This is a genomic window from Pseudomonas sp. LBUM1653, assembly GCF_059716115.1.
Genome location: NZ_CP166803.1, coordinates 5,565,502 through 5,622,377 on the forward strand (window position 1 = coordinate 5,565,502; position 56,876 = coordinate 5,622,377).

Consider the following 56,876-nt stretch of genomic DNA (forward strand, 5'->3'; position numbering starts at 1 on the left):
AGCCTGGGCTTCGCGGTGACGCCGGGCTTTGGCAATTTGCTGCTGTTTTTTGGGCTGCTGCTGGGTTTGGGCTGGGGCGTGTTCTACACCCTCGGGCCGATCATCGTTGCGAGTTTGGTAACGCCCACGCAGCGCGCCAAATACTTTGCATTGCTGTCTGGCAGCATGATGACCGGGATTGGCAGTGGACCGTTGCTAGGGCGCGCCGCAAGCGCCCTGGGCTATCCGGTGACGGCGGCTTTCTACCTCGCTGCGCTGGCTAGCCTGATCGGTGTGTTGCTGTTCTGGAGACTGGATCGAAACCTGAAAAAAGCCTCCGTGCAATCGACTGCCGTTTCGCGAATTTCCTTGCATGCGGCAGCGCAGGTGCTGACGTCCAGAGCGCTGTTCCCGATCATCATGGTCGGCCTCGGCGGTTGCGTTTTCGGTGGTCTGTCGAGTTTTCAGACCAGCTACGCCGCAGCTCGTTCTCTTGACTATTCATTGTTCTTCCTCGGTTTCATGAGTGCCGCCATCAGCAGCCGCATGCTGATCGCCGGCATCGTGGTCAAACGCGACCCGTTGCGTGCATCGTGCCTGCTGTCGGGGTTGATGACGTGCTCGATTCTGATGTTCAGCTTCGTAGTCAACGACGGCTTCAGCTACGTGCTTGCAGCAGTGATGCTCGGGGTCGGTTATGGGCTGACTTATTCGGTGATCAACGGCCTGGCCGCCAACGAAGCTCCGGGGGGCACCACTGCGCAATCCTTGCTTCTGTTCAGTTTGTCGTACTTCATCGGCGTGTTTGGCTTTCCACTGCTTGCCGGAAAAATCATCGTCGAGCACGGGATGGCGACGTTGTTGCTCACTGTGTTGGCGGTCGCTTCGCTCAACTGGCTGATTACCGTGGGACGCCTGATCTGGCGCCGGGTCGCCACGACAAAGGCATTGCAACGGGCCTGAACCGTTCGTCGTTCATCTGGCACCAATTCAAAACGGGGGCGGACCAACATCAGGTAAGGACACTAAATCAATGGAGACACCACCATGATCTCGTCCAGGTTAACCGCCCTAGCCCTCGCTGTTTTTCTGTCCCCGCTCGCCATCGCTGCAACCACCGCCTCCGGCACCGGCCCGACCAACCCGGTCGAAAGCCCCAAAGCTCCCGCCATCCAGAGTGCCCCCGGCATGAACAGCAATGGCACGGGCGTCGACAGCAGCTTGCCGCCGTCAACCGGCACCGATCCGCGGATCCAGGGCAACGATACGGGCCGCCAGGGCGGGTTGAACCTGCCCGATACCAAGACACCCGATAACGCCGGCCCCGGCATCGGCTCGACCACCACCGATGGCTCGGGCTCCTTAGGTGGCGGGAGCCAGTAATTAGCCGCTCTACCTACCCATCGCAATGCATCCATTCGCAACGAAGAGGTAACCATGAACGTCGATAAAAACCTGGAAAAAGAAGTCCTGACCCGCCTGCTGCACGCCCACCCAAGTGGCCTGGGCAAGGAGGTGCTGGACAATTACCGGGGGGAGAAAGTCGTGGCCAATACCCTCGCCACACTGCAGGAACGCGGACTGATTCAACATGGTCATGTGGTATGCAACGAAGCGGGCGAGCACTCGTTGAACCTGCCGATCAAACTCAGCGCTGCAGGGGTTGAGGCCGCGCGCAAGCTGGATGTTTGAACCCACCCAGAAGCCAGGGGAAATCCCATGCCTCGTGGAAGCAAAGACAAATACACCGCCGAGCAGAAACGCAAGGCCGAACACATTGAAGACAGTTACGAGCGCAAAGGCGTATCCACGGACGAAGCCGAAGCGCGTGCCTGGGCGACTGTGAACAAACAGTCCGGTGGTGGCGAGCGTGCCGGTGGTTCAGGGCGCAAGAAGCCGGCCCGCGCCAAGGCGGAAGATCGCAAGGAATCGTCGCGACGTGCGGTGTCCAGCCGCGAAGGTCAGTCGCGTAACAGCAAGGCTTCGCGCGACGTGCAGACGGTCGACAGTTTGATGAAAGAGGCCCGGGCGAAGAACATTCCAGGCCGGTCCAGCATGCGTAAGCAGGAGTTGATCGAGGCGTTGCGCAAGGCTGGCTGATCTGTGTTGAGTTTTAGGGCCTCTTCGCGAGCAGGCTCGCTCCCACATTCGACCCTTTTCTTCTTGAAGAAATGCGATCAAATGTGGGAGCGAGCCTGCTCGCGAAAGCGGCGGATCAGGCGCCGAAAGTCTTAAGGATAAACTCATCCACCTCAGCAGCCCCAGGCGATGTCGCCGGCCCCCACCGAGTCACCGCCAAAGCCGCCGCCGCATTGGCTCTTTGCGCTGCATCAAACGCCGACAACCCCTGCGCCAGCCCTGCCACAAACACCCCGGCATGGGCATCGCCAGCGCCATTGCTGTCCACCGCCTGCACCTTGAAACCCGGTACATGTCGACGTTCGCCCTGCTGATGAATCCAGCATCCTTGGGGCCCGTCGCGAACGACCATGAGCACATCGCGCGGCAAATGCTCAACCAGACGGTCCAGCGCCTGGGCGATGTCCGTCGCACCGGTAAACTTCAGCGCCTCGACACTGTTGCTGGTCCACAGATCAATCCGCGCCAGCAACGCCTGCATCAGCGGCGCGTCCGGCGGGTCCACCAACGGCCCAGGATCGAACACCACGTTTATCCCGCTCGGCAATTCCAGCACCCAATCCACCAGCGCCTGTGCCTTCCCCGCCTGCAGCAGGCTGTAGCCGCTGACGTAGACATAATCGCCCGCCTCGGCCGACACACTGGCCAGGTCTTGCGCAGTCAACCCGCCTTCGGCACCGATGTACGAAACGAAACTGCGTTCGGCCGAAGCGTCGGTGATGGCGACGCACAGCCCGGTATCGCGCTCGGCACGATCAGCGATGCCGAGCTGGATGCCTTCTGCATTCATGGCTTCACGCGCCAGGTCACCGAAACGCCCGGTGCCGTGGCGGCCAAGGTAGACCACCGACAAACCATTACGCTGTGCGGCCGCCATCACATTGAAACCGCCACCGGCTTCGAAACTGGCGGACTGCGCCAACACGTCGCCCCCCGCTTGCGGCAATTTATCCACGGCCATGACCAGGTCGATGATGACCTGGCCGGTGTGCAGCATCTTAGGCATGAGCATTCTCGATCAACGCGGCACGACGATCCTTCGCCCCGCCGAGTACAAGGTAAATGCCACCGGCGACCACAAAGGTCACGATCCAGCCGAGACCGTTATGCCCCAGCCACGAGTCGGACAGGAAACCTTTGAACCAGACGTTTTCTGCCGTGGTGCCAATGGTGGTGAAGCTGAAACCGAGCACGATCGCCACCGCCCAGGCACCGAACGCGCGCCACTCGACGCCGCCGCGGTACCAGTAGGCGCTGCTTGGGCTCACGTCCAGCAGATCCTTGGGGCTGTAGTAGTGACGATGAATCAGATCGACCACGAAGATCCCGACCCACGCCGTGATCGGCACCGCCAGCAGGGAAATGAAGGTGATGAACGGGCCGTAGAAACTGTCGGCGATCAGCATGAAATAAATCGAACCGGCGAAGATCGCCACGATGTCCACCACCACGGCGTAGACGCGCTTGACCTTCAGGCCGAGGGTCAGCGTGGTCAGGCCGGCGGAGTACACCGACAGATTGTTCGACAGCAGCAGGCCACCGAAGGCGGTGATCAGGTACGGCACGGCCATCCAGGTCGGCAGCATGTCGCGGATGGCGATGATCGGATCGGTGGCCTGGGCCAGGTCGTTGTTGCCCACCGACAGCAGGCCGCCGAGGGTGATCAACAGCACCAGTGGAATGCCCGCGCCGAACGCCGCCGACGCCACCAGGCGTATGGCCTTGACGCTGCGGTGCTGATAGCGCGACATATCCGCGCCGGCGTTGGCCCAACCGATCCCGGTGCCGGCCGCCATGGTGCCGATGCCGATGATCATCGCGCTCATTGGCGCCGGCGTGGCGTTGAACACCGCACTCCAGTCGATGGTGGCGCAAAGGAAGCCGCCGACCAGGATATTCAGTGCGCCGAATACGTAGGTCGCCCACTTCTGGATCACCAGCAACGTGGCGTGACCGAGGCCGGAAACCGACAAGGTCAGCAAGACGAAAATCGCGATGAACACCAGGGTCAGCAACGGCGCGCTTTTGGCCTCCACCGGCGAACCAAAGAGGATTGAGCACAGCGACAGCAACACGAACGCGGCGGTGGTGGTGTTGACGGTTTCCCAGCCCAGGCGCGACATCAGCGAAACCAGGGTCGGGCCGATATTGCCGCGCACGCCGAAGATGGCGCGTGACAGGGTCAGGCTCGGCGCGCGGCCACGACGACCGGCGATGGAAATGATCCCGACCACCGCGAAGGAACCGGCGGCACCGAGGATCGCGACGATGACCGCCTGCCAGATCGCCAACCCGCGAAAAGCCACGAGGGTCGCACCCAGCGGCAGGCCGAGGATGGAAATGTTAGCAGCGAACCAGACCCAGAACAGTTGCAGCGGATGGCCATTGCACTCGGCCTCCGGCACCGGCTCGATGCCGCGGGTTTCCAGTTGCCCGGCGTTCTGCCCGGCGTTCGATGAACTCATGAAAAATGCTCCTGTTGCCATTTTTGTGGTTGTGGGCAATGAGGGAAGTCGACACAACATCCCGGCCGTCCTGGCCGTGTTGGTGCGTTCCGTTGCGGGTTATCAAATTGAATCGGCGGAGCACCCTTCGCGAGCAGGCTCGCTCCCACAGGGGTATACACCGCACTTGTGGGAGCGAGCCTGCTCGCGAAGGCGTCAGTTCTGTCAGCGCAAAGCCAACAGTCCTTCCACCAAAGGCTCCAGCTCAAGATCATTGACGGCCTTGACCTTCTCGATCATCAAAACCGGCCAACTCTCCAGACCCAGGCAGGCCCCGAGCATCGCACCCAGAATCGCCGCGATGGTGTCGGTGTCGCCACCCAGGCCGGCGGCCATGCACAGTGCGTCGAAGGCACACATTTCGCCGATGGCCACTTGCTGGGCCAGGGCAAACGACACCACCACCGACTCCTGCGAAGCCACCGAGGTGCCGATCACGTCGTACAGCACATCGGCGAGCAACGCCTTGTCACTGTCGACGCTGATGCTGCGTGCCCAACTGATGCGCGAAGCGATTCGTCCGCCGGCCACCCAGTGGCCATGGCCTTCGGCTTGCTGGGCGATTTGCTGGCCGAGGTTCAGCGCCTCGCCCAGGTCCATGCCGTTGATCCCGGCGGAAACGACCGCCGCCACCGCCGCCGCGCTGGAAATGCCCAGCGTGGTGTTGTGGGTGACCTGGCATGCCTGCACCACGGCATCGATGAAACGCTCGGGATTGGCCACATCCGCGGCAATCCCGACCGGCGTGATCCGCATCGCCGCGCCATTGGTGGTGCCGTAGCGTCCGGCTTCTTCGGGTGAATGGCCGGCGAGGATCATCTCGATCGCGCGTTTGGTCGAAGGGCCGAGCAAGTCCTGCGAGCCCTTGGCCTGCATTGCTGCTTCCCATTCGATCAAGCGTTGTGCGAGTACCGATGGTTCGATTTTGCCTTGACCCTCGACCAACAATTGACCGACCAGAATGGCCTGCTCGGTGTCGTCGGTGATCGAGCCCTTGGGCATATTGGCAGCGATCGGCTGATCGGGGCCGGCGTCTTCAAGGTCGGTGATTTCGCCGAAGCGCGCCCGGATCTGGGCGCGGCTCAGGGATTGGGTCGGCATGCCCAGTGCATCGCCCAGGGCCAGGCCGTAGAACGCGCCAAGTGCTCGATTGAGCGCGGTCATTTCGAAGGTCCAAATTGCAGGTGCAGGCGAAAATGCACCGGGTCGAGCAGGCTTTCCACCTGTTCCATTAAGCGGTTTTGCCGGTCATAGGTGGTGCGCAAGGCCTTGAGGAATACCGTGCCGACCGGACGACCCAGCAGTTCGGCATCTTCGGCATTCAACGGCTCTGCGCCGATCCATTGATCGCCGCGCTCGCCAATGTAGCCATAAGCGGCCAACGTAATGGTCAGCGAGTTATCGATCAAGCCAACCCGCGGCAGGCTTTCCAGGCCTCCGGTAGCGGGCATCAATGAGCGTTCGAGGGAGACCAGCGTGCCGTCATTGGAGCGGCGGCGACGGTCGAGGGTGATGAATTGGTCGATGCCGAAACGCGGCAGCAGGTCAGGACGGGTCACCGCCTCCAGCCGCAGCACTTCGGTATTGACCAGCGCGCCGCTGTCGGCCAGGGCCTGGGCCCAGCCGCTGCGCTGATCCAGTGCCACACCGTCGAAGGTGACGATGGAACCGACCCCGCTTTGCGTCGCAATGTAGTTGCGCCGTTTCAACTCGGCCAGCGCTTCACGCAAGGTTCCTCGGCTGACTTTGAATTCTTGAGCCAACTGATGCTCGCCCGGCAGATGAAAACCGTCCTCCATGAGACCGCTTTCGATGCGACGAATGAGTTCGTCGACCACCCGTTGTTTCTTGTCGAATCGTACCTGTCTAATCATGTACAAATTGAACATGAAACACCTTGAAACGAGCAAGGGATATTTAGGGGAAGTGACGGAAGGAATGGTGATTTGGGAATGACCACTGCGTGGTCAATCGCGAGCAGGCTCGCTCCCACAAGAGTTTGCGACGTACACAAAATTTGTACACGACACAATCCACTGTGGGAGCGAGCCTGCTCGCGAAGACGTCGGCACATCCAACATCAAAGTGTCAGGCCCGACGCTTTCGCGAGCAGGCTCGCTCCCACAGGTTCTGGTGGTGTCAGCGCTGTTTCAAGCGGTCTATCACGACGGCCAGCAACAAAATCGAACCCCGAATCACATACTGGTAGAACGTATCGATGTTCTTCAGGTTCATCGCGTTCTCGATGATCGCCAGGATCAACACCCCGGCAATCACATGCCGGATCATGCCGATCCCGCCACTGAGCGACACGCCGCCGAGCACGCAGGCCGAGATCACCGTCAGCTCGAAGCCCTGCCCGATCATCGGTTGGCCCGAGGTCATGCGCGATGCCAGGATCACCCCGGCCAGCGCACCGATCAGGCCGTGCACGGCGAAGATGATGATCTTGGTCCGGTCAACGTTGACCCCCGCCAGCAGCGCCGCTTCCTGGTTCCCGCCGATGGCCATGGTGTTGCGCCCGTAGGTGGTGTAGTTGAGCAACCAGCCGAAGAACAGGAAGCAGACGATGGTGATCAGGATCGGTACCGGCACGCCGAACAACTGACCGTTGCCGAACACGAAGAACGACTCCTGGGACACACCCACCGCTTTGCCGTTGGCGAAGATGTAAGCCAGACCGCGCACGATCTGCATGGTCGCCAGCGTGGTGATCAGCGCGTTGACCCGCAGCTTGGCAATCACGATACCGTTGATCAGCCCGACGATCAGCCCCATCGCCAGCGCCGCACTGACACCGAGAAACACGCTGTCGGTGTCACGCATCACCACGGCGGCAACCACCCCGGCGCATGCGATCACCGACCCCACCGACAAGTCGAAATGCCCGGACGCCAGGCAGTACAACATGGTGCACGCCGCGATCCCGGTCGTGGAAATCGCCAGGCCCAGGCCGCGCATGTTCAATGGCGAGAGGAAGTTGTCGATCAACAAGGTGCACAGCACGAAGATACCGACGGCCGCCAGCAGCATCACCCAGTCGTCGAGAAAGCGCCGCAGGTCCAGCGGCTTGCGCGGGGTTGGCAGTGCGTTGTTTTGGCTTGTCATCATAGTCACCTCTCAGTTCGCCACGCCGTCAGCGCGTTGGCGCGGCAAAGCCAGTTGCAGCAGGTTGGATTCATTGGCCTGTTCGCGGCTCAGTTCGCCGCGCAGCGCGCCTTCGCACAACACCAGGATGCGGTCGGAAATGCCCATCACTTCCATCAGGTCGCTGGACACCACGATCACCGCAATGCCACTGGCGGCCAGGTTATGGATGATCTGGTAGATTTCGGCTTTGGCGCCGATGTCGATGCCGCGGGTGGGCTCGTCGAGCAGCAGGACTTTCATCGGCATCGACAGCCAGCGCCCGAGAATGGCCTTCTGCTGGTTGCCGCCGGACAGAAACTTGATCTGTTGCCCGGCGTGCGGTGTTTTTACCTTGAGCGCCTTGATCTGCTTGTCGGCGTTGCCCTTCTCCCACAGCCCACGCAACAGGCAACCGAAGGTCGAATGCGCACCACGAGCGCTGATATTGATGTTCTCGGCGACGCTCGCCAGCGGCAGGATGCCTTCCTTCTTGCGGTCTTCGGGACAGAGCAGGATCCCGGCCGCAATCGCATCCCGGGGCGAGCGCAATTTCAGTTCATGGCCGCGCAGTTCAAGGCGTCCGGCGCTGTTGCGTTCCAGGCCGCTGAGCAGGCGAAACAATTCCGTGCGCCCCGCGCCGACCAGGCCGAACAAGCCGAGAATCTCGCCTTTGTGCGCGTCGAAACTCACCGGTTCGCGCAGGCCAGGCCCGAGCAGGCTGTCGACCTTCAACGCCACCGCGCCGCGCTGGCGAGGGCGGTAATCGTAGATGTCCTGAATGTCGCGACCGACCATGCAGGTGACCAATTGGTCATGGGTCAGCTCGCTCATGTCTTCGAAGGTGCGCACGTAACGGCCGTCCTTGAACACCGTCACCGCGTTGCAGATGCGGAACACTTCCTCCATGCGATGGGAGACGTAGAGCACCACTTTGCCCTCGTCGCGCAGGCGAGCGATGATCGCCATCAAGCGATCGATCTCCCGTGCCGAAAGGCTACTGGTGGGCTCGTCGAAGGCGATGACATGCGCGCCACGGGACAAGGCCTTGGCGATCTCGACCAACTGCCGCTGACCGAGGGACAGGCGCCCGACTTTCTCCTGCGGGTCGATTTCATCGGCCAGGCCCCTGAGACAGGCCAGGGCTTGCTGGCGCAAAGTGCCGCGATTGATCAGGCCAAAACTGGCCGGCAGGTGACCGAGAAAAAGATTCTCCGCGACCGTCATTTCCGGCACCAGGTGCAGCTCTTGATGGATAACTGCAACGCCGCTGCCAATGCTGTCGGCGGTGGACTTGAAGGCCATCGTCTGGCCGCCGATCTGCAGGTCGCCGCTGCTCGGGGTGTAGGCGCCGCCGAGGATCTTCAGCAAGGTCGACTTGCCGGCGCCGTTCTCGCCCATCAAGGCATGAACCTGCCCCGGATGGGCGACGAAGTTGATGTTGTCCAGCGCCTTCACGCCGGGAAAGGTCTTGCCGATCCCGTTGAAGCGCAAGCTGCCGCCGGCGTTGTGTTGCTGTATTTGTGTTAGCGCGTGCATAACCACCTCATCACACAGATCAGGCAACCCCGTTGCCGGGGCCACCAATGAAATCAATCAGCCCTCAGTTCCACAGGCCGATCTTTTCCAGTTCCTGCTTGAAGTTGTCGCGCGTGATCAGTGTCACGTCGTCCATGGCGGTGTACTTCGCCGGTTCTTTGCCGCTGGTAACCCACTCGTACATCATGCTGGCGGTGTTGTAGCCCTCGATGTGCGGGCTTGGCAGCATCGACCCGTAGAAGCCGCTGTCGGGTTTCTTCAGCTCGCCAATGGCGTCGGTGCCGTTGATGCCGATGCCGATTACATTCGCCGCGGCAAAACCGGCGGCTTCAGTGGCACGCACGCCGCCGAGCACGGTGTTGTCGTTCATGCCGCCGATGATCAGGTTCTTCGCCGCGCTCGGCAGCTTCACCAGCGCCGAGTTGGTGGCATCCATGCTGCCCGGCACGTCGAGGGTTTTCAGGGCCGAGAACAGGATGTGGTCCTTGGGCATGCCGGCATCTTCCAAGGCCTTGACCGAGCCGTCGGTGCGTTTCTTGCCAGTGTCGAGTTCGTTGAAGGTGTTGATCACTGCATAGGTGTCTTTCCATTCCCAGCCGCGTTTTTTCGCTTCGGTGGCCATGGCGCTGCCTTGTTTCTGCCCGACTTCGAACGCGGCCATGCCCAGGTAAGGCACGTCTTCCATGAACTTGCCGCTGGCATCGACGAAGCGGTCATCCACGGCGATCACTTTCAAACCGTTGAGCTTGGCCTTGGCCATGATCGCAGGGCCCAGGGACACGTCCGGCGGGCAGATCACGAAGCCCTTGGCGCCGTTGGCCGCCAGGCTGTCGATGGCCGACAGGGTTTTCTCACCGTCAGGTACGGCGATCTTGATCAGGGTAAAACCCTTCTCCTTGCCGGCCTTTTCAGCGAAGGCCCACTCGGTCTGGAACCAGGGCTCTTCCGCTTGCTTGACCAGGAAACCGATTTTCACTTCTTCAGCCGCCAGCAGCGTGCTGCTCAGGCTGACTGCGCTGACTGCCAGGGCGGCGCAGCACAGGGAACGGATGGCATGACGACGATTCATAAGCTGACTCCTTGTTGTTTTTGTTGAGCGTACTGCCAATAGTCATATCGTATGATGATTGGATTTCAGGCGTAGTTCAGCCCTGAAACCTTGGGCTACCTAGTCGTGGTACATCACTGAGCGCCCGCCATCGATGGTGATGCACGAAGCATTGATGAACGGCGCTTCGTCACTGGCCAGGAACACCGCGGTCATGGCCACCTCAATCGGCTGGCCGATGCGGCGCGGCGGGTGCAGGTCGAAGGCGCGCTGACGTTCGGCATGCGGGTCGGCAAAACCGTTCCAGTAGTCGACGTTCAATTGGGTTTCGATATAACCCGGCGCGATGGCGTTGACGCGAATGCCCTTGGGTGCGTATTCGATACCCAGGGCGCGGGTCAGGCCGAGCAGACCGTGCTTGGCCACCGGATACGGGAAGCAGCCTGGAATGATGTGGGTGGAATGGGTCGAAGCAATGTTGATGATGCTGCCGATGCCCTGCTCGATCATCTGCGGCAATACAGCCTTGCAGCCGTACCAGGCGCCATCGAGGTCGATGGCGAAGCAGCGACGCCAGTCTTCCTCGGTCATTTCCAGCGGATCACGGAACACGTTGACCCCGGCGCAGTTGACCAGCACGTCGATCCGCCCGTGACGCTCGACCGCCAGTTTGGCCATGGCGTGCAGATCCTGCTGCTGCGACACGTCGGCCTTGATCGCCACCACGTCAGCCCCTTTTCCTCGCCACTGCGCCGCGACATTCTCGACTTTTTCGGCCTGGATATCGCTGATGATCAGCTTGGCTTGCTGGGACGCGAAGGTCGCCACAATCGCCTCGCCGATGCCTTGGGCGGCGCCGGTCAACAGCACGACTTTGTTTTTCAGGCGCTCGCCCTTGGGTGGTTCGGGCACCGGTGGTAGCGAAAGAGGTTCAGCCATGGATCAGGACTCCTGTTCGAAAGCACGACGAAAACCGGGCATCTGTGGATGTCCGGTCAAAAGGCGTTTTGGAAGAAACAGGCAGACGCAAAAACGTTTCAGCATCGGGGTGATCTGAAACGCGGACTCCACATGGGAGTGCGGGGAAATATCGCTGCATCACTTCACCTGTTTTGTTTTTTTAAGTGTGAGTGCGTGTATCTGATGGAGCCGACTATAAACCCGAGCGGGGAATAATCTCAATATATAATTTAACATCCCATATTTTGGGATTTATCCGGAAAATCGGCTACAGACCTTTCCGGGCACTTCGACGCGAATCGACAACACAGCCCCGTCCAGCGGATGCCCAAGCGGACTCGCGGCGCTGGTGATGTACAGGGTTTTGAGGTCGGCATCGCCAAATACGCAACTGGTCGGACGGCTGACGGGCAGTTCGATCACTCGATCGACTTTGCCTTCCGGGCTCAGCCTGAGCAGGCAACTGCCATCCCAACGGGCATTCCAGATAAAACCCTCGGCGTCCATTGCCGAGCCGTCCGGGCCGCCGAGTGGGTGGGGGCCGAACCAGGCCTGTGCCGGTTCGAGAAGGCCGTCGGTACGAATGAAGTGCCTGTACAACGTGCCGTCGAGGCTGTCGCCAAAATAAACAGTGGTGCCGTCATCGCTCCACAACAACGTATTGGGAATGCCCAGGCCACGCAGCAGCGGTGTCACCCGCGCATCGCGATCGATGCGGAACAGAGCACCGGTACGCCGCTCGATGGGCAGGTCTTCGCCCTGTTCGCCGATGTTATTTTGCATGGTGCCGAGCCACAGCCTGCCTTGAGCATCGCAGCGGGCTTCGTTGGCGCGGTTGCCGGGTTGTGGATCGGCGACGCAGAACAAGGTCAGTCGCGGGTCCAATCCTGGTGAGTCAAGATCAAGCCGATACACGCCGCTGCTCAAGGTCACCAGCGCATCGCCGCTCGCACAGGGGATGAACGCCGACACGTGCTCCGGCATCTGCCAGATCTGCACGTTGGCGCCGATCAACCGCATGGCCTGTTTGCCGGCGATGTCCACCCAGTACAGCGCCTGGGTCGGCGCATCCCAGAACGGGCCTTCCCCGAGTAGCGCCCGGTGCTCGGTAACCGCAGTCAACGTCATGAAACCTCCTGCGTTATTCTTGTTGTTATTGTCAGGAGCGTGTCAGCTACATGGACGTCGCCTGACACTCCATCGCGAGCATGCTCGCTCCTACCTTGTCGGCCATGACTTGCGGGTAGTAGCGCTTGATCGCCAGATCGGCGTTATCGATCAGGGTCATGCAGGCCCAGACACCTCGCGCGGTATCCCGGGCGGCGATGGCGTCGGCCATGTCTTTATGAATGGGCAAGGTGCGGCGCAGTTCGTCGGGGTCGGCAGCGGATACTTCAAAACACACGGCCAACAGCGCTCCAAGAGCCGGGACCATTTGCTCGATGAATTGATTGTGGCTGGCAGCGAGAATGCTCTCGTGGAAAAGCTGGTCGGCGCGGTTGTAATCGACGCCGCTGTCCACCGCCCGCTTTAACGCGTTGTAGGCCAGTAATATTGCATCGAGCTGTTCGGCGGTTGCCCGTTCGCAGGCCCAGCGCACCGCCATTGGTTCAATGGTTCGGCGCAGGTCGAGCAAGTCATCGACGAAATTTTCCGGCAAGCCACTGCGTGACAGCCACCCTACGACCTGTGGATCGAATAGATTCCAGCGCCGCACCGGCAACACCCGCGTACCGACTTTCGGCCCGACTTCGAGCATGCCCTTGGCGACCAGGGTCTTGATGGCTTCGCGAATAACGGTGCGGCTGACACCCAGCTGTTCGCCGAGGTCGGCTTCGACCTTCAGCGCCTCGCCTGGCTTGACTTGCCCGGCAGCAATCCAGCAGCCCAGCCAATCGACCGTCGACGCGTGAAAACTGCTGGACATGAACACCTCAAAGCCGTTCGCGATGGATGTCTACGCTAATCATCATATGATTGGGTGTCAAACAGATTTTATGAGGAACTGTAGGAATTCATTGTGGGAGCGAGCCTGCTCGCGAAGGCGACTGCATATCCGACATCTATGTGTCAGATCCACCGCTTTCGCGAGCAGGCTCGCTCCCACAGTGTCTTATGTCAGGGTTCCAGACCGATTCGGAAGAACTCGCCTGCGCTCCAAACACCGAGCCAACGCTGCCCATCGATCTCGCGGGTAACGGCCAGCTCTACCAATTGATAGAACACGTTGCGATGGATAAGCGCTTCGAGGTTGGTGCGCACATGCACATAGGGCGCCGGTTCTTGTGTGTCGGGATCGATGACCACGCGAATCGGATGCTCGGTGCCGGCTTCAGCAGTCTCATCGACGTTGGTGGTAAAGCGCAGAACCTGCGCCTCGCCCTCGCCTTCCACGTCCACCGCAATCGCCACAAAGGGCGCGTCATCGACCTTGATGCCGACCTTCTCCACCGGAGTGATCAGGAAGTAATCATCACCGTCGCGGCGAATGATGGTGGAGAACAGTTTGACCATCGGCTTGCGTCCGATCGGCGTGCCCAGGTAGTACCAGGTACCGTCGCGGGCGATGCGCATGTCGATGTCGCCGCAGAAATCGGGGTTCCACAAGTGGACCGGTGGCAAGCCTTGGGTCTTGGGGATTTGCCCCAGCAGGTCGTTGGCTTTTTGCGGGCCACTCATGGCGTTCTCCTTGAAATTACTGGTCGCTGAGCCCCAACAGGCTACGCGCGTACTGCTGCAGCGGCGGGCCCATCAGGTCTTCGGGTTTTTCGTCGTGGAATGTCAGCAGACCACCGCGACTCTTGATACGTGCAGTATCAATCAAATATTGGGTGCTGGTCTCGATCAACATGATCTGAATTACGCCGGTGTCGATGCCGAGGCGATCCACGGCTTCCTGATCCAGCCATTCATCCGAGTTGCCGATGCGGTCATCGGACTTGGCGAAACGGGTATAGAGCAGGTAATGGGCGCCGACGGCACGGGCTTCGCCCATGGCCTGGTCAAGGCCTTGCGGTGTGCGGGCGCGGCGGACCATCGGGAAATATTCGACGAAACCATCGAAGGCGACTTCGGCGATCACATTGGGGCGCGGGTATACGGCACTGCCCGGCGGCACAAAGGCGCCCTGGGCAATGTAGACGAAGGAGTCCGGCTGAATGCGCAGGTTATTCACCCGGCGGCTGTCGCTGTGGTCCAGCAGGCCGGCGTCGCTCATGTGGTAGCGAGTCCCTTCGGCCATGTCGCTGACATTCATGCAGCCACCGAGCGCCAAAATGGCCAGCAGCAAAACCAGGCTACGCATCCTATCCTCCAGAGGCCGGTGACGGAAAACCGGCGAATGGCCGTGGGATGCAGCTTTTGCGCCAGTCTTTTGTGGCGAGGGGATTTATCCCCGTTCGGCTGCGCAGCAGTCGTCAAACCATTGCATGCAATTATTTATTTCGAAATGCTGGGGCCGCTTCGCAGCCCAACGGGGATAAATCCCCTCGCCACAAAAGCCCCTCGCCACAGGCGGTTCAGCCACCGATAATCTTCATGATGGTCGCACCGCCGGAAAACGCCACTTCCTGCTTGTCACCCAAGGCTTTCACCAGAAGTCGCTGCAAGGCCGGCAACGCTTGATGACGCGGCTTGTCCAGCAGATCGCCGACATAGTGGCGATTACTCGACGACAGGCAGCCATGCAGCCAGCCAGTGGACGACAGGCGCAACCGCGAGCAGGTGCGGCAGAACGGAACACTTTCGTTGGCGATCACGCCAAAATAACCCTGCCCCGGAATTTCATAACGGACAGCGGTCGCATCGACAGGCGCATCGGCCTGGAGATACTCATAGCGTTCGCCGATCAGGCTCAGCAGCTGTTGCAGGCTGACAAACTGCTGCAGGAATGCATTGGAGTCGCTGGCCAGGTGGCCCATGCGCATCAACTCGATGAAGCGCAGCTCAAAGCCGCGCTCCAGGCAGTAATCGAGCAGTGGCATCACCTGATCGAGGTTCTGGCCGCGCAGCGGCACCATGTTGACCTTGACCTTCATGCCCGCCGCACGCGCCTGGTCCATGCCGCCAAGCACTGTCGCCAGATCGCCACCACGGGCAATGCTGCGAAACGCAGAGGCGTCCAGGGTATCTAGGGAAACGTTGATGCGCCGAATGCCGGCATCCACCAGGATCGGCAGCTTTTTCGCCAACAGCTGGCCATTGGTGGTCAGGCTGATGTCCTGCAGCCCCATCTGGCCGACGGCGGCCATGAAGGCTTCGAGTTTCGGGCTGACCAGCGGTTCGCCACCGGTGATGCGCAAGCGCTCGATACCCGCCGCTTCGATCAGGTAGGCGACTCCACGCGCCATGGCTTCTGCCGACAATTCATCCTGCGCAGCCACCAGCCGCTTGCCGTTGGGCACGCAGTAGGTACAAGCGTAATTGCAGGCTGAGGTCAGGCTGACTCGCAAATTGCGAAAACGCCTGCCTTGTCGGTCAACGATCATGATCACTCCGGCGCAAGAATATTCGGGCCGGTAAAACTTGACTCACAAATCAAGTTTTAGCAAGCCCTCTGCCTGAGTATATTCCTGCGGTACTGCGCCATGTAGCGAAATCACGGGCAATAAGGCGGCTGAATGGCTCAGCTGCTCGGGGTGTCGTTGTCGCGCTTGCGCTTGTTACCCATGCGCACGCCGATGTCCATCAGGAACTGGAAGAAGCCTTCCTGGTCTTCCAGCACATTGCTCCAGAACGGCGAGTGATACAGTGCCACGGCACCGTGCACCAGCGCCCAGGACGCGCAGTAATGGAAGTAAGGTGGCACGTCTTCGAGCTTGCCTTCGCTGATCCGGCCCTTGATGAGCAAGGTCAGGCGTTCGAAGTTCGAGGCACGTATCTTGTGCAGCTCCTCGACCATCTCCGGCACCTGGTTGCCCTTGACGACCTTTTCTTCCAGGCGGTCAAACAACCGGTAACGCTGTGGGTCGCGCATGCGGAATTCGAAATAGGCGCGGGACAGGGCTTCCTTGTCCTTGTCGACATCGGCCGAATGCAACAGCTCGTTCAAATCGCGCTCATAGTCGAGCATCAGGCGCAGATAGATCTCGGCCTTGGATTTGAAATGCTTGTAGATCGTGCCTTTGCCGATACCGACAGCATCAGCAATCATCTCGACGGTGACACTATCTTCACCCTGGTCGAGGAACAGCTTGAGCGCGGTATCGAGAATTTCTTGCTCGCGGCGACGAAACTCACGGACCTTACGAGGTTCTTTATGCATAAGAAAAGGTCTGTAGGGGTCAAAATTCGAAGCCGCGTATTATGCCTAAATTGCGCCAAAATGCACGGATCATCCGACCATATCTGTGTTTCTTGATGATTTCTCGCAACATCGTCCGTTGATGAGAACTCTTCTGAAGCGCCCGTATTCCAAATTTGTTTAAAAACCGCGGCCTACAAACTGGACGGTGCGAAATACTGATCAATACTTGAACTGTCGGCGGGGCATCTCCCCCAAGTGTCACGCCGATATTGGTACCAACGGACCGCGTGCCATTGTTTTACTCCTAATGGTCTTAACCCGGATTCACCCCCCAGAACCCGGGTTTTTTTTGCCTGCGATTTAACCTTGTGGGAGCGAGCCTGCTCGCGAAAGCGTCTTCGAACCCTAAACAGATTTCAAATGCGCCAGCGGGAACAACCGCTTGAAGTTCTCAGTGGTCTGCTCGGCAAATCGCTCGTAAGGCTCACCCCGCAACATTGCCAGAAATTCCGCAACTTCGCGTACGTACTGCGGCAGGTTCGGCTTGCCGCGATACGGGATCGGCGCCAGGTACGGTGAGTCGGTTTCTACCAGCAAACGGTCGGCCGGCACCTTGCTCGCCACGTCGCGCAACGCGTCGGCATTGCGGAATGTGACAATCCCGGACAGGGAAATGTAGTAACCCATGTCCAGCGCGGCTTTCGCCATGTCCCAGTCCTCGGTGAAGCAGTGCAGCACGCCCGCCTGGGGCAGCGCCGCCTCACGCAACAGGTTCAAGGTATCGGCGCGCGCGCCTCGGGTGTGGATGATCACCGGCTTGCCGGTCTGTTGGGCCGCTTGCAGGTGCAATCGGAAAGATTGCTGCTGCAACTCTGCCGCTTCCGGTTCGTAGTGATAATCCAGACCGGTTTCACCGATCGCCACCACGCGCGGATGATTGAGTTCGTGCAACAGCCAGTCCAGCGCAGGCGCCGCACCCGGCTGCACATCCAGCGGATGCACGCCGACCGAACAATCGACATCGTCGTAGCGCTCGGCCAGGGCTTTGACATCGGCGGCGTTGTCAGCGCTTACACCGATACACAAAAAATGCCCTACTCCACGCTGGCGGGCCGCATCCAGGGCGTTATCCAACGAGCCGTTGTGGGCGGCGAGGTCGAGGCGATCAAGGTGACAATGGGAATCTACGAGCATAAAAGGGCTGCAACTTACATCGTATGGATGGGAGGTCGGATTGTCTGATACATGAAGTCTAGGCGCAGACGGTCACCTCTGGGTAGGCAACGTCGCCCATTGCACCAGCAGCGCCTCCAGCAACAACACCCGGTTGAGGTTGGCTTTGCTCAACACTTTCTGGCGTTGGGCGAGAATCCAGTCCTGGATATTCAGGACTTTGTCCTGCGCGGTTTTTTGCGCCAGGTACTGAATCACCTTGCGCATGTCCATCAGCCCCAGCCCTTGTTCATCCTGGGTTAGTTGGTAGCGCAGGATCAGGCTCGACCAATCACAGAACCAGTCGAACAGCAGCAACAACGGAATCGCATTCCAGCCCTCGGCCAGTTGTGTCGGCGATTGTTGCTGCTTGAGCAACTTCTTCACCCCATCGACCACTTGCGCGCGCTGCTCGCGCACGCCCTGGGCGTTCAGGTTGACGGCGGCCAACGGCGAACCGGCTGCCAGGGTCAGCAACTCGATGCGTTCTTCCGGCGAACAATCCGGCAAGGCCTTGGCCAGCCAGTCCAGGCTCATGGCCTCGCCCGGCAGCGGACAGGCTTGCTGCACACAGCGGCTCTTGATGGTCGGCAACAGCCGGCTGGGCTGGTGGCTGACCAATAGCAACACGGTGTCGCCGGACGGCTCTTCAAGGCTTTTGAGCAAGGCGTTGGCGGCGTTGATGTTCATCGACTCCACCGGCTCGATCAGCACCACTTTGCGTCCACCCAGTTGCGCGGTCTGCACCACGAAACTGACCAGGTCGCGCACCTGGTCGACCTTGATCGCCTTGTCGGCTTCTTCCGGCTCCAGGATGTAGTTATCGGGATGACTGCCGGCCTTGAGCAACAGGCACGACTTGCATTCGCCACAAGCGCCCTGCACGGTCGGACGCTGGCACAGCAGGCTGGCCATCAAGCGCTCGGCCAGGGCCCGCTTGCCGATTCCGGCCGGGCCATGCAGCAAATAGGCATGGGCGTGTTGCGCACGACCGGCCAGATGCTGCCAGAGACTGTCCTGCCACGGATAGGCATCAGCCACGGCACAACTCCAACAGGCGTGGCAGCAAGGCATCCAGGGATTGCTGAACCTGCGCCAACGGCTGCGCGGCGTCGATCAGCACGTAACGCGCAGGCTGCGCTGCCGCGCGCTTGAGGAAAGCGCCGCGCACGGCATCGAAAAAGGTTCGGCCTTCCAGTTCAAAGCGATCCAGGCGTCCGCGGGCACTGGCGCGCGCCAGACCGACTTCCACCGGCAGGTCGAAAATCAGCGTCAGGTCGGGACGCAGATCGCCCTGGACAAAGGTTTCCAGCGTTGCAATACGCTCCAGTGACAAGCCGCGGCCACCGCCCTGGTAGGCGTAGGTCGAATCAGTGAAGCGATCACACAACACCACGGCGCCACGGGCCAGCGCCGGGCGAATGACTTCGGCCAGGTGCTGGGCTCGCGCCGCGAATACCAGCAACAACTCGGTGTCTGGGTTCATGACTTCATCGACCGGCGCCAGGAGCACTTCGCGGATGCGTTCAGCCAGCGGGGTGCCACCCGGTTCGCGGGTCAGCACCACCTCGATACCGGCAGCGCTCAGGCGCTCGGCCAGGTATTCGCGATTGGTGCTCTTGCCGGCGCCTTCCGGGCCTTCCAGCGTAATAAACAAGCCAGTCACAGGCAGTCCTTAGTCAGATTCATTGCGGGCTTTGCGGTGTTGTTGCATTCGGTTCCGTTTGCGGCTCCGGTTCCGTTTGTGGCACTGGCTCCGGTGGCGGTGCGGCTGCAGGTTCAGGCGCGGGTTCTTGCGTTGGCTCTGGAGGTGCAGCCTCGGGCGCGGTGTCGGGCGAGGCCGCCGGGACGGAGGGCTGGGCCTCGGGAGCCTCGGGTTGCGACGCCTCTGGTTCCACCGTCTCGGTTTGCGGCGCCTGGGCATCCGGCGTCTCGGGCGTGGTCACCGGCGCCGGACTCGAACGGTAATCGGCACGACGTTTGAGCTGGAACTCTCGCACGGCGTTGTTGTGCGCGTCCAGGTCATCGGAAAACACATGGCTGCCATCGCCGCGAGCCACGAAGTAAAGGCTGGTACCCTCCACCGGATTCAGCGCCGCGTGGATGGCTTCGCGGCCGACCATGGCAATCGGGGTCGGCGGCAGACCGGAAATCATATAGGTGTTGTAAGGGGTCGCTTCCTTGAGATGGGCGCGGGTCAGCCTGCCGTTGTACCGGTCACCCAGGCCATAGATCACCGTCGGGTCTGTTTGCAACAGCATGCCGATCGCCATGCGACGCACGAATACGCCGGCAATCTGCCCGCGCTCCTGTGGCACGCCGGTTTCCTTCTCCACCAGCGAGGCCATGATCAGCGCTTGATAGGGTCCGGAGTAAGGCAGGTCGGCCGCACGCTGATTCCACTCCTTGGCCAGCACTTCGTCGAGACGCTCGTAAGCTGTTTTCAGCACTTCGGTGTCGGTCATGCCACGCACGAAGCGGTAAGTGTCGGGGAAGAATCGCCCTTCCGGAAAAATCCCGCTATGGCCGAGCTTGTCCATGACCTGGCTGTCGCTCAAGCCGTTCAGGGTTTGCTCAAGCTTTTCTTCCTTGGCCAGGGCCGCACGGACCTGGTGGAAATTCCAGCCTTCGACCAGGGTCAGGCTGTATTGCACCATTTCCCCGCGCTTCCACAAATCGATCAGACCTTCGACGGTCATGCCAGGCGTCATGCGGTACTCACCGCTATGCAAGGGCTGTTTAGGCAAGTTGAAGCGCCAGTAGACGCGCAGCCAGAACGCGTCCTTGATGACGCCATCGGCTTCCATCCGCAGGAAGGTGCGGTTCGGAGTGGTGCCCTTGGGCACCTCCAGCAGTTCTTCCTGTTTGATATTCAGCGGTTGCACCAGTGCCGAATGAATTTTCCAGGCAGAAGCACCTATCATTAGCCCCGCCAGAACCAGTCCGGTTTCCAGCAGCAGCAAGAATTTACGTCTCACGTATCAAGCATCCAGTAGTGCGCGGGCAATGGTTTGGAGTTTACGGGTGAGCGGCCCAACCGGCCAGCTCAGTGCGGCATAGGCGCGCACCGGCCAAACGCCATACACGCTGTTGCAGACAAAGACTTCGTCAGCGCCTTGCAGCTGCTCAAGCGTGATATCGGTGATTTGTATGGGGATGCCCAAAGATTCGGCCTGAGACAACAACTCGGCACGCATCACACCTTCTACGCCGCAGCAGCTCAAATCCGCTGTGATCAACACGCCGTCACGCACCAGGAACAGGTTGCTGAAAACGCCCTCGATCACGCGACCGGCCTGATCGAGCATCAAGCCTTCGGCATGTTCGGTGTCCTGCCATTCGGCGCGCGCCATCACCTGCTCAAGTCGGTTCAAGTGCTTGAGCCCTGCGAGAAGGGGTTGAAAGGAAAGTCGTGTGGTGCACGGGAACAGGCGAATGCCCTGCTCTGCATGGGCGTCCGGGTAAACCGCAGGAGGATTACCCGACAGGATACGACGGGCCTGGGCCGAAGGATCGAAAGCGTAACCGCGCAGGCTGTCGCCGCGTGTAACGATCAGCTTGAGCACACCTTCGTTCAGTTGCTCGGCATAGGTCAACAATTCCGCGACCACAGCACCCTGATCCAGATTGATTGCCAACCGCCGGCAGCCCCTGGCCAGCCGCACCATATGACGATCCAGCAAGACCGGAAAGCCATCATGCACGGCGATGGTCTCGAACAGACCGTCGCCGTAGGCCAGGCCGCGATCCTTCAGCGACAATGCGTCAGCCGGCTGACCGTCGACCCAGCTGTCCATCAGCCTGCAAACCGGCGAAACACCAGCGAGCCGTTGGTGCCGCCAAAACCGAAGGAGTTGGACAAGACCACATCGATATCCATGTTGCGCGCGGTGTGCGGCACGAAGTCGAGGTCGCAGCCATCGTCCGGCTCATCGAGGTTGATGGTCGGTGGCGCCACCTGGCTGTTGATCGCCAGCACGCTGAAGATGGCTTCGACCGCGCCCGCCGCGCCCAGCAAGTGGCCGGTCATCGACTTGGTCGAGCTGACGGCCAACTTGTAGGCGTGCTCGCCAAATACCGACTTGATTGCATTGACTTCAGCGAGGTCGCCAGCCGGCGTCGAGGTACCGTGGGCGTTGATGTACTGCACTTGATCGCCATTGATTTTGGCGTCTCGCAGTGCATTGGTGATGCAACGTGCAGCCCCCGCGCCATCGGCTGGCGGCGAAGTCATGTGGTAGGCGTCGCCACTGGTACCGAAACCGATCAGTTCGGCATAGATGGTCGCGCCACGGGCCCTGGCGTGTTCCAGCTCTTCCAGAACCAGCGCACCGGCGCCATTGGACAATACGAAGCCATCACGGCCCTTGTCCCATGGACGGCTGGCGCGGGTCGGCTCGTCGTTGCGGGTCGACAGTGCGCGGGAGGCGCCGAAACCGCCCATGCCCAGGCCGCAGGCTGCCATTTCGGCGCCGCCGGCGATCATCACGTCGGCTTCGTCGTACATGATGTTGCGAGCAGCCATGCCGATGCAGTGCGTACCGGTGGTACACGCCGTGGCGATGGCATAGTTAGGTCCCTGTGCCCCCAGGTGGATGGACAGGAAACCGGAAATCATGTTGATGATCGAGCCAGGCACGAAGAACGGAGAAATCCGTCGCGGACCGGTCTCATGCAAGGTGCGACTGGTTTCTTCGATGTTGGTCAGTCCACCGATACCCGAACCCATGGCCACGCCGATGCGCTCACGGTTGGCATCGGTCACTTCCAGACCGGCATTGCGCACTGCCTGAAAACCTGCGGCCAGACCGTACTGAATGAACAGGTCGAGCTTGCGAGCTTCCTTGACCGACAGGTATTCCTCGACATTGAAGCCCTTTACCGAGCCGCCAAAACGGGTGGAATAGGCAGAAAGGTCGGTGTGTTCGATCAGACCAATGCCACTGCGGCCAGCCAGAATGCCCTGCCAGCTGCTTGGCACATCAGTGCCCAGTGGCGACAACATACCCATACCGGTGACTACGACGCGTCTACGCGACACAGCACTCTCCTTTTTTTCAAATGACGACTTTGCATCAGGCCTAAAGAAAAAACCGCACGCCATGATGGCAGTGCGGTTTTTCCATGACAGCGAGCAACGATTACAAACTATTACGCCTGGTGGGCAGTAACGTAGTCGATTGCAGCTTGTACAGTAGTGATCTTCTCAGCTTCTTCGTCAGGGATTTCGGTCTCGAATTCCTCTTCCAGAGCCATCACCAGCTCAACGGTGTCAAGGGAGTCAGCACCCAGGTCTTCAACGAAGGAAGCAGTGTTGACCACTTCTTCTTCTTTAACGCCCAGTTGCTCGGCAACGATTTTCTTGACGCGCTCTTCGATGGTGCTCATACCTTGTTTTCACTCCTAATGGACAAATTCAGGCAGCTGGCCAGTGGGTAAGTGTATAGAAAGACTTTTCAGCTTTTCAACTGAAAGCTTCACTCCTCAAACCCGGTGACCCGCTGCCTATAAATAGATTGCAGCTTTATAACGGATTTTAGACAGCTCGTATGACATTTTTTTGAAACGATCCGTCACATTTAACTCATGTACATCCCGCCGTTCACCGGGATTGTAGCCCCAGTAACGTAAGCCGCACCGTCAGACGCAAGAAAAGCGACCACAGACGCGATCTCTTGAGCTTGCCCCAGACGACCCAGCGGAATCTGCGTCTGCAAGGCTTCACGCTGTGCCTCGGGTAGTTCGCGAGTCATATCGGTATCGATGAACCCTGGGGTCACCGAGTTTACCGTAATCGAACGCGAACCGACTTCACGCGCCAGTGAGCGGCTGAAACCTTCCAGGCCGGCCTTGGCGGCAGCGTAGTTTACTTGGCCTGCGTTGCCCATGGCACCCACAACCGAGCCAATACTGATAATTCGTCCCCAACGGGCCTTGGTCATACCGCGCAAAACGCCCTTGGACAGGCGAAACAGACTGTTCAGGTTGGTATCGACCACGTCATGCCACTCGTCGTCTTTCATGCGCAGCATCAGGTTATCGCGGGTGATGCCGGCATTATTGACCAGGATCGCCGGCGCACCGAACTGCGCCTGAATGCTCGCCAGGACAGCCGCCACGGACTCGTCGCTGGTGACATTGAGCTCAAGGCCAGTGCCCTGAATGCCGTTTTCCTTCAGGGTGGCGGCAATGCGCTCGGCACCCGAAGCGGAGGTCGCGGTGCCCACAACGATGGCGCCCTGACGACCCAGTTCCAGGGCGATGGCCTGGCCGATACCGCGGCTCGCGCCGGTGACCAGTGCAACTTTACCTTGCAGACTCATGCAAGCTTCTCCTGATTCAGGCCAGCGCTGCACGGGCGGCAGCGAAAGCGTCTGGGGTGTTGAGATTGGAAGTCGATACGCCTTCGGCGCAGCGCTTGTTCAGACCGGCCAGTACTTTGCCCGGACCGCATTCGACCAGATTGGTCGCGCCTTTGGCGGCCAGGGTCTGCACGGATTCTACCCAGCGTACTGGCTTGTACAGTTGCTCGAGCAGATCACGCTTGAGGGTTTCCAGATCCGCCGGCACCTGGGCGCTGACGTTCTGTACGACCGGGATCTGCGGGGCCTGCCAATCGATCGCCGCGATCGATTCGGCGAAACGCTCGGCCGCCGGACGCATCAGTTCGCAGTGCGACGGCACGCTGACCGGCAACGGCATGGCGCGCTTGGCGCCACGTGCCTTGCAGCCTTCAATGGCACGCTCGACCGCCGCCTTCGCGCCGGCAACGACCACTTGCCCCGGGGAGTTGAAGTTGACCGCGCTGACCACTTCGCCTTGTGCCGCTTCGGCACAGGCAGCCAGTACGTCGGCGTCTTCCAGACCGAGGATGGCAGCCATGCCGCCCTGCCCCGCCGGAACGGCTTCCTGCATCAGTTGGCCACGGCGCTCGACGAGCTTCACCGCGTCAGCCAGGCTCAAGCTGCCTGCAGCTACCAGAGCGCTGTATTCGCCCAGGCTGTGACCGGCCACATAAGCCGGGCGCGCACCGCCTTCAGCCAGCCACAGACGCCACAGGGCGATCGAAGCGGTCAGAATCGCCGGTTGGGTTTTATCGGTCTGGTTGAGTTGTTCTTCCGGCCCTTGCTGGGTCAGTGCCCACAGGTCGTAACCCAGAGCATCGGAAGCTTCTTTGAACGTGTCGAGGACGACCGGGTATTGCGCGCCCAACTCGGCCAGCATGCCGAGGGACTGCGAACCCTGTCCCGGAAAGACGAATGCGAGGGAAGCAGACATGTAACAAGCCCCTAATGATCTTGTCGTCGAGAATTGGCGTCCCGCTCTGGGGACGCAAGAAACTGACAGTTGGATGGCCAATTGAACCAAGCGGTCACATTTAAGCACTGTCCGACGAAAACGCCTAAAGCAACAAATCCTCCAGACGACCGTGGATGCGTTCCGGCAGGTTTTCCTGGATCTCGATCAGAGCACGGGAAATGGCACTTTGAAAGCCCTGCACCCCTGCAGAACCGTGACTCTTTACGACAATCCCCTGCAAACCGAGGAAGCTCGCGCCGTTATGTCGCGCAGGTGCCAGGTCGGCTTGCAGGCGCTTCATCAGTGGCAAGGCCAAGGCTCCGACCATGCGTGACGGCAGGCTTTTCTTGAACAACGCCTCGATGCGCCCGGCAATCATGGTGGCCAGCCCCTCGCTGGACTTGAGCAGGATGTTGCCGACAAAACCGTCACACACCACCACATCCGCTTCGCCACGGTACAACCCGTCACCTTCGACAAATCCGATGTAGTTGATACCACGGGCACTTTGCAACAAGGTTGCAGCCAGCTTGACCTGCTGATTGCCCTTGATGTCCTCGGTGCCGATGTTCAGCAATGCCACGCGCGGACGCACAATGCCCAAGGTTTCGGCAGCAACCGAGCCCATCACCGCGAACTGCAACAGATGCTCGGCGCTGCAATCGACATTGGCGCCCAGGTCGAGCAACTGGCAATAACCTTTCTGCGTCGGGATCGCCGCCACCATGGCCGGCCGATCGATGCCCGGCAAGGTCTTGAGCACAAATCGCGACAACGCCATCAGCGCCCCGGTATTACCGGCGCTGACACAGGCCTGGACCTTGCCATCACGCAGCAACTCAAGCGCCACGCGCATCGACGAGTCGGGCTTGCCGCGCAGGGCCTGGGCAGGTTTTTCGTCCATGGCGATGACTTCGGATGCCGGAGTAATCGACAGGCGCGCGCGATCCACAGCCGATTGGCCAGCGATCAATTCTTCAAGGAGGGAGGGTTGACCGACGAGGGTCAGGTGCAGCGAGGGTGTGGCAGACAGGCAAGCAAGGCTGGCCTGGACAATGCTGCGGGGACCGAAGTCCCCGCCCATTGCGTCAATCGCGATGACTTGAGCGGACAAGTGATTACTCGTCAGCGCCCTTGTCGATCACTTTACGGCCACGGTATACGCCTTCTGGCGATACGTGGTGACGCAGGTGAACTTCACCGGTGGTTTTTTCTACAGACAGGGTGCTAGCCTCGAGAGCGTCGTGCGAACGGCGCATGTCACGGGCAGAGCGGGATTTTTTGTTCTGCTGAACAGCCATAATTGATTAACTCCTAAACGTTTGGGTCACGCTTTAACTGCGCCAATACACTGAACGGGTTGGACCGCGTTACCTCGTCCTCGCTCGGTTCGGGCTCATCTGCTCCCGCCGGCTGCTGGCATTCTTCCGGATGATGAGCAGGCACAATGGGCAAGGCGAGCAGAAGCTCCTCCTCGATCAGTGACTGCAGATCCAAAGGATCTTCGCCCAGTTCCAGCACGTCATAACCTTTCGGCAACGACTGGGTATTCGCACCCTCCTTCACCACAGCGTAACTGCATTCGCTATGGATCGGCAGGGTGACCAGCTCAAGACAACGCTGGCAAACCATTTTGACTTCAGTGTCGATAAAGCTGTGGATGACCACAGATTTACGTTCATCTCGTTCAAAAACGAATTTAGCCTGCACCGTACCGACATTGTCGGAAAGCGGGTCGCAGAGTCTCTTCAAATCGGCCAGCAGCATTTCACCTTGGAGGGTGGTGCCACGATCAGCCAATTTGCGCGGGTCAACGTGAGGTGGAATCGGGTCATTCAACATAGGCGCAGCATTATAGGGATGCACCCGCCCATGTCAAAGGAAATTCAACCCTGTCCGTCACTTGGAAGCCCCGCTAGAATTCGCGCCTGTCATTTGGAGTTGCGCATGCTGCCTTTATTACTCGCTTCAAGCTCCGTCTATCGCCGGGATTTGCTGGCCCGCCTGCAGCTGCCATTCAGCTGCAGATCGCCGGACATCGACGAAAGCCATCGCCCTGGTGAATCCGCCATCGAGCTGGTCAAACGCCTCGCCGAAGAGAAAGCGCGCGCACTGGCCGCCAGCCATACCGCTCATCTGATTATCGGTTCCGACCAGGTCGCGGTGCTTGGCGAGCGGATCATCGGCAAGCCCCACACCTTCGAAAAGGCCCGTGAGCAACTGCTGGCCTCCAGCGGCGCCAGCGTGACGTTCCTGACCGGATTGGCCTTGCTGAACAGCCAGACCGGTCACTGCCAGGTCGACTGCGTACCTTTCACGGTGCACATGCGCACACTCGACAGCGAACGCGTCGAACGCTATCTGCGCGCCGAACAACCCTACGACTGCGCTGGCAGCTTCAAGGCCGAAGGGTTGGGGGTGAGTCTGTTTCAGAGCACCGAGGGCCCTGATGCCACCAGCCTTGTCGGCCTGCCGCTGATTCGCCTGGTGGATATGTTGCTGGCGGAAGGCGTGCAAATCCCCTGACCCCACCCTTCCTTTTAGGAGCCGGCTTGCTGGCGATGGGATGGCGCGGTGTACCAGGAACGCCGCCATCGCCAGCAAGCCGGCTCCTACAGGTCGCGCACGAGCTCAAAAAAAAAAACCGGCTACCAGGGGCCGGTTATTTATACAGAAACAGCACTTATCGCAACGACGGCCCTTGAAACCCCATCCACATCGCCAAATGCTCAGCCACGCTGGCCCCGAGCTTCTTCGAGAAGCGATCGAACGGCGATTCCTGAACGGTAAAATCCACCAGCTCTTTCTCACCGATCACATCGCGGGCCACCGAACTGGCATTACCCAGGCCATCGATCAAGCCCAGCGGCAGCGCCTGCTCACCCGACCAGACCAGCCCGGAATACAGCTCCGGATGCTCCTTGTCTTTCAGGCGATCGCCACGGCCCTGCTTGACGCTATTGATGAACTGCTTGTGAGTGGTATCCAGCACGCCCTGCCAGAACGCCGTTTCTTCAGGCTTCTGCGGCTGGAACGGATCGAGGAAGGATTTGTGCTCGCCCGAGGTGTAGGTGCGACGCTCCACACCCAACTTCTCCATGGTGCCGACAAATCCGTACCCGGCCGCCGTTACCCCGATGGAGCCCACCAGGCTCGCCTTGTCGGCATAGATCTGGTCCGCCGCACTGGCGATGTAATACGCACCGGAAGCGCCCAGATCGGAAATCACCGCGTAAAGCTTGGTATCCGGATGCAGGCCACGCAGACGGCGGATCTCGTCATAGACGTAACCTGACTGCACCGGACTGCCACCCGGGCTGTTAATACGCAGAATGACGCCCTTGACCTTTTCGTCTTCGAAGGCGGCCCGCAGGCTACCCACGACATTGTCGGCACTGGCCGGCTCCTTGTCAGCGATCATTCCGTTGATGTCGATCAACGCGGTGTAGTTGCCACTGCGGGTAGCGGCCTTCTCCATGTCCATCAGTGGCGTAAACAGCGCCAACGCGACAAACAGGTACACGAAGGTCAGCAACTTGAAGAAAATCCCCCAGCGCCGGGAGCGACGCTGCTCCTGCACACCGGCCAACAGGGTCTTTTCCAGCAGCTTCCAGCTTTTTTCGTCATCGCTCTCTGCGCTCGCCTTGGCGGGCGCTTTCCATTCGTCGGCCATGCCATCTACCCCAGCAATAACGTATTAAGCCCGCTGACCCAGCCAGGCGTGCAATTGTGAAAACCGATCGATGCTCAGTCGCGGCTCGAACAGCTTCAGCGCTTCGATCGATTGCGCGCCATAGCTGACCGCCACCGAATCCATGCCGGCATTACGCGCCATCTGCAAGTCGAAGGATGAATCGCCAACCATCAGCGCCTGATCCGCACGCACCTCACAATGGGCAAGTATCTGCTCAAGCATCAACGGATGGGGCTTGCTGGCCGTCTCGTCGGCGGCACGGGTGATATCGAAGTAATCCTCCCAACCGTGAGACTTCAACACCCGATCCAGCCCGCGACGGGCCTTGCCCGTGGCCACGGCCAAATGATAGCCCTCGGCTCGAAACGCCTCGAGCGACTCGACCACGCCCTCGAACAAGGGCGAAGGCACCGCCTCCGAGGCGATGTAGTGATCGGCGTAGTGCTGACGAAAGGCAATCAGCTCGGCATCGCCGATATCGGGATACAGGGTACGAATCGCCTCCGGCAGTCCCAGGCCGATGATGCCCTTGACGGCAAAGTCATCGCACTGCTCAAACCCGGACCGCTGCGATGCCACGTGCATCGCCTCGACAATCCGACCAATGGAATCGGCCAGCGTGCCGTCCCAATCGAAGATCAGCAGCTTGTAATCAGAAGGGCGCACTCAATCGCTCCACAGTCTTGGCCCACATCTCGTCGACCGGGGCCTGCAACTTCAGCTCTCCGCCATCAGGCAACGGCACAGTCAGCATGTAGGCATGCAGGAACAGGCGCTTGCCGCCCAGATCGCGGATTTCCTTGCTGAAACCTTCTTCGCCATACTTGGTGTCGCCAGCGATGCAATGCCCGGCGTGCAAGGTATGGACACGGATCTGGTGAGTCCGGCCGGTAATTGGCTTGGCTTCGATCAGGGTGGCGAAGTCACCGAAGCGGCGCAGGACCTTGAACACGGTCACGGACTCCTTGCCCTCCTCCTCGTCGACCTCGACCATGCGCTCGCCGGAGCGCAGATTGCTCTTGCCCAGCGACGCACGGACTTGCTTGATCGAGCTCGCCCAGTTACCGCGGACCAACGCCATGTAGCGCTTGTCGACGCCATCACCGCGCAACGCGGTGTGCAAGTGGCGCAACATGCTGCGCTTCTTGGCGATCATCAACAGGCCGGACGTATCACGGTCGAGACGGTGAACCAGTTCGAGTTCTTTGCAATCGGGGCGCAACTGACGAAAGGCTTCGATCACCCCGAAAGTCAGGCCGCTACCGCCGTGAACCGCAATGCCGGCGGGCTTGTTGATCACGATCAGAGCCTTGTCTTCGAAGACAATCGAGGCTTCCAGGCGCTGCAACAGCCCCTGGGCCAGCGGCACCGGCTCGTCGCGCTCAGGCACGCGAACCGGCGGCACGCGCACGATATCGCCCGCCTGCAGCTTGTATTCGGGCTTGATCCGGCCCTTGTTCACTCGCACTTCGCCTTTGCGCAAAATGCGATAAATCAAGGTCTTGGGCACGCCTTTGAGCCGAGCGAGAAGGAAGTTATCAATACGTTGGCCGGCATATTCCGGCGAGACCTCAAGCAGTTGTACGCTTGGAGTCGGGGGGGTAGTCGTCGTCATGGCGGGAATGATAACAATTTTTTATGGAATTGAAGCACTTAATCATTACTGCTATAGTCGCGAACGCCGCCAAAAGCGGCTTGGACAGCGGACCAACGGTCAAAAACCGGCCCTGACCAACGCAATTCACCAGGACGCGAGGCCGTCCTACGGGGCTTTCGCTACTTAACGGTGGAGTTTGCAGCTGTAACGAGCGCAGGTGACATGAGGCCTGAATCAAACCGCAAGGCAGAGTTTTCACTCGCTTTTCGAGCCAATATTCACGGCCAGTTCACAAAGTGCAGTCAGTTGCGAATGACCCCGAGCGAAACGCTTCGGAAACAACGCCTAAATTAGCCATGATGCGTGACCTCCCCTTTCGGAGCTCACGGTAAATGCCAACCCGCTGCGGATTCTGCGCGCGGCAGCACCCGAATTATCAGGGATACGTGTAGGGTGGAGATGCACAACCGCTGGCCTGTGTAGCAATAGGCTTTATCAAGACGCTTCATCTCGTCCACAGCCGCCGGTTGATTCCTCCTCCTGACTGAGTGCTTAAGTAGCCACAGCAAGCAGGACGCGTACGTCGCGACGAAGGCCCACATTGGCCGGACATCGCTGGACACGGGAATGGCCAACCACTCCCGACGCACCTGACACCGACCATGAGAAGTCGTGTGTGCCGAACGCCGTTTCCGGCAGCCCGGAAACCGACGGTACTACATGAAAAGAATGCTGATTAACGCAACTCAACCCGAAGAGTTGCGTGTTGCACTGGTAGATGGCCAGCGCCTCTACGACCTGGACATCGAATCCGGTGCACGCGAGCAGAAGAAGGCCAACATCTATAAAGGCCGGATTACTCGCATCGAACCAAGCCTTGAGGCTGCCTTTGTCGATTTCGGCTCTGAGCGCCACGGCTTCCTGCCCCTCAAAGAAATCTCCCGCGAATACTTCAAGAAAGCCCCAGAAGGCCGCGTCAACATCAAGGACGTCCTGAGCGAAGGCCAGGAAGTCATCGTTCAGGTCGAAAAAGAAGAACGTGGCAACAAGGGCGCCGCCCTGACCACCTTCATCAGCCTGGCCGGTCGTTACCTGGTACTCATGCCGAACAACCCGCGTGCCGGCGGTATCTCCCGTCGCATCGAAGGTGAAGAGCGCAATGAACTGCGTGAAGCCCTGAACGGCCTGGTTGCACCGGCCGACATGGGCCTGATCGTGCGCACTGCCGGCCTGGGCCGCAGCAGCGAAGAAATGCAGTGGGACCTCGACTACCTGCTGCAATTGTGGACCGCTATCAAAGAAGCCTCGCTGGATCGTTCCGCGCCTTTCCTGATCTACCAGGAAAGCAACGTGATCATCCGCGCGATCCGCGATTACCTGCGCCAGGACATCGGCGAAGTGCTGATCGACAGCGTTGAAGCCCAGGACGAAGCCCTGACCTTCATCCGCCAGGTGATGCCGCAGTACGCCAGCAAGATCAAGCTGTACGAAGACAGCGTTCCGCTGTTCAACCGCTTCCAGATCGAAAGCCAGATCGAGACCGCTTTCCAGCGCGTCGTCGAACTGCCTTCCGGTGGCTCCATCGTTATCGACCCGACCGAAGCCCTGGTGTCCATCGACATCAACTCGGCACGCGCCACCAAAGGCAGCGATATCGAAGAAACCGCCCTGCAGACCAACCTTGAAGCCGCCGAAGAAATCGCCCGTCAGTTGCGCCTGCGCGACATCGGCGGCCTGATCGTCATCGACTTCATCGACATGACCCCTGCCAAGAACCAGCGCGCCGTGGAAGAAAAAGTCCGCGAATGCCTGGAAGCCGACCGCGCTCGCGTGCAAGTCGGTCGCATCTCGCGCTTCGGCCTGCTGGAAATGTCCCGTCAGCGCCTGCGTCCTTCCCTGGGTGAAAGCAGCGGCATCGTCTGCCCACGCTGCAACGGCACCGGCATCATTCGTGACGTTGAATCGCTGTCCCTGGCGATCCTGCGCCTGATCGAAGAAGAAGCCCTGAAAGACCGTACCGCCGAAGTTCGTGCACAAGTGCCGATCCCGGTGGCCGCGTTCCTGCTCAACGAAAAACGCAACTCGATCACCAAGATCGAACTGCGCACCCGTGCCCGCATCGTCATCCTGCCGAACGATCACCTCGAAACGCCGCACTTCGAAGTGCAGCGCCTGCGTGATGACAGCCCGGAAGCTGCAATCAACCAGTCCAGCTACGAAATCGCTGCTGCCGCTGCCGAAGTGGAAGAAGTGCAGCCAGCTGCCGCGACCCGCACCCTGGTTCGCCAGGAAGCCGCGGTCAAGACGGCTCCAGCCCGCGCCAACGCTCCGGTTCCGACCGAAGTCGTCGCCGCTCCGGTTGTCGCACCTGTCGCCGTACCAGAGCCAAGCCTGTTCAAAGGCTTGGTGAAGTCGCTGGTCAGCCTGTTCGCCACCAAGGAAGAGCCTGTCGCTCCAGCCGTGGTTGAGAAACCGGCTGCCACCGAGCGTCCAGCCCGTAGCAACGAAGAACGTCGCAACGGCCGCCAGCAGAGCCGCACCCGTAACGGTCGCCGCGATGAAGAGCGCAAGCCTCGTGAAGAGCGCGCCCCCCGTGAGGAACGCGCCCCACGCGAACCGCGCGAAGAGCGCCAGCCACGCGAAGTACGCGAGCCCCGCGAAGTACGTGAAGAAACGCCAGCCGTAGCCCGCGAAGAACGCGCCCAACGAGAAGAACGCGCTCCGCGCGCCCCACGTGAAGAACGCGCTCCGCGCGCCCCGCGCGAAGATCGCAAGCCACGTGGCGAGCGTGAAGAGCGTGTGCGTGAACTGCGCGAGCCTCTGGATGCTGCCGCTCCTGCCGCTGCTGCTGTCGCCGATATTGCTGCCGCTACCACTGAAGAACGCCCGGCCCGCCCGCCACGCGAAGAACGCGCTCCACGCCCACCGCGTGAAGAACGTCAACCACGTGCCGAACAAGCGGCTGCTGTCGCCGAAGAAGAGTTGACCGGCAACGAAGAGCAACTGCAGGAAGAGGGTCAGGAAGGCGCCGAAGGCGATCGCCCACGCCGCCGCTCCCGTGGCCAGCGTCGTCGCAGCAACCGTCGCGAGCGTCAGCGTGATGCCAACGGCAACGTGATCGAGGGTTCGGATGAGTCCGAAGCCGGCGAAAGCAATGAAGCGCCAAGCACTGCCGACCTAGCCGCGGGCCTGGCTGTTACCGCAGCCGTCGCCAGCAGCGTGATCAGCGCTCCGGCCGAAGCACAGGCCAACGAGCAAGCCGAACGCGCCACTGCCGCTACCCTGGAAACAGCTCCGGTCGAAGCGCCAATCGTGGAAGCGACGACTCCGGTCGAAGCGACCGCATCGCCGGAAATCGAAGTGGCACCAGCGCCAGAAGCACAGCCTGTGGTTGAAGCTGCCGCTGAACCAGCCGTGGTTGCAGAACCGGTTAGCGAAACAGTGACTGAAACCGTCACTGAAGCCGTTCGTGAAGTACGCGAAGAGCAAACCGCGTTCAACTGGGTTGCCGAGCCGGCTGTGGCCGAAACGCCTGCTCCAGCACCCGTTGCTGAAGCCGAAGTGGCGCAAGCGTTGGTCTCCGAGCCAGTGATTGCCGCTGCCGAGCCAGCTCCAGAGGTTGAAGCGCCGGTTGTTGCCGAAGTGCCTGCTCCGGTGGTTGAAGCCGCTCCTGTCAGCGCCCTGACGCCAAGTGGCCGCGCACCGAACGACCCACGTGAAGTGCGTCGCCGCAAGCGTGAAGAAGAGCGTCTGCAGAAGGAAGCCGAACTGGCTGCTGCTGCCCAGGTTGTCGCTGCCGAGCCAGCACCGGTTGCTGCCGAGCCGGTTGAGTCGGTGATTGCCGAAGCACCTCGCTCCGATCAGGAAGCGGTAGAGCAACACGAGCAAGCCCAGGAAAAAGAGCACGAGCCTAAACCTCTCGTCTGATTCCCTCGGCAATTGAAAAGCCCCGCCTGGTGATCCCGGGCGGGGCTTTTTTGTACCTGCATTCCTGACAGTTTCACCAAGCCCATGTGGGAGCGAGCTTGCTCGCGATAGCGGTCTGTCAGTCAATTTTTATGCTAGATGATGAACCGCAATCGTCGGAACGCCGCCCGGAGCAAGCTCGCTCCCACAGGGGATCTGTGATTACTTGAAGTTCAGCTTCTCAGGCACATCCACATCCCACAACACACCGGGATCATTCACCCTCACTTCAACCACACGCCCCTGCGCAAACAACGCCTTCGCCCCACGATCACCCGCTAACGCCATCAACCCCGGACCAAAACCGCGCCCAAAGCCCACCGGATGCCCGTACTCACCCTCCTGTACCGGCACGCTGATGCAGTCATCGGCCATTTGAGCCACAACTTGTTCGATGCTCGACGGCAGGATGAACGGCATATCCCCCAGCACCATCAGCCAACCATCGAGCTGCGCACAAGCCGCCACCCCGGCCGCAATGCTGTCGCCCATCCCGGTCGATTCGATCTGGACGATCTCACAGCCATAGGCCTTGGCCATGCGGCTCACTTGCGGGCGATCGGCCGTGGTCACCAAAATGCGCTTTTCCAACGTTGAAGGCAGGTTCACCAGAACTTGTTCGATGACCGATCGAACAGCGCCATCACGACCGACGCAGTCCGCCAACAACTTGTCCTTTTCGGTGCCCGCCACCTGTCGAAACCGGCTGCCCTGCCCTGCCGCCAACACGATGACGCCGATGGACTCACTCATACACCCTCCCGTAGCGGTTTCTTCTGTTTCAACTCGATGCCATTTTTGATCGCCACAATCTCGGCCATCAGCGACAGGGCGATTTCCGCCGGGCTATGACTGCCAATGTGCAAACCGATCGGGCCGTGCAGCCGTTCAATGGCCTGCGGTGACAAACCGAGTTGAGCCAGGTTGTCCCGGCGCTTTTGGCTGTTGACCCGCGAGCCGAGTGCGCCGACATAAAAAGCCCGGGAGTCGAGCGCGGTCAGCAACGCCATGTCATCCAGCCGCGGGTCGTGAGTCAGGGCGATGATGGCGGTACGTTCGTCGGTCTTGATGCTCAGTACCGCCTCGTCGGGCATGCCCGAGACAAATCGTCCGTGCTGCGCTTCCCAACCATAGACAAACTCGGTGCGCGGATCGCAGATCAGTACCTCGAAATCCAGTAGCCGTGCCATCTCGGCAACATACCGGGACAACTGCCCCGCACCGATCAGCAACAGGCGCCAGCGCGGGCCGTAAATAGCGCGCAATGTGAGCTCATCGAACGTCAGGACATCAGACTTGCCGGCCTGCCCTAAAACCACCTCGCCGGTTTCCAGGTTCAGTTCGCGCGCGACAAGTTCATGCGCCTCACAATGGGCCAGCAAGTCAGCGACCCAATCCGCATCGCCAACGCGCTCCTCGGTCAAGCGCAAAGTGCCGCCGCAGGGTAAACCGAAGCGCGCCGCTTCCTCACGAGTCACGCCGTAGGTGATCAGTTGCACCGGCGGTCCGTCGACCGCAATGCGACCGTCATGCAAGCGGGCAATCAGGTCGTCCTCGACACAACCACCGGACACCGAGCCAATCACCACGCCGTCCTCGCGCAACGCCAGCATGGCGCCAGGCGCCCGGGGCGCGGTGCCCCAGGTCTGCACGACGCTGTACAACATCACCCGCTGGCCGGCGCGGCGCCACTCGAGCACGCTGCGCAGGACATTCAGATCGGCACTGTCCATCATGCCTCGACCTTCTGCCAACCCTGCAATTGATATCGGATCGGCAGGTTGCGGATACGCTTGCCGGTGGCGGCGAAGATCGCGTTGCACAGTGCCGGTGCAATCGGCGGCACACCCGGTTCGCCGACACCACCCAACGGCACGTTGCCCGGCGGCGTGACCAGGTGTACTGCGACTTCCTTGGGCGCCAGGGACATGCGCGCCACTTCGTACATGTGGAAGTTGTCCTGCTGGACCTTGCCGTCCTTGAAGCTGATTTCGCCCACCACCGCGTTGCCCAGGCCCATGACGCATGCGCCTTCGAACTGCGCGCGAATCCGCTCGGGGTTGATCTGCGGCCCGCAATCCACGGCGATGTCGGCTTTGTGCACGATCAAGGTACCATCGTCTTTGACTTCAACTTCGATCACCGCCGCCACGTAGGTCACGAAGCTGTAATGCACCGCCAGGCCCAGGCCGCGACCCTTGGGCAACTCGCGCCCCCAGCCGGCAGCCTTGGCGGCGGTTTCCAGTACCGTACGCAAACGCGCGGTGTCGATCGGATAACGCTCGGGCGATTCACCGTAGTTCCACTCTTCACTCAAGGTGCGCGGATCGATCTGACGGTCCGGGCCGAGCAACCTGACCTGGTACTTGAGCGGGTCCTCCCCGGCCTTGTGCGCCAGCTCATCGATGAAACTCTGGATCGCAAAACCGTGGGGGATGTTCGACACCGAGCGAAACCAGCCAACCCGCGTATGGATGGTGGCCTCGGGGTTTTCCAGGCGAATGTTGGGAATCGCGTAGGCCATGTTGGTGAAGCCCATGCCCAACTCGAAGGCGGCCTCGTGGTTCATGCCCGGCGCGAACAACGCGGTGATGCTCGGCGCCACCGTGCGGTGCAGCCAGCCGGAGGGCAAGCCGTCCTTGTTCAGACTGGCTTTGAGGTACTCGGCCGACACCGTGTGAAAATAGGAGCAGTGAATATCATCTTCACGGGTCCATTGCACCCGCACCGCCTTGCCGGGGAATTCCTTGGCCAGAATGGCCGCTTCGATGATGAAGTCGGGTTTGGACTTGCGCCCGAAGCCACCGCCCAGCAGCGTCACGTTGAACGTGACCTTATCGAATGGCACGCCCAGGCGTTCGCCGATGCGCTCGCGGGTGACCTGTGGCGCCTGGCTTGGCCCCCAGGCTTCGCACGCGCCAGCCTTGTAGCGAGCGATGGCGACCATCGGTTCCATGGGTGACTGTGACAGGTGCGGCAAATAGTAGGAGGCCTCCAGCGTGCTGACGGCATTGCCCATGGCGTCATCGATGTTGCCGGTATTGCGCACCACTTTGCCGGGCTTGAGCGAGGCAGCCTCCAGCTCCTTGCGGTAGGCGATCGAGTCGTAGCTGGCGTTGGGGCCGTCGTCCCATTCGATTTTCAGCGCATCGCGCCCCTTGATTGCCGCCCAGGTGTTACTGGCCACCACCGCGATGCCGCCCAGGGGTTGAAACTCCGAGGGCAAGGGACGGCTTTCGATCTGAATGACCTTGACCACCCCCGGCACTTTCATCGCGGCGCTGCCATCGAAGCTCTTGACCTTGCCGCCGTACACCGCCGGCCGGGCAATGGTGGCGAACAGCATGCCATCGAAATGCACGTCTGCGCCGTATACCGCGCGACCGTTGACGATGTCCTCGCCATCGATGGCCTTGTTGCCTTCCTTGCCGATATAGCGAAACTCCGAGGGCTGCTTGAGTCGCAAGCTGTCTCGGGCCGGCACGGCCAGGGCGCCGGCAGCGGCGGCCAGGGCGCCATACTCCAGTTCGCGACCGGAAGGCTTATGGATGACTTTATGTAGCTGCGCATGACATTCGCCGACCGGCACTTTCCATTGCTCGGCGGCCGCCTGTTCCAGCATGGTCCGAGCGGCGGCTCCACAGCGGCGCATCGGTTCGTACCAGTGACGCATGCTGCGCGAGCCGTCGGTGTCCTGGTTGCCGAACCGCACTTCATCGCCCGGCGCCTGTTGCACCTTGACCCGCGCCCAATCGGCTTCCAGTTCATCGGCCACCACCATGGTCAGGCTGGTCCGTACGCCCTGGCCCATTTCCGAACGGTTGCAGACCACCGTCACCGTGCCATCAGTGGCAATGCTCACATAAACCTTGGGATCGTCGATCCAGCCGTGGGGCATGCCGTCGGCACCGAACTTTTTCTGCGTCTCTTCGGCAAACGCGTCTTGCCAGCCCCAACTCGCGGCGACCACCAGCGCACTGGTGGCACCCACGCCCTTGAGGAAACCCCGCCGACTGAGGTTGCTCAGGGCGAAATCATTCGGTAACCGGCTCATGCCTTGGCCTCCTTCAGGTGAGTGGACGCCTGGCGGATGGCAGTCTTGATGCGGTTATAAGTGCCGCAGCGGCAGATGTTGCCGACCATCGCCTCTTCGATCTGCTCATCGCTCGGGTCTGGATTGGTCTTGAGCAGCGCGGTGGCGGACATGATCTGCCCACCCTGGCAGTAACCGCATTGGGCCACGGCCGTATCGAGCCAGGCTTGCTGCACGACTTTGCCGACAGGGTCGGCATGCAGGTTGTCGATGGTGGTGACGTTCTGGCCGACCACCGAGCCAATCGGCGTGATGCAACTGCGCGCCGGGGCACCTTCGATATGAATGGTGCAGGCGCCGCAAAGGCCCATGCCACAGCCAAACTTGGTGCCGTTGTAACCGGCTACGTCGCGGATCGCCCAGAGCAAGGGCATATCCTCGGTGACGTCGAGTGGATGGTCTTGACCGTTGAGTTTCAGGGTAATCATGGGCACGCCCGCATAGTGCTTGAGTTATGGGGTCGAGCAATCTGCCACTGGATCTTGGTTGGTAACACAGATCGGCTCAGGCTAATGGGCTCTCTTGTGCGAACGGACACGTCTGCACCGGGCCTTTGGTGGAGCAAATGCTTGCATCGTCAGCAGACCAGATTAAGCCTGTATTAACAAAAAAGCCCTGCACAACTTGAGTTATGCAGGGCTTTGGCAATCCGTCATCAAAGCTTAGCTTCAATACCGATTGGGCTCCATTTCCAGGTCGACATGAAAACGTTCTGAAATGTCTTTCTGGATGCGCTGTGCCAGGCTCAGTAGTTGCAACCCTGTCGCGCTGCCGTAATTGACCAGCACCAGTGCCTGCATTTTGTGCACGCCTGCATCGGCATCGCGGAAACCTTTCCACCCTGCCCGTTCGATCAACCAGCCGGCAGCCAGCTTCATCTGCCCGTCGGGTTGCGCGTAGGCCACCAGGTCCGGATATTCGCCCTTGAGCTGTGCGACCAGCGCCGCTGGCACCAAGGGGTTCTTGAAAAAGCTGCCGGCATTGCCGAGCACCGCCGGGTCCGGGAGTTTCTCGTTGCGGATGCTGCAAATGGCCTGGCTGACGTCCGTCGCCGTCGGATGATCGATGCCCTGCTCGGTCAGGCGCTGACGCACAGGACCGTACTCCAGATGCAGGTGTGCAGTGCGATCGAGGATGAAACGCACGCGTAGGATCAACCAGCGCCCAGGCTCCTGTTTGAACACGCTGTCGCGGTAAGCGAAGTTGCACTCTTGCAGGCTGAAGTCGCGCAGCTCGCCACTCTGGCGATCCAGGGCGGTCAGGCCGGCGAACACATCCTTGATTTCCACGCCATACGCGCCGATGTTCTGCATGGGCGCCGCGCCAACGGTGCCGGGAATCAGGCTGAGGTTTTCCAGGCCCGACAAGCCCTGCACCAGGGTGTGTTGCACGAACGGGTGCCACGGCTCGCCCGCCTCGGCCTCGATCACCACTTTGCTGCCGTCGTCGCTGATCACGCGTATTCCGCGCGTGGCCATGCGCAGCACCAACGATTCAACGTCGGCCGTCAGCAGCAAGTTGCTGCCACCGCCGATCACCAGCAAGGGCACCTGGTGTTCCCGTGCATAGGCCAGGGCCTCACGCACATCGGCGTCGCTATGGGCCTCGGCAAACAGGCGAGCCTGGACATCCACGCCAAAGCTGTTGAACGGTTTTAGTGAAACCCGTGATCGCAGTTGCAAACTCATAACCGTTCCTTCAGTTCGATCACCAGCAGGTCACTGGCGCGCTCGATCAGGTCCAGCACCCGTTCAAAGCCATGCTCACTGTCATTGTACGGATCAGGGACTTCATCGATCTCCGATGGGTAGCGACGCAGGAACAGGTCCAGCTCCGCCTTACCCTTGGGCGGTTGCAGATCCATGAGGTTGCGCAGGTTGCTGTTATCCATCGCCAGGATCAGGTCGTACGTGGCGAAGTCGGCGCGGGTGACTTGCTGGGCGCGCTGCGCGGACAAATCATAACCACGCCGCTTGGCCGCCGCCTGGCTGCGCTTGTCCGGTGCACTGCCCACGTGCCAGTCGCCGGTACCGGCGGAGGCCACTTCGACTTGATCGGCCAGCCCCGCTTCGCGCAGTTTATGCCGCAGAACGCCTTCGGCCGTGGGTGAACGGCAGATATTGCCCAGGCAGACAAACAGAACCCGCATCAAGCCTCCAGCAGGCGACGAACGCGCTCAAGGTCTTCAACGGTATCGACACCGGCCGGCGGAGCGATCAGCGCATCGGCGACGTGAATCCGTACCCCGTGCCACAAGGCACGCAGCTGTTCCAGGCACTCGGTGTTTTCCAGCCAGCACGGGCCCCAGCTGACGAAGTCATGCAGGAAACCGGCGCGGTAGGCATAGATGCCGATGTGTCGGCGATACGGCACGCCTTCGGGCAATTGCTCGAGGCTCTTGGCGAACGTGTCCCGTGCCCATGGCAAGGTGGCGCGACTGAAGGTCAGTGCCAGGCCATTGAGGTCGCTGACGACCTTGACCACGTTGGCGTTGAACAGGCTCTCCACGTCTTCGATCGGCTCGGCCAGCGTGGCCATGCGCGCTTCGGTGTGGGCAGCCAGGTTAACGGCCACCTGGTCAATGACACTTGGCGGGATCAGCGGCTCGTCGCCCTGGACGTTGACCACGATCGCGTCAGGCGCCAAGCCCAGCTTCGCCGCAACTTCAGCCAGGCGATCGGTGCCTGAGTTGTGGTCTTCGCGAGTCATCACCACTTGCGCACCAAAACCTTCGCAGGCCTGGGCGATGCGTGCATCGTCCGTGGCAACCACCACGCGCTGGGCGCTACTTTTGCACGCCTGTTCCCACACGTGCTGGATCATCGGCTTGCCGGCGATCAACAGCAGCGGCTTGCCCGGCAGACGGGTGGAGGCGTAGCGCGCAGGAATAACAACGGTAAAGGCTGTAGTCATTTATCCAGACGCTCGTCGGTGGTCAGGGTACGGGCTTCGGTTTCGAGCATCACCGGGATGCCGTCTCGAATCGGGTACGCAAGGCCAGCGCCCTTGCTGATCAGCTCGGTCTTGTCGGCGCTGAGCTTGAGCGGACCTTTGCAGACCGGGCAAGCGAGGATATCGAGCAATTTGGTGTCCATGAACATTCCCTGGATAGAAACGGATTTAAGGCAAAAGACGCGCCGGCAACAGGCGCATCAACTGTGTATCGAACCAGGCCGTGAAGGCTGGCGACGGCACAGCGTCGACCGCCAGGTACCACCAGTCGGCGGCGGCGAAGGCACGGCACTTCACCGCGTCCTTTTCGGTCATCACCAATGGCAATGGCGGTTTGAAATTCAAGGCCTGCACGCTGTATTCGGCGTGGTCGGCGAACGCATGCGGGACTGGCTGCCAGTGTAGCGTTTCGAGGGTCTTGAAGAAACGCTGCGGGTGACCGATCCCGGCCACGGCATGCAGCGCCTGGCCTGCAGGAAAGTGATCGAGCGGGCGACGTTCGCCGCTTTGCAGATTGACCAGTGCCGTCGGTTGCAACTGGAAGGCAAAGTTGTCACCGTCGTCAGCCGTGGCGCCGTTGTAGAGCACCGCGTCGACACTTTGCAGACGCTCGACCGGTTCACGCAATGGCCCGGCGGGCAAGCAACGCCGGTTGCCTAGTCCACGGGCAGAGTCGATCAGCACCAGCTCCAGATCCCGAGCCATGCGGTAATGCTGCATGCCGTCATCGGACAGGATCAGGTCCAGCGGTTCACTCGCCAGCAAGGCCTTGACCGCACGGCTGCGATCCGGGTCGATCATCAATGGCACGCCGGTACGCTGCACGATCAACAGCGGCTCATCGCCAGCGACGTCGGCGCTTTGATCCGCCTCGACCCGCCACGGCAATTGCGCAGGTTTGGCTCCGTAACCCCGGCTGACCACGCCGACCCGCAAGCCACTGCGTTGACAGTGCTGGATCATCCACAGGATCAGTGGTGTCTTGCCGGTGCCGCCGACGGTGATGTTGCCCACCACGATCAGCGGTACCGGTGGCTGATAGATCTCACCCTCGCCCGCCAGAAAGCGCTTGCGCTTGTGGTTGACCACGCAGCGGTACAACCACTCCAGCGGCTGCAACAGTTTCAGGGCCGGATGACCTCGGTACCACGCGGCGAGCAGGCGATCGGACATGGCCATCAGGGCGCGGGCGGCGCCGCCTCGACTGTGGTCATGCGCAGATGGCTGAAGCCGAGCTTGCCGGCGGCGTCCATGGCGGTGATGACCGACTGATGCTGGGATTTTCCGTCGGCGCTGATGGACAGCGGTCGACTGGTGTCGCCATTGGATTGCTTCTGCAGTGCATCCATCAGGGTCGCCAGGTCGCTTTTGGGCAATACCTGATTGTTCACCGAAAACACGCCGTCGGCACTGATCGCGATGTCCAGTTGCCGGGTCTGGTCATCGGAGGGCGCACCGCTGACCGCTTCGGGCAGATCGACGCGCAACTGGGTTTCACGGGTAAAGGTCGTGGTCACGACGAAAAACAGCAGCAGGATAAACACCACGTCGATCAGCGACGCGAGGTTGATGTCCACATTCTCCCGTTGCTTGCGGCGGAATTTCACGCTTTGCCCCCCGCCAGGTCCACGTCACGATCACCCTGCACGACTTCGACCAGCTTGATCGCTTCCTGCTCCATGCCGACTACCAGTTCATCAATCCGGCGTTGCAGGAAACGGTGGAAGAATACCGACGGGATACCGACCATCAAACCGGCTGCCGTGGTGATCAGCGCCTTGGAGATACCCCCGGCCAGCACCGCTGCGTTGGTGGTCATGCCCGTGCCCATGAACGCACTGAAAATGTCGATCATGCCCAGCACCGTACCCAGCAGCCCCAGCAACGGCGCCATGGCGGCGATGGTGCCGAGGGCATTGATGTAGCGTTCCAGCTCGTGGATGACCCGCGCGGCGGCCTCTTCGATACACTCTTTCATGATCTCGCGACCATGCCGGGAATTGGCCAGGCCAGCGGCCAGGATCTCACCCAACGGCGAATTGGCGCGCAGCTCCTTGAGCTTTTCCTTGTTGAGTTGCTTGTCCTTGATCCAGACCCAGACCTGCCCGAGCAAATGCTCCGGGGTCACGCGACTGGCCCGCAGGGTCCACAGACGTTCGGCAACGATTGCCATTGCCGCGATGGAACTCAGGATGATCGGCAGCATCATCCAGCCGCCGGATTTGACCAATTCCCACACAGTGACAGTCCCCTCGAAAAAGTGCGCCACTCTAACATAGGGGGTGGGCGCACCGAAGACTGTGATGTCGCATCCGGTCGGCCTTTGATAATCCCCGGTTATTTGCCCGAGGGCGGCGGATCGCGCCAGAAGAGCCGTTCTTGACGCATCGAACGCGGTGGTTCGAAACGTCCCAGTTGCAGATGAACGGCACCTTGCTGCGCGCTGTCGTAGATCGCCATCCCGCGATTTCGATAGCGTTCAATCACCACCGGATGAGGATGGCCGAACGAGTTGCCCTGGCCACGGGAGATCAGCACCGCCTTGGGCTGCAAAACGTTGAGCAGCGCCATCGAAGACGAACTGCGACTGCCGTGGTGCGGTGCCTGCAACCAATCGGTAGGCACGGCCAATGCACTATCGAGCAATGCGCGCTCGGCGCGGGTGTCGATGTCACCGCTGAGCAGCATTCGCTCGCCATTGGCTTCGATCTGCAACACGCAGGAATTCTGGTTGCTGTCCCTGGCCAGCGGCCAGTGCCACAGTTGAAAATTGACCCCGTCCCACGTCCATTGCCGGCCGCTCTCACAGCCCTCGGCCTGCAACTCGGCAGGCAGGTCGGCAGGTTCCCCACTGAGCACCCATTTCACCGGCAACCCATTGGCAACTGCCCGGGCGCCACCGGCGTGATCGGCATGGGCATGGCTGATTAACATCAGGTCGACTGCCTTCACTCCCAGTTTGCGCAGTGCTGGCAGTACCACCCGCTCACCCTGGTCGAGACCACGCAAACGCGGACCGGCGTCATACAACAGTGTGTGATGGCGAGTGCGTACCACGATCGCCAGCCCTTGACCCACATCCAGTTGCCAGACCTCGGCAATGCCTTCGGGCAGCATCGGCCGCGGAGGAAAAACCAGTAGTAGCAGCAGAGGCCAGCCTAAAGGTCGCATTGGCACGCCGCGCGGCAGCAGCAACAGAAAGGCGCCCAAAGTGCCGATCCCCCAGACCCATAGCGGGATGGCTGCGGGCACCCACGCGGGAACCTTGCCGGCGACCAATGCCAGCCCGGTGAACAGCCAATCGACCAAGCCGCCCGCAAGCCAGAGTAACCATTCGCCCACGTAGGGCACCGGCAACAACAGTGTCCCGAGCAATGCAGGGGGCAGCACCACCAGGCTGATCCAGGGCACCGCCAGCAAATTGACCAACGGCCCGCTGAGGCTGATCGGCAATCCCAGGACCAGCAAAAAAGGGCCAAGGCCGATCCCGATCAGCCATTGGGCACGGGTCCAGGTTTGCCACCATGGCCAAGGCCCCAAGCGACCACCGAACGTGAAGATCAACACCGCCACCGCCGCGAATGACAGCCAGAAACCCGGTTGCAGACTCGCCAATGGGTCAATCAGCAAGACGCCATTGAGCGCCAGCAACAGCGGCCACCATGCACCCAGGTGGCGAAAGCGCAGGCGCCACAGCAGTACCAGGCCGATCATCAGACAGGCTCGGCGAACCGGCACTTCGAAGCCAGCCAACAGCCCATATCCAAGGGCAGCCACAAAAGCCAGGCCGCAGGCCCAGGGCAACCATGGCAGACGGCCTGGCCACAAGCCATAACGGGCAAGCCCGGCGACCAACAGATAAACCAGTCCCGCCAACAAGCCGACGTGTTGCCCGGAAATCACCAGCAGATGCACGGTGCCGGTGTCTTGCAACATCTGCCAGTCTTCGCGACTGAGCCCCCCGCCGTCTCCCAGCACCAACGCTGTCAGCACGCCTGTTCGACCTTGGGCGTCCACGGCCTGCAGCCTCTGGCGTACACCGTCGCGCCAGGCCCATCGGGCTGGCGCAAGTCGCTCCCCGGCCTTGACGGTCCCGGTCGCACCGATGCGTTGCGCCAACAGCCAGGCCTCGTAGTCGAAGGCGTGCGGATTGAGCAAACCTGCCGGTCGCTTCAGCTTGACCGCCAGCCGCCAGCGTTCGCCGCTGTTCACCGGCGGGCCGTCGTACCAGGCCAGACGCAAATGTCGCGGCAGGACGGTGCGTCGTGACTGACTGTCGGTCAGTTCGAAACGCACCACACCCTCGGCATTCTGTGGCAACCCACTGACCCGCCCTTCGACCCAACGCGTTTCCCCATCGAGGGCCGGCGACAACCGATCATCCAGCGCCCACTGGGCATGGAGGCACGCCCAACTCAAGCCGAACAGGAAAAACGCCGCCGGATACGTCCTGAACGGCAGTAACATCAAACCCACGACCGGCATCAACAACCACAACCAGACCGGCGGTAACACCGGTAAAAAACGCAAGGCCAGCAGGCCCAACGCCAGCGCCATCATCCCTGTGCGCATAAGCCCGTCCTTGAGAGTCCCGTCCCTAGGCATAGCCGGCCAGGCGCACGTTCGCCGTTAACAATTGTCACAAAGTCTGAATGGGCGACTCATAGAATCCAGACATACTTGCCGCCTTAACCGACCGAGAAGCCTTATGCCCCGGCGCTTATTCAAACGCTACATGCCAGATCCGACCAGCATCAGGGAACACAAGTCCTTACGCTTTCTCGGCACCCTGCTGCATGACCCGAACCTCTGGCACCTCAATCGCCATTCCGTCGCCCGGGCGATGGCGGTCGGTCTGTTCGCGGCATTCCTGCCGATTCCGTTGCAGATGCTGGTCGCCGCGATTCTCGCGATCATCGTGCGCGGCAACATGCCGATTGCCGTCAGCCTGGTCTGGTTGACCAACCCGATCACCATGCCGGCCGTGTTCTTCTGCACTTATCAGACCGGTGCCTGGCTGATGGATGTTCCTGCCCGGCATCTGCCGGATGAGTTGACCTGGGAATGGATCAGCAGTCAGCTCTCGACCTTGTGGCAGCCGTTTTTGCTGGGGTCGGTGGTGGTGGGCCTGGTGCTTGGGGCGTTGGCTTATTGTCTGGTGATGATGTATTGGCGTTGGTGGGTTGGGCGGCAGTGGCGGCGGCGTAAGAAAAGTAGGAGTTCAAAGGCCGTTTGATCGTGTACATATCCATTTCTGCGGTAACGGCCACTTATGGTTTCGCCCTTACTGTAGGAGCGAGCATGCTCGCGAAAAACCTGAGAGCACCGGGGGGTGTCAGGCACCCCGCGTCATCGTTGACCTCCATCGCGAGCATGCTCGCTCCTACAGGGGTCGCCGCGATGGGCCGTCCCTGGCCCAGCGCGGCTAAACCGGCGTCCTGCCGGTTTACCCACTACGCAATGCCTACGTTCGGCCATCGTGGTTTAACGGGGCGCCCAAATCTAAAGCCAAAGCGAGGCGGCCTGACAGCCGACCTGATTTTTACAGATACCCCCAATCCCCTGTGGGAGCGAGCCTGCTCGCGATGGTCGTCAACGATAACGCGCCCTGTCTGGATGAACGCGTTGTCTGGACGTTTTTCGCGAGCAGGCTCGCTCCCACAATGGGACGCGGACATACCTGCAATCAGGTCGGCTGTCAGGCCGCCCCGCTTTTGCTGTTGCTTTTGCTGTTGCTTTTGCTTTTGCTGTTGCTTTGGCTTTGGCTTTGGCTTTGGCTTTGGCTTTGGCTTTTGATTTTCTTGCCACATCGAGAGGCCGAGTGGAGGTTCTGCGCAGTGGGCAAACCGGCATGGATGCCGGTTTAGCCGCCGCCGGCCATGGATGGCCGATGGCGGCGGGCCCACGGAGCAGGGCCGGAGCGAGGGTACCCCGAGCCTCAGCGAGGGGCCGAACGCCAGGGGCAAGAGCCCTTGGTTACTTGGGGCTCTTCCAAGTGACTCGCTGTAAGAGCGAAACCCTAAGTAGCCGTTACCGCAGGAATGGATATGTACACCTGAAAGAATATGATCGGCTGTCAGGCCGCCTTCGCGAGCAAGCCCGCTCCCACAGTAGATCGGATACATCCATGAGCGATTGGTTGACTGTCAGGCCGCCATCGCTGCGATGCGGCGACCCGACAAGCCAGCTTGTATGGTAGGACTTGAAGGGGGGAGGAGGGACAAAGCCAGATTCTGACTGTTACTAGCAGTACAGACCGTGGGAGATTTCGCCCCTCCTCCTTTCACCCAAGCGCCGATAAAGAATGCTTCTGGTTCGACCGACGATAGAAACAAGCCTGCGCCTCTGGGTGACCCCAACAAGTGCTCAAACTTTATCCCGGAGGGTATTCGATGGCAATGCAGGTTCTCGCCACCAAACCGATTGTAGGTGTGGACGTCGCCAAGGATGAACTGGTGATCTATCGCGCCGAACTCGATCTGCTTGAGACGATTCCCAACAACAAGACAGCCATCAATAAGTGGCTGAAAGCGTTATCGGGAAGCGCAGCCATCGCCATTGAAGCCACCAATATTTATCACGTAGTGTTCGTCGATCTGGCCTATGAAGCCGGCTGCGACGTCTACATGGTCGACGGCTTTGAACTAAGCCACTATCGCAAAGGGGTGAAAATCCGCGCCAAGACTGACGCAATCGATGCTCGTCTGCTGGCCCGTTACCTGAAAAACGAGGCCGAGGAACTGCGTCCATGAACGCCTCCACCGCCGCTTTACCGTCAGCTCCTGAGCTTGTTCCGTCGGCGTGCGGCATTGGTTCAGGCGCGTACCGGCCTGGCGCAAAGCTGGGCCAATGAACCGCTGAAAACGGCGTTTGCCGCCCAGGTACGCTCGATGCAAAGACTCGAAGCCCTGCTTGAGAAGATGATCAAGACCCTTCTGGAAAAAGCCGGGCTGATGGATCAACTCAAGCGCTGCATGAAGATAGAAGGTGTCGGCTTTCTGACTGCAGCTCGGCTGCTGGCGTCTTTCCAGCGGGGTGAATTTGGTGGTGGCGATGCCTTCATCGCCTTTCTTGGACTGGATTTGAGGGTGGCTAAATCAGGCAAGAAACAAGGACGCCCCTGTTTGACCAAGCGCGGGGATGGAGAGGCTCGTCGGCTGCTCCACAACGCTGCCATGTCTGCGAGTCGTACAGCGGCTTGGAAACCCTACTATGAAGAGCAAAGAGCCCGAGGCTTCAGCACCACCCAGGCCTTGGTGATACTGGCTCGCAAGCTGGCCCGAGTCGTATTCGCCCTGCTGAAAAACCAGAGCGAATACGAATCTAAAGGCGGTTTGAGGGCTTCCCCTCAACCATAGAATCTCCCACGGGGGATACGTGCGCTTGAGATTTTAGGTACGCATCCCCCGCCCACTCACCAGCAACCGCGCACAACCGATGTACAACACGATAGTCGCCACCAGCATGAACGTGATCGCGATGCTGATCCGGATATCCGATACCCCAAGAATACCGTAACGGAACGCATTGACCATGTGCAGCACCGGGTTGGCCAGGGACACGGTCTGCCAGAACGGCGGCAGCAACGAGATCGAGTAGAACACCCCGCCCAGGTAGGTCAAAGGCGTCAGCACAAACGTCGGGATGATCGAGATGTCATCGAAGTTGCGCGCAAACACTGCGTTGATGAAGCCCAGCAACGAGAAAATCGTCGCCGTCAGCACCACCACCAGAATGGTCACGCCCAAGTGATGCACCTGTAAATCGGTGAAGAACAGCGACAGCAGCGTCACGATGATCCCGACCATCAAGCCGCGCAGCACGCCACCGAGGGTGTAGCCAATCAGGATGGTGTGCGGCGACACCGGCGACACCATCAACTCTTCGATGGAGCGCTGGAACTTGCTGCCGAAGAAACTCGACACCACGTTGCCGTAGGAGTTGGTGATCACCGACATCATGATCAGCCCCGGCACGATGTACTCCATATAGGTGAAGCCACCCATGTCGCCGATTTGCCGACCGATCAGATTACCGAAGATCACGAAATACAGGACCATGGTGATGGCTGGCGGCAGCAGGGTCTGCGGCCAGATCCGGGTAAAACGCCGGACCTCACGGTAAACGATGGTATTGAGGGCAACGAGGTTGGGCTGCAGCTCGGAACTCATACCGCCACCTTCGACAGATTTTTCTCCACCAGGGACACGAACAACTCCTCAAGGCGATTGGTTTTGTTACGCAGGCTCAGCACTTCAATATTTTGCTGTGCAAGCTGAGTGAACAGCGCGGTGATGCCCATGGACTTGTCCACCTGGACCTCCAGGGTGTGACCATCGAGCAATCGTGATGGATAGCCAATCAGCTGCGGCGGCGCGCTCACACCGTTCTTCAGATCCAGCAGGAAGGTCTCGACATGCAGCTGGCCGAGCAACTGCTTCATGCTGGTGTTCTCGACGATGGTGCCGTGGTCGATGATGCCGATGTTGCGGCACAACTGCTCAGCCTCTTCCAGATAGTGCGTGGTGAGGATGATGGTGATGCCTTTCTTGTTCAGCTCGGTGAGGAAGGTCCACATCGAGCGACGCAGTTCAATGTCCACCCCGGCAGTCGGTTCGTCGAGGATCAACAGGCGCGGTTCGTGGACCAGCGCGCGGGCGATCATCAGGCGACGCTTCATGCCGCCGGACAGCGAACGCGACGGCACATCGCGCTTGTCCCACAGGCCGAGCTGGGTCAGGTACTGCTCGGCGCGTTCCTTGGCGACTTTCGACGGGATGCCGTAGTAACCGGCCTGGGTGACGACGATGTCGAAGGTCTTTTCGAACTGGTTGAAGTTGAATTCCTGGGGTACAACGCCGATGGAACGCTTGAGCGCCGCCGGGTTCTTGTCCAGGTCGTGACCGAAGATATTCACCGTGCCGCTGGTCTTGTTCACCAGGGTCGAAAGAATGCCGATGGTCGTGGATTTGCCGGCGCCGTTGGGGCCGAGCAAGGCGAAGAAGTCACCTTCGGCGACATCCAGATCGATACCACTCAAGGCCTGGAAACCGTTGCCGTAGGTTTTGGTTAGCTGCCGGATGGACAGAGCGGAACTCATATCGGATTACGCACCAAGAAGGGAAGAAAGGGACAGATATGGGCGGGCGGCAAGCAATGCAACCGCGGCGCATGGACGCAATGGTGCTTGTCGCCGCCCTACAAGTACAGTCAAGTGTGTCGATAGTGAGTATTAAGTCAACGCGGTCATGACCGCTTTGCGATACGCCGGACGCTGTTTCAACCGTGCGTACCAGGCCTGCAGATGGGGATGCGGCGAACGTTCGATCGGCATCTCGAACCAGGCATAAATGAAACTGCCCAGGGGAATGTCGCCCATGCCGATCTCCTCACCGGACAGGTAGGGCTGGGTTGCCAACGCCTGGTCAGCCATCGCCAGCAGCGCTTCGCATTCCTTGATCGCAGCCTTTATCGCGGGCCAGTCCTGTTGATCGGCCGGGGTGCGCAAAACGCCCCAGAACACCGTGCGGAACGGTCCGGCAAAACTGGAAGTGGTCCAGTCCATCCACTTCTCGGCGCTGGCCCGTGCTTGCAGATCTGCCGGATACCACGGGGTATTCGCCGCATGCCTGGCCATCAGATAACGGACGATGGCGTTGGATTCCCACAACACGAAGCCATCATCTTCAAGCACCGGCACGCGACCATTGGGGTTCATGGCGCGGTACTCGGGCGTATCGACGACACCAAAGGCACCGCCCGCATCGATGGCCTCATAGGCCAGGCCCAGTTCCTCGGCGGCCCACAATGGTTTTCTGACATTCGACGAATTTTTCCGACCCCAAATCTTCAGCATGACCGCCTCTTTATGGATGAATGCGCAGGCAGCATACGCCGGATCAGGCGCGACTCAAATCGCTCTGCATGTCCCCCAGCAGAGGCGCAAGTTGCTCGTCGAACAAGTGCGGATAACACTTTTCAAGGTGTTCGAAGAAGAACCTTTCCGGCACGTCGGTGAACTGGCCGTGGTCGATCAGGTACTCCATCAATTTTGCGCCGTCGCGATTGAAGGGGTGGAAAACACTGTCGTTAATCCCATCGAATTCCAGCGGTGCCACATTGAACAGATCGCATAAGCCCTGGTTGAACGCAGGCGTAGCCTTGACCCAGCGACCGTTCAGATAGAGCTCGGTGTAGCCGTGCATGGCGAACACGTCGCTCTTGAGCAACTTGAGCAAGCGTGGGGTCGATAAATGATTGCGCACATCCGCCAGGCCGATCCGCGCGGGTATCGCGCAATGCCGTGCTGCACCTGCCAGCAAGGTGGCTTTGGGCACGCAATAACTTTCCCCGGTCGCCAGCGCGTAACTGCCGCACAAAGTCTGCGGATCACGGCTGAAGGAGTACGGGTTGTAGCGCACCGCCTCGCGCACGGCGTAATAGAGTCGGATCGCCTGCTCGATCGGGTCGCGACTGCTGCCACGGTGTTTTTCGGCGAACTCCACCACCGAGGGATGGTCACTATCGATGAAGCGGCCGGGGCTCAGATACTCGTGCATGAGGGCAATCTCCCTGCTGGTAATGTCTAGGGCAAGACCCGAGTCTAGCGAGAGGTTCAGCACAGAGATAACGACGTTTCGGCCAAATATGGGCGCTTTGCCGCCCGCTCAATGAACGATTTTTCACGGTCTGTCACGCAAAAGGCCTACACAATCATCCAGGGTTTCCCACGATTTCAATCCCATCGCTCTGACCACCCCGTTTCGCGGATGCCGTCTAAGCTCTCTGGGTTGGTTTGCCCTGGGTTCACGGAGGATTAAATATGCTGCTGTTGTGGATACTGGTTCTGGTTGTCGGGATAGCTTATTTAGCCCACCGTCGCATCGCGCCGCTGCCTGCCCTGGGCATCGTGGCTGTCTATCTGCTGGCAATGGGCGCCTTCAGCCGCGCACCGGGTTGGCTGCTGTTGATTTTCTGGGTGTTGACCGCCGCTGTGGCGGCCCCCCTGCTATTGCCTGATCTGCGCCGCAAATTCTTCAGCGCACCGATGTTCAACTGGTTCCAGAAAACCCTGCCGCCAATGTCGGAAACCGAACGCGACGCCATCGAAGCCGGCACCGTGTGGTGGGATGGCGAACTGTTCAGCGGTCGCCCGGACTGGAACAAACTGCTGTCCTATCCCAAGGCGCAACTGAACGAAGAAGAACAGGCCTTCATCGACGGCCCGACCGAAGAACTCTGCGCCATGGTCAGCGACTGGCAGCTCGGTCAAACCATGGACTTGCCGGCCGAGGCCTGGACTTACATCAAGGACAACGGCTTCTTTGCCCTGATCATTCCCAAAGAGTTTGGCGGCAAGGGCTTCTCGGCCTACGCCCACTCGCAAGTGGCGATGAAACTGGCCAGTCACAGCGGCGATCTCGCCTCCACCGTGATGGTCCCCAACTCCCTCGGCCCGGCCGAACTGTTGCTGCATTACGGCACTGACGAACAGCGCAACCATTACCTGCCACGCCTGGCGCGCGGCGACGAAATCCCCTGTTTTGCATTGACCGGTCCCCTGGCCGGTTCGGACGCGGGCGGCATGCCCGACACCGGGGTGATCTGCAAAGGTGAATGGGAAGGCAAGGAAACTCTCGGCCTGCGCCTGAACTGGGAAAAGCGCTACATCACCCTGGGCCCGGTGGCCACCCTGCTCGGCCTGGCGTTCAAGGCATACGACCCGGACCACCTGCTGGGAGATGAGGAAGACCTGGGTATCAGTCTGGCGCTGATTCCAACCGATCTCCCCGGTGTGGAAATCGGCCGCCGTCACCTGCCCCTGGGTGCGGCGTTCATGAACGGCCCGAACTCCGGCAAGGATGTTTTCGTGCCACTGGAGTTCCTGATCGGCGGCCAGGAAATGCTCGGCAAGGGCTGGATGATGCTGATGAATTGCCTGTCCGTCGGACGTTCGATTTCCCTGCCGGCGGTGGGCACCGGCATGGCCAAGTTCACCAGCCTGGTGACAGGCCAGTACGCGCAGATCCGCGAGCAGTTCAACGTGCCGATTGCCGCTTTCGAAGGCATTCAGGAAGCCATGGCGCGCATCGGCGGCAACGCCTGGATGATGGACGCCGCGCGGATGCTGACCGCCAATGCGGTGGACCTCGGCGAGAAACCGTCGGTGCTGTCGGCGATTCTCAAGTACCACCTCACCGAGCGTGGCCGCGAGTGCATCAGCCAGGCAATGGATGTGCACGGCGGCAAGGCGATCATCATGGGGCCGAACAACTACCTCGGGCGCAAATGGAACGGCGCGCCGATCTTCATTACCGTGGAAGGCGCGAACATTCTATCGCGCAACCTGATGATCTTCGGCCAAGGCGCCATTCGCTGCCACCCCTTCGTGCTCAAGGAAATGGCCTTGGCCACTCGGGAGGACAAGGATCAGGCACTCACCGAATTCGATGACCTGCTGCTCAAGCACATCGGCTTTGCCGTGGGCAACGCCGCCAGCACGCTGGTGCTGAACCTGGGCTTCGGGCACCTGGAGCAAGTGCCCGGCGACAAGCTCAGCCAGCGCTACTTCCGCGCGCTCAACCGTCAGGCCGCTGCGTTCGCCCTGCTCGCCGACCTCAGCATGATGCTGCTCGGCGGCGAACTGAAACGGCGCGAACGCCTGTCGGCACGGCTGGGTGATGTGCTGAGCAACATGTACCTGGCCAGCGCCGCGCTCAAGCGTTACAACGACCTCGACTCGCCGGAGTACATGAAGCCGCTGTTTACCTGGGCCATGGAGGAAAGCCTCGGTCACGGAGAGCGGGCCATGGATGAACTGCTGAACAACTTTCCGAACAAGGTGCTGGCCTGTCTGTTGCGGGTGATCGTGTTCCCGTTCGGCCGTCGCCACAAAGGGCCGTCGGACAAACTCGGCGCCGAAGTTGCGGCAGTGATTGGCCGTGCCAAGGGCGATCCGGCCCTGGAGGAAGTGCTCCTGGGTTGCTACCGCCCGCAATCGGTCGAAGACCCTGTTGGCGTCCTGCAGCACACCTGCAATCAGTTGAACGCTGCGCAACCCTTGCGCAAGAAACTGCATGTGGCGCTCAAGAGCGGTCAGGTCAAACCGATCGCTGGGGAAAATATCATCGATGCAGCATTGGAAGCCGGCGTGTTGCAACCGGTGGAAGCACACACGCTTCGTGAGGCCGAAGTGTCGCGGCGTAAAGTGATCGATGTCGATGCTTTCGACAAAGAGGAAATAGCACTGACCGATGGCAAGGTCCGCTGATCCATCCAGCGCTCCATCATGGGAAAATGCGCGCGGGAGCTTTATACTCCCGCGCCCGTTTTGCTCTTGAGGACTTATCTCGTGTCCAACATCGTTGCCGATCATCTCGTTTTGCTCGACCACTTGCGTAGCATCCTGGTCGCCGTAGGTGAGGCCGAGCAGGTTCCCGAAGAAAGCCATGCCTTGTTCCTGGAGCGCTTCGACGAACTGCTGGCGTCATTGCCGATCGATCCGATCGAAAGCCAGTACCTGGGCCAGGACATCCTGACTCAAGTGATTTCCCGTTATCCGCAAATCGCCCACCTGATTCCACGGGATCTGCTGTGGTATTTCGCCGGTGACTGCCTGCACTACTTGTCCGATGAAGAAATCGACCTGTATCAAGCACTGGAAGAGCGTCGTTTCGAAGCCGAACAGAATGACGAGCCTTTTGACTGGAACCAGGAAAAGCAGCTGCTGGCCTTGTCGAATCAGGACAGCAAGCACTGATACGAAATCCGCAATGCAAAAGGCCCGCATGGTTGAACCTGCGGGCTTTTTTTTTGGATCAAAAGATCGCAGCCTTCGGCAGCTCCTACAGGGTGCACGCAATTCCCATGTAGGAGCTGCCGAAGGCTGCGATCTTTTGCTTATGATTCAGAACAACCCATCACTCTCGGGCAGCTCATACTCCGATACAGCCGTACTCAGAAGGCTCGACTTACCTGGCTTGCCCAAAGTCGGCTCCTTCTCCAGGCATTCCACCAGGTAATCAATCAACACCCGTAGCTTTGGCGGCAGGTAGCGGGTTGGCGAGTACAGCAACCACGCGCCCCCGTGGTAGGACGCCAGAAACGTCCAGTCCGGCAGCACTTGCACCATCAACCCCTTCTCCAAGGCACGGCGCGCGGTGAAATACGGCAGGCTGCCGATGCCGATGTGCTGCAATACCGCGCCAAAACGTACACCGGTGTGATTGGCGGCATATCGCCCGCGCACACCGACGGTTACAGATTTGTTGCCTTTCTTGAACTTCCAGCGCGCATCGCTCGGGGTTTCGCCCAAGTAAATGCAACTGTGGTTGAGCAAGTCATGGGGATGAGTCGGCGTACCGTGCTCAGCCAGATATTGGGGTGTGGCGCAGAGTAAATGGTCGATGGTCAGCAACTGTCGCCCCACCAATCCCGCTGGCGGCCGGTCGGTGATACGAATCGCCAGGTCGACGTGATCGTCGATCAAATCCACCTGACGATCCTCAAGCAACAGCTCCACATCCACCTTGGGATAACGGCGCAAAAACTCCGGTATATGCGGGTGAATCACGATTCGGCCTACGGCTTTCGGGACGCTGATGCGCACCACCCCCTCGGGCTCATCAGTGAACTGACCACTGATTTCCATCACTGACCGGGCGGCGTTGACCATCTCCCGGCACCGCTTGAAGACCTCCTCGCCACCGTCGCTCAAACGTAACTTGCGCGTGGTTCGTTGCAGCAGGCGAGTGGCCAGCGCCTTCTCCAGACGCGAGATGCTGCGGCTGACAGCCGAGGGCGAAGAACCCAACTGGCGAGCGGCTTCGGAGAAGCTGCCGGTTTCGACGACCTTGACGAAAATCGCCATTTCACCCAGTAACGGCAGTGGAAGATTTATGCTCACAACGCAACAGTCCTTTGATGTTTGAACGGATTATCACGCCAAACCACGCTTCATATAATAAAAAATAGAAATTTGAATACGAGCATGGAATATGACGCTTCGCCTCTTTTTCCATAGTGATGACCTCAAGGCCAATGTGGAAGTCCTGGACTGCGCACCTCACGAAAGCGAATTCGCCGTGGTGCTGCGCGCAACCTTGTTTCACCCTCAGGGCGGCGGACAACCTTGTGATACGGGCTGGATTGGCGACAGCCGGGTACTGCGCGTAGTCCAGGACCCAGACCGGATCGTCCATTTCGTCGATCAGCCGGTCAACCCTGGCATGACCCAGATCCGGGTCGACGAGCAACGTCGCCAGTTCAATACGCGCATGCATTCGGCCGGCCATCTAATTGGCCACTTCGTCCAGGCCATGGGCTGGATGCCGATCAAGGCGCATCACTGGCCCGGCGAAGGGCGGGTGCAATTCAAACCCGCGGAATCGGCGCAGGACGTTGACGCGCAGACCGTTCAATACGGCCTCGAACAGTGGATCGCCCATGATCTGCCGCGCCTGACATCGCTGCGCGAAGGCGCCCGGGAAATCAGTTTCGGTGAACTGCCCGCCTATGGCTGTGG

Annotated in this window: 56 protein-coding genes and 1 pseudogene (2 of these 57 only partly in view); 11 read left to right on the forward strand and 46 right to left on the reverse strand. The window is 60.3% G+C overall.

Annotated elements, in window-relative coordinates:
* The 4 genes from ACA054_RS25015 to ACA054_RS25030 all read left to right on the forward strand — a co-directional run.
* A protein-coding gene (locus ACA054_RS25015) for an MFS transporter (protein WP_497686647.1) crosses the window boundary here: on the forward strand, positions 1–942 show its 3' portion. Its footprint begins 264 nt before the window's first position; the window shows 942 of its 1,206 coding nt (coding positions 265–1,206); the start codon falls outside the window, past its left edge; it ends in the stop codon at positions 940–942.
* A gap of 84 nt (positions 943–1,026) precedes the next feature.
* Complete coding sequence (locus ACA054_RS25020) at positions 1,027–1,362, forward strand: hypothetical protein (RefSeq protein WP_497686648.1); 336 nt, start codon at positions 1,027–1,029, stop codon at positions 1,360–1,362.
* A gap of 54 nt (positions 1,363–1,416) precedes the next feature.
* Positions 1,417–1,671 (forward strand): hypothetical protein, encoded by a 255-nt coding sequence (locus ACA054_RS25025; protein WP_497686649.1) that lies wholly within the window; start codon positions 1,417–1,419, stop codon positions 1,669–1,671.
* Between the two features lie 27 nt (positions 1,672–1,698).
* Positions 1,699–2,079: a Rho termination factor N-terminal domain-containing protein gene (locus ACA054_RS25030; protein ID WP_497686650.1), complete on the forward strand. Its 381-nt coding sequence runs from the start codon at positions 1,699–1,701 to the stop codon at positions 2,077–2,079.
* A gap of 115 nt (positions 2,080–2,194) precedes the next feature.
* Here the strand turns inward: ACA054_RS25030 and ACA054_RS25035 are convergent, their stop codons facing one another.
* From ACA054_RS25035 to ACA054_RS25160, 26 genes are all read right to left on the reverse strand, one after another.
* Positions 2,195–3,124 (reverse strand): PfkB family carbohydrate kinase, encoded by a 930-nt coding sequence (locus tag ACA054_RS25035; protein WP_497686651.1) that lies wholly within the window; start codon positions 3,122–3,124, stop codon positions 2,195–2,197.
* Positions 3,117–4,583: a purine-cytosine permease family protein gene (locus ACA054_RS25040; RefSeq protein ID WP_497686652.1), complete on the reverse strand. Its 1,467-nt coding sequence runs from the start codon at positions 4,581–4,583 to the stop codon at positions 3,117–3,119. Before ACA054_RS25040 ends, ACA054_RS25035 begins: the two co-directional genes overlap by 8 nt.
* A gap of 204 nt (positions 4,584–4,787) precedes the next feature.
* Complete coding sequence (locus tag ACA054_RS25045; RefSeq protein WP_497686653.1) at positions 4,788–5,786, reverse strand: ADP-ribosylglycohydrolase family protein; 999 nt, start codon at positions 5,784–5,786, stop codon at positions 4,788–4,790.
* Positions 5,783–6,496, reverse strand: coding sequence for a GntR family transcriptional regulator (locus ACA054_RS25050; RefSeq protein WP_497690366.1), 714 nt, complete (start codon positions 6,494–6,496; stop codon positions 5,783–5,785). Before ACA054_RS25050 ends, ACA054_RS25045 begins: the two co-directional genes overlap by 4 nt.
* 265 nt (positions 6,497–6,761) lie before the next feature.
* A complete protein-coding gene (gene araH / locus ACA054_RS25055; RefSeq protein WP_497686654.1) occupies positions 6,762–7,730 on the reverse strand; it encodes an L-arabinose ABC transporter permease AraH in 969 nt (322 codons plus the stop codon).
* A gap of 12 nt (positions 7,731–7,742) precedes the next feature.
* A complete protein-coding gene (araG, locus tag ACA054_RS25060; protein ID WP_497686655.1) occupies positions 7,743–9,287 on the reverse strand; it encodes an L-arabinose ABC transporter ATP-binding protein AraG in 1,545 nt (514 codons plus the stop codon).
* Between the two features lie 64 nt (positions 9,288–9,351).
* Positions 9,352–10,356: a substrate-binding domain-containing protein gene (locus ACA054_RS25065; RefSeq protein WP_497686656.1), complete on the reverse strand. Its 1,005-nt coding sequence runs from the start codon at positions 10,354–10,356 to the stop codon at positions 9,352–9,354.
* Between the two features lie 99 nt (positions 10,357–10,455).
* Positions 10,456–11,274: an SDR family oxidoreductase gene (locus ACA054_RS25070; protein WP_497686657.1), complete on the reverse strand. Its 819-nt coding sequence runs from the start codon at positions 11,272–11,274 to the stop codon at positions 10,456–10,458.
* A gap of 273 nt (positions 11,275–11,547) precedes the next feature.
* The gene (locus ACA054_RS25075; protein ID WP_497686658.1) at positions 11,548–12,423 is read right to left on the reverse strand and encodes an SMP-30/gluconolactonase/LRE family protein; all 876 of its coding nucleotides are present in this window, start codon (positions 12,421–12,423) and stop codon (positions 11,548–11,550) included.
* Positions 12,424–12,469: 46 nt separating this feature from the next.
* On the reverse strand, positions 12,470–13,222 hold the full coding sequence (locus ACA054_RS25080) for a FadR/GntR family transcriptional regulator (protein ID WP_497686659.1): 753 nt from the start codon (positions 13,220–13,222) through the stop codon (positions 12,470–12,472).
* 191 nt (positions 13,223–13,413) lie between these two features.
* Positions 13,414–13,974, reverse strand: coding sequence for a DUF1285 domain-containing protein (locus tag ACA054_RS25085; protein ID WP_497686660.1), 561 nt, complete (start codon positions 13,972–13,974; stop codon positions 13,414–13,416).
* A gap of 16 nt (positions 13,975–13,990) precedes the next feature.
* Positions 13,991–14,599, reverse strand: coding sequence for a DUF4823 domain-containing protein (locus tag ACA054_RS25090; protein ID WP_497686661.1), 609 nt, complete (start codon positions 14,597–14,599; stop codon positions 13,991–13,993).
* A 214-nt stretch (positions 14,600–14,813) separates the two neighbouring features.
* Positions 14,814–15,782, reverse strand: coding sequence for a GTP 3',8-cyclase MoaA (locus ACA054_RS25095; protein ID WP_497686662.1), 969 nt, complete (start codon positions 15,780–15,782; stop codon positions 14,814–14,816).
* 137 nt (positions 15,783–15,919) lie between these two features.
* Positions 15,920–16,558, reverse strand: coding sequence for a TetR/AcrR family transcriptional regulator (locus ACA054_RS25100; RefSeq protein WP_274072967.1), 639 nt, complete (start codon positions 16,556–16,558; stop codon positions 15,920–15,922).
* Positions 16,559–16,945: 387 nt separating this feature from the next.
* A complete protein-coding gene (locus ACA054_RS25105) occupies positions 16,946–17,734 on the reverse strand; it encodes a TatD family hydrolase (RefSeq protein WP_497686663.1) in 789 nt (262 codons plus the stop codon).
* 72 nt (positions 17,735–17,806) lie between these two features.
* Positions 17,807–18,793 carry a DNA polymerase III subunit delta' gene (locus ACA054_RS25110; RefSeq protein ID WP_497686664.1) on the reverse strand — a complete coding sequence of 329 codons (987 nt, stop codon included), beginning with the start codon at positions 18,791–18,793 and terminating at the stop codon, positions 17,807–17,809.
* A complete protein-coding gene (gene tmk / locus ACA054_RS25115; protein WP_497686665.1) occupies positions 18,786–19,418 on the reverse strand; it encodes a dTMP kinase in 633 nt (210 codons plus the stop codon). Before tmk ends, ACA054_RS25110 begins: the two co-directional genes overlap by 8 nt.
* 19 nt (positions 19,419–19,437) lie before the next feature.
* Positions 19,438–20,730, reverse strand: coding sequence for an endolytic transglycosylase MltG (gene mltG, locus ACA054_RS25120; protein ID WP_497686666.1), 1,293 nt, complete (start codon positions 20,728–20,730; stop codon positions 19,438–19,440).
* Positions 20,731–20,733: 3 nt separating this feature from the next.
* Positions 20,734–21,549 carry an aminodeoxychorismate lyase gene (pabC, locus tag ACA054_RS25125; protein ID WP_497686667.1) on the reverse strand — a complete coding sequence of 272 codons (816 nt, stop codon included), beginning with the start codon at positions 21,547–21,549 and terminating at the stop codon, positions 20,734–20,736.
* The gene (fabF, locus tag ACA054_RS25130; protein WP_497686668.1) at positions 21,549–22,793 is read right to left on the reverse strand and encodes a beta-ketoacyl-ACP synthase II; all 1,245 of its coding nucleotides are present in this window, start codon (positions 22,791–22,793) and stop codon (positions 21,549–21,551) included. Before fabF ends, pabC begins: the two co-directional genes overlap by 1 nt.
* Positions 22,794–22,903: 110 nt before the next feature.
* A complete protein-coding gene (acpP, locus tag ACA054_RS25135) occupies positions 22,904–23,140 on the reverse strand; it encodes an acyl carrier protein (RefSeq protein WP_007987170.1) in 237 nt (78 codons plus the stop codon).
* 191 nt (positions 23,141–23,331) lie between these two features.
* Positions 23,332–24,075 (reverse strand): 3-oxoacyl-ACP reductase FabG, encoded by a 744-nt coding sequence (fabG, locus tag ACA054_RS25140; protein ID WP_497686669.1) that lies wholly within the window; start codon positions 24,073–24,075, stop codon positions 23,332–23,334.
* 16 nt (positions 24,076–24,091) lie between these two features.
* Positions 24,092–25,030: an ACP S-malonyltransferase gene (gene fabD / locus ACA054_RS25145; protein ID WP_497686670.1), complete on the reverse strand. Its 939-nt coding sequence runs from the start codon at positions 25,028–25,030 to the stop codon at positions 24,092–24,094.
* A 124-nt stretch (positions 25,031–25,154) separates the two neighbouring features.
* On the reverse strand, positions 25,155–26,165 hold the full coding sequence (gene plsX, locus ACA054_RS25150) for a phosphate acyltransferase PlsX (RefSeq protein ID WP_497686671.1): 1,011 nt from the start codon (positions 26,163–26,165) through the stop codon (positions 25,155–25,157).
* Between the two features lie 4 nt (positions 26,166–26,169).
* The gene (gene rpmF, locus ACA054_RS25155) at positions 26,170–26,352 is read right to left on the reverse strand and encodes a 50S ribosomal protein L32 (RefSeq protein WP_003179396.1); all 183 of its coding nucleotides are present in this window, start codon (positions 26,350–26,352) and stop codon (positions 26,170–26,172) included.
* Between the two features lie 13 nt (positions 26,353–26,365).
* Entirely contained in the window at positions 26,366–26,893 is a 528-nt protein-coding gene (locus ACA054_RS25160) for a YceD family protein (protein WP_008066540.1), read from the reverse strand.
* A gap of 105 nt (positions 26,894–26,998) precedes the next feature.
* Between ACA054_RS25160 and ACA054_RS25165 the strand changes: the two genes are divergently transcribed.
* A complete protein-coding gene (locus tag ACA054_RS25165) occupies positions 26,999–27,577 on the forward strand; it encodes a Maf family protein (RefSeq protein ID WP_497686672.1) in 579 nt (192 codons plus the stop codon).
* Between the two features lie 157 nt (positions 27,578–27,734).
* Here ACA054_RS25165 and ACA054_RS25170 read toward each other — a convergent pair whose 3' ends face one another.
* Genes ACA054_RS25170 through rluC form a run of 3 tightly spaced genes read right to left on the reverse strand, consistent with a single transcriptional unit; the run spans position 27,735 to position 30,360 of the window.
* Positions 27,735–28,724 carry a S49 family peptidase gene (locus tag ACA054_RS25170; RefSeq protein WP_497686673.1) on the reverse strand — a complete coding sequence of 330 codons (990 nt, stop codon included), beginning with the start codon at positions 28,722–28,724 and terminating at the stop codon, positions 27,735–27,737.
* 24 nt (positions 28,725–28,748) lie between these two features.
* Positions 28,749–29,411 carry an HAD-IA family hydrolase gene (locus tag ACA054_RS25175; protein WP_497686674.1) on the reverse strand — a complete coding sequence of 221 codons (663 nt, stop codon included), beginning with the start codon at positions 29,409–29,411 and terminating at the stop codon, positions 28,749–28,751.
* Complete coding sequence (gene rluC / locus ACA054_RS25180; protein ID WP_497686675.1) at positions 29,398–30,360, reverse strand: 23S rRNA pseudouridine(955/2504/2580) synthase RluC; 963 nt, start codon at positions 30,358–30,360, stop codon at positions 29,398–29,400. Before rluC ends, ACA054_RS25175 begins: the two co-directional genes overlap by 14 nt.
* A gap of 702 nt (positions 30,361–31,062) precedes the next feature.
* Between rluC and rne the strand changes: the two genes are divergently transcribed.
* Positions 31,063–34,269 (forward strand): ribonuclease E, encoded by a 3,207-nt coding sequence (gene rne / locus ACA054_RS25185; protein ID WP_497686676.1) that lies wholly within the window; start codon positions 31,063–31,065, stop codon positions 34,267–34,269.
* A 201-nt stretch (positions 34,270–34,470) separates the two neighbouring features.
* On the opposite strand, the gene ACA054_RS25190 is transcribed toward rne, so the two are convergent.
* The 12 genes from ACA054_RS25190 to ACA054_RS25245 form a co-directional block, all read right to left on the reverse strand.
* Positions 34,471–35,061: a nucleotidyltransferase family protein gene (locus ACA054_RS25190; protein ID WP_497686677.1), complete on the reverse strand. Its 591-nt coding sequence runs from the start codon at positions 35,059–35,061 to the stop codon at positions 34,471–34,473.
* On the reverse strand, positions 35,058–36,041 hold the full coding sequence (locus ACA054_RS25195; RefSeq protein ID WP_497690367.1) for an XdhC family protein: 984 nt from the start codon (positions 36,039–36,041) through the stop codon (positions 35,058–35,060). The genes ACA054_RS25190 and ACA054_RS25195 overlap by 4 nt, the downstream gene beginning before the upstream one ends.
* Positions 36,041–38,362, reverse strand: coding sequence for a xanthine dehydrogenase family protein molybdopterin-binding subunit (locus tag ACA054_RS25200; RefSeq protein ID WP_497686678.1), 2,322 nt, complete (start codon positions 38,360–38,362; stop codon positions 36,041–36,043). The genes ACA054_RS25195 and ACA054_RS25200 overlap by 1 nt, the downstream gene beginning before the upstream one ends.
* The gene (locus tag ACA054_RS25205) at positions 38,359–38,829 is read right to left on the reverse strand and encodes a (2Fe-2S)-binding protein (RefSeq protein ID WP_008066557.1); all 471 of its coding nucleotides are present in this window, start codon (positions 38,827–38,829) and stop codon (positions 38,359–38,361) included. The genes ACA054_RS25200 and ACA054_RS25205 overlap by 4 nt, the downstream gene beginning before the upstream one ends.
* A gap of 240 nt (positions 38,830–39,069) precedes the next feature.
* Positions 39,070–40,089 carry a UDP-N-acetylmuramate dehydrogenase gene (gene murB, locus ACA054_RS25210; RefSeq protein ID WP_497686679.1) on the reverse strand — a complete coding sequence of 340 codons (1,020 nt, stop codon included), beginning with the start codon at positions 40,087–40,089 and terminating at the stop codon, positions 39,070–39,072.
* A complete protein-coding gene (locus ACA054_RS25215) occupies positions 40,086–40,550 on the reverse strand; it encodes a low molecular weight protein-tyrosine-phosphatase (protein WP_497686680.1) in 465 nt (154 codons plus the stop codon). The genes murB and ACA054_RS25215 overlap by 4 nt, the downstream gene beginning before the upstream one ends.
* Positions 40,550–41,314 (reverse strand): 3-deoxy-manno-octulosonate cytidylyltransferase, encoded by a 765-nt coding sequence (gene kdsB / locus ACA054_RS25220; RefSeq protein WP_497636172.1) that lies wholly within the window; start codon positions 41,312–41,314, stop codon positions 40,550–40,552. The genes ACA054_RS25215 and kdsB overlap by 1 nt, the downstream gene beginning before the upstream one ends.
* Complete coding sequence (locus ACA054_RS25225) at positions 41,311–41,496, reverse strand: Trm112 family protein (protein ID WP_007945752.1); 186 nt, start codon at positions 41,494–41,496, stop codon at positions 41,311–41,313. Before ACA054_RS25225 ends, kdsB begins: the two co-directional genes overlap by 4 nt.
* A 25-nt stretch (positions 41,497–41,521) precedes the next feature.
* Positions 41,522–42,532, reverse strand: coding sequence for a tetraacyldisaccharide 4'-kinase (lpxK, locus tag ACA054_RS25230; protein ID WP_497686681.1), 1,011 nt, complete (start codon positions 42,530–42,532; stop codon positions 41,522–41,524).
* On the reverse strand, positions 42,532–42,960 hold the full coding sequence (pocB, locus tag ACA054_RS25235) for a flagellar polar localization protein PocB (RefSeq protein WP_046817688.1): 429 nt from the start codon (positions 42,958–42,960) through the stop codon (positions 42,532–42,534). The genes lpxK and pocB overlap by 1 nt, the downstream gene beginning before the upstream one ends.
* Complete coding sequence (gene pocA / locus ACA054_RS25240) at positions 42,957–43,592, reverse strand: flagellar polar localization protein PocA (protein WP_020799918.1); 636 nt, start codon at positions 43,590–43,592, stop codon at positions 42,957–42,959. Before pocA ends, pocB begins: the two co-directional genes overlap by 4 nt.
* Positions 43,593–43,690: 98 nt before the next feature.
* The gene (locus ACA054_RS25245; RefSeq protein ID WP_497686682.1) at positions 43,691–45,925 is read right to left on the reverse strand and encodes a DNA internalization-related competence protein ComEC/Rec2; all 2,235 of its coding nucleotides are present in this window, start codon (positions 45,923–45,925) and stop codon (positions 43,691–43,693) included.
* 136 nt (positions 45,926–46,061) lie between these two features.
* Between ACA054_RS25245 and ACA054_RS25250 the strand changes: the two genes are divergently transcribed.
* On the forward strand, positions 46,062–46,589 hold the full coding sequence (locus tag ACA054_RS25250) for a DUF2062 domain-containing protein (RefSeq protein WP_497686683.1): 528 nt from the start codon (positions 46,062–46,064) through the stop codon (positions 46,587–46,589).
* A 1,156-nt stretch (positions 46,590–47,745) separates the two neighbouring features.
* Positions 47,746–48,711, forward strand: a pseudogene (locus ACA054_RS25255) (IS110 family transposase).
* Between the two features lie 33 nt (positions 48,712–48,744).
* Here the strand turns inward: ACA054_RS25255 and ACA054_RS25260 are convergent.
* The 4 genes from ACA054_RS25260 to ACA054_RS25275 all read right to left on the reverse strand — a co-directional run bounded on the left by ACA054_RS25260 (position 48,745) and on the right by ACA054_RS25275 (position 51,912).
* The gene (locus tag ACA054_RS25260) at positions 48,745–49,524 is read right to left on the reverse strand and encodes an ABC transporter permease (RefSeq protein ID WP_497636177.1); all 780 of its coding nucleotides are present in this window, start codon (positions 49,522–49,524) and stop codon (positions 48,745–48,747) included.
* On the reverse strand, positions 49,521–50,453 hold the full coding sequence (locus ACA054_RS25265) for an ABC transporter ATP-binding protein (RefSeq protein ID WP_497686684.1): 933 nt from the start codon (positions 50,451–50,453) through the stop codon (positions 49,521–49,523). Before ACA054_RS25265 ends, ACA054_RS25260 begins: the two co-directional genes overlap by 4 nt.
* 132 nt (positions 50,454–50,585) lie before the next feature.
* Entirely contained in the window at positions 50,586–51,209 is a 624-nt protein-coding gene (locus tag ACA054_RS25270; protein ID WP_497686685.1) for a glutathione S-transferase family protein, read from the reverse strand.
* A gap of 43 nt (positions 51,210–51,252) precedes the next feature.
* Positions 51,253–51,912, reverse strand: a complete 660-nt coding sequence (locus ACA054_RS25275) for a transglutaminase-like domain-containing protein (protein WP_497686686.1) — start codon at positions 51,910–51,912, stop codon at positions 51,253–51,255.
* Positions 51,913–52,175: 263 nt separating this feature from the next.
* Between ACA054_RS25275 and ACA054_RS25280 the strand changes: the two genes are divergently transcribed.
* A complete protein-coding gene (locus tag ACA054_RS25280) occupies positions 52,176–54,623 on the forward strand; it encodes an acyl-CoA dehydrogenase (RefSeq protein WP_497686687.1) in 2,448 nt (815 codons plus the stop codon).
* Between the two features lie 81 nt (positions 54,624–54,704).
* Positions 54,705–55,112 (forward strand): PA2817 family protein, encoded by a 408-nt coding sequence (locus ACA054_RS25285; protein ID WP_007991629.1) that lies wholly within the window; start codon positions 54,705–54,707, stop codon positions 55,110–55,112.
* 147 nt (positions 55,113–55,259) lie between these two features.
* Here ACA054_RS25285 and ACA054_RS25290 read toward each other — a convergent pair whose 3' ends face one another.
* A complete protein-coding gene (locus ACA054_RS25290; RefSeq protein WP_497686688.1) occupies positions 55,260–56,258 on the reverse strand; it encodes a LysR family transcriptional regulator in 999 nt (332 codons plus the stop codon).
* 91 nt (positions 56,259–56,349) lie between these two features.
* Here ACA054_RS25290 and ACA054_RS25295 point away from each other — a divergent pair, with 91 nt between their 5' ends.
* Positions 56,350–56,876 carry the 5' portion of an alanyl-tRNA editing protein gene (locus tag ACA054_RS25295; RefSeq protein WP_497686689.1) on the forward strand. The gene runs 100 nt beyond the window's last position, so the window shows 527 of its 627 coding nt (coding positions 1–527); the start codon lies at positions 56,350–56,352; its stop codon lies beyond the right edge, outside the window.

What these genes read in the sequence shown, in the direction of transcription:
- ACA054_RS25020 (WP_497686648.1), top strand. Translation starts at nt 1,027, where the DNA reads ATGATCTCGTCCAGGTTAACCGCCCTAGCCCTCGCTGTTTTTCTGTCC.
- ACA054_RS25025 (WP_497686649.1), top strand. Translation starts at nt 1,417, where the DNA reads ATGAACGTCGATAAAAACCTGGAAAAAGAAGTCCTGACCCGCCTGCTG.
- ACA054_RS25030 (WP_497686650.1), top strand. Translation starts at nt 1,699, where the DNA reads ATGCCTCGTGGAAGCAAAGACAAATACACCGCCGAGCAGAAACGCAAG.
- ACA054_RS25035 (WP_497686651.1), bottom strand. Translation starts at nt 3,124, where the DNA reads ATGCCTAAGATGCTGCACACCGGCCAGGTCATCATCGACCTGGTCATG.
- ACA054_RS25040 (WP_497686652.1), bottom strand. Translation starts at nt 4,583, where the DNA reads ATGAGTTCATCGAACGCCGGGCAGAACGCCGGGCAACTGGAAACCCGC.
- ACA054_RS25045 (WP_497686653.1), bottom strand. Translation starts at nt 5,786, where the DNA reads ATGACCGCGCTCAATCGAGCACTTGGCGCGTTCTACGGCCTGGCCCTG.
- ACA054_RS25050 (WP_497690366.1), bottom strand. Translation starts at nt 6,496, where the DNA reads ATGATTAGACAGGTACGATTCGACAAGAAACAACGGGTGGTCGACGAA.
- araH (WP_497686654.1), bottom strand. Translation starts at nt 7,730, where the DNA reads ATGACAAGCCAAAACAACGCACTGCCAACCCCGCGCAAGCCGCTGGAC.
- araG (WP_497686655.1), bottom strand. Translation starts at nt 9,287, where the DNA reads ATGCACGCGCTAACACAAATACAGCAACACAACGCCGGCGGCAGCTTG.
- ACA054_RS25065 (WP_497686656.1), bottom strand. Translation starts at nt 10,356, where the DNA reads ATGAATCGTCGTCATGCCATCCGTTCCCTGTGCTGCGCCGCCCTGGCA.
- ACA054_RS25070 (WP_497686657.1), bottom strand. Translation starts at nt 11,274, where the DNA reads ATGGCTGAACCTCTTTCGCTACCACCGGTGCCCGAACCACCCAAGGGC.
- ACA054_RS25075 (WP_497686658.1), bottom strand. Translation starts at nt 12,423, where the DNA reads ATGACGTTGACTGCGGTTACCGAGCACCGGGCGCTACTCGGGGAAGGC.
- ACA054_RS25080 (WP_497686659.1), bottom strand. Translation starts at nt 13,222, where the DNA reads ATGTCCAGCAGTTTTCACGCGTCGACGGTCGATTGGCTGGGCTGCTGG.
- ACA054_RS25085 (WP_497686660.1), bottom strand. Translation starts at nt 13,974, where the DNA reads ATGAGTGGCCCGCAAAAAGCCAACGACCTGCTGGGGCAAATCCCCAAG.
- ACA054_RS25090 (WP_497686661.1), bottom strand. Translation starts at nt 14,599, where the DNA reads ATGCGTAGCCTGGTTTTGCTGCTGGCCATTTTGGCGCTCGGTGGCTGC.
- ACA054_RS25095 (WP_497686662.1), bottom strand. Translation starts at nt 15,782, where the DNA reads ATGATCGTTGACCGACAAGGCAGGCGTTTTCGCAATTTGCGAGTCAGC.
- ACA054_RS25100 (WP_274072967.1), bottom strand. Translation starts at nt 16,558, where the DNA reads ATGCATAAAGAACCTCGTAAGGTCCGTGAGTTTCGTCGCCGCGAGCAA.
- ACA054_RS25105 (WP_497686663.1), bottom strand. Translation starts at nt 17,734, where the DNA reads ATGCTCGTAGATTCCCATTGTCACCTTGATCGCCTCGACCTCGCCGCC.
- pabC (WP_497686667.1), bottom strand. Translation starts at nt 21,549, where the DNA reads ATGGACAGCTGGGTCGACGGTCAGCCGGCTGACGCATTGTCGCTGAAG.
- acpP (WP_007987170.1), bottom strand. Translation starts at nt 23,140, where the DNA reads ATGAGCACCATCGAAGAGCGCGTCAAGAAAATCGTTGCCGAGCAACTG.
- fabG (WP_497686669.1), bottom strand. Translation starts at nt 24,075, where the DNA reads ATGAGTCTGCAAGGTAAAGTTGCACTGGTCACCGGCGCGAGCCGCGGT.
- fabD (WP_497686670.1), bottom strand. Translation starts at nt 25,030, where the DNA reads ATGTCTGCTTCCCTCGCATTCGTCTTTCCGGGACAGGGTTCGCAGTCC.
- rpmF (WP_003179396.1), bottom strand. Translation starts at nt 26,352, where the DNA reads ATGGCTGTTCAGCAGAACAAAAAATCCCGCTCTGCCCGTGACATGCGC.
- ACA054_RS25160 (WP_008066540.1), bottom strand. Translation starts at nt 26,893, where the DNA reads ATGTTGAATGACCCGATTCCACCTCACGTTGACCCGCGCAAATTGGCT.
- ACA054_RS25165 (WP_497686672.1), top strand. Translation starts at nt 26,999, where the DNA reads ATGCTGCCTTTATTACTCGCTTCAAGCTCCGTCTATCGCCGGGATTTG.
- ACA054_RS25170 (WP_497686673.1), bottom strand. Translation starts at nt 28,724, where the DNA reads ATGGCCGACGAATGGAAAGCGCCCGCCAAGGCGAGCGCAGAGAGCGAT.
- rluC (WP_497686675.1), bottom strand. Translation starts at nt 30,360, where the DNA reads ATGACGACGACTACCCCCCCGACTCCAAGCGTACAACTGCTTGAGGTC.
- rne (WP_497686676.1), top strand. Translation starts at nt 31,063, where the DNA reads ATGAAAAGAATGCTGATTAACGCAACTCAACCCGAAGAGTTGCGTGTT.
- ACA054_RS25190 (WP_497686677.1), bottom strand. Translation starts at nt 35,061, where the DNA reads ATGAGTGAGTCCATCGGCGTCATCGTGTTGGCGGCAGGGCAGGGCAGC.
- ACA054_RS25195 (WP_497690367.1), bottom strand. Translation starts at nt 36,041, where the DNA reads ATGGACAGTGCCGATCTGAATGTCCTGCGCAGCGTGCTCGAGTGGCGC.
- ACA054_RS25200 (WP_497686678.1), bottom strand. Translation starts at nt 38,362, where the DNA reads ATGAGCCGGTTACCGAATGATTTCGCCCTGAGCAACCTCAGTCGGCGG.
- ACA054_RS25205 (WP_008066557.1), bottom strand. Translation starts at nt 38,829, where the DNA reads ATGATTACCCTGAAACTCAACGGTCAAGACCATCCACTCGACGTCACC.
- murB (WP_497686679.1), bottom strand. Translation starts at nt 40,089, where the DNA reads ATGAGTTTGCAACTGCGATCACGGGTTTCACTAAAACCGTTCAACAGC.
- ACA054_RS25215 (WP_497686680.1), bottom strand. Translation starts at nt 40,550, where the DNA reads ATGCGGGTTCTGTTTGTCTGCCTGGGCAATATCTGCCGTTCACCCACG.
- kdsB (WP_497636172.1), bottom strand. Translation starts at nt 41,314, where the DNA reads ATGACTACAGCCTTTACCGTTGTTATTCCTGCGCGCTACGCCTCCACC.
- ACA054_RS25225 (WP_007945752.1), bottom strand. Translation starts at nt 41,496, where the DNA reads ATGGACACCAAATTGCTCGATATCCTCGCTTGCCCGGTCTGCAAAGGT.
- lpxK (WP_497686681.1), bottom strand. Translation starts at nt 42,532, where the DNA reads ATGGCCATGTCCGATCGCCTGCTCGCCGCGTGGTACCGAGGTCATCCG.
- ACA054_RS25245 (WP_497686682.1), bottom strand. Translation starts at nt 45,925, where the DNA reads ATGCGCACAGGGATGATGGCGCTGGCGTTGGGCCTGCTGGCCTTGCGT.
- ACA054_RS25250 (WP_497686683.1), top strand. Translation starts at nt 46,062, where the DNA reads ATGCCCCGGCGCTTATTCAAACGCTACATGCCAGATCCGACCAGCATC.
- ACA054_RS25260 (WP_497636177.1), bottom strand. Translation starts at nt 49,524, where the DNA reads ATGAGTTCCGAGCTGCAGCCCAACCTCGTTGCCCTCAATACCATCGTT.
- ACA054_RS25265 (WP_497686684.1), bottom strand. Translation starts at nt 50,453, where the DNA reads ATGAGTTCCGCTCTGTCCATCCGGCAGCTAACCAAAACCTACGGCAAC.
- ACA054_RS25270 (WP_497686685.1), bottom strand. Translation starts at nt 51,209, where the DNA reads ATGCTGAAGATTTGGGGTCGGAAAAATTCGTCGAATGTCAGAAAACCA.
- ACA054_RS25275 (WP_497686686.1), bottom strand. Translation starts at nt 51,912, where the DNA reads ATGCACGAGTATCTGAGCCCCGGCCGCTTCATCGATAGTGACCATCCC.
- ACA054_RS25280 (WP_497686687.1), top strand. Translation starts at nt 52,176, where the DNA reads ATGCTGCTGTTGTGGATACTGGTTCTGGTTGTCGGGATAGCTTATTTA.